Raw genomic sequence first — 56,917 nt, 5'->3', positions numbered from 1 at the left:
CTTATCTCTTCTGATATGCTGCTCTCTTGTTTGTAGAGAAAGTCTGAGTCCAGGATTTCCTTGGCTGTCCTTGGAAACTCCTACAAGTCTTCCCGGCATATTTCTTTTAAATTCGTCTTTCGTTGCGAAATAACCTGCGTGAGGGCCGCCGAATCCATAAGGTAATCCGAATCTTTGGGTGCTTCCTACTGCTACATCCGCTCCGAATTCTCCGGGAGCTTTTAAAACTGTGAGTGAAAGTAGATCCGCAGCACAGATTGTTAGAGCTCCAACATTATGAGCTAATTGGAAGAAACTTTCGTAATTATAAATGGTTCCTTCTGTTCCTGGATACTGAACGATTACTGCAAAATAATCTTCGTTTAGTTCTGCGTTTAAATGATTTCCGATTTTTACTTCGATTCCAAGTGGAAGCGCTCTTGTGCGAACCACATCAATTGTTTGAGGATGGCATAACTCGGAGATAAAAAGTAATTTGGAAGTTTCGTTTTTACGAATTCCATATGCTAAGAATACTGCTTCTGCGGCAGCGGTAGCTTCATCCAAAAGAGACGCATTCGAGATTTCCAAACCTGTCAGATCCATGATCATTGTTTGGAAATTTAGAAGCGCCTCTAATCTTCCTTGGGAAATTTCAGCTTGGTAAGGAGTGTAGGCAGTGTACCAACCCGGATTTTCCAAAATATTTCTTTGGATCACTCCAGGCATAACGCTTGCTTGGTAACCGGAACCGATATAAGAACGATACAACTTGTTCTTAGAAGCGATCTTTTTCAGATCGTTTAAGATCTTTCTTTCGGTAGAGGCCTTAGGAAGATCTAAAGCTTTTTCCAAACGAATTCCTTCCGGAACTGCTTTTGCCACCAACTCTTCCAACCCGGATAATCCAAGTGTGGATAACATTTCCTTGATCTGATCTTCATCAGGACCTATATGCCTTCTCGAAAAAGTATCCAAAGGATCGAGTGGGTGATTCATTTCAGTTTGTTTGCCGGATCCGTTCCAAGTTGCAATACTCATTCTATTTTCCTAATCCAGTTTGCTCACGAATTCTCTGTAAGATTCGGGATCTAATAATTTCTCCAATTCGGGAGGATTGATCCCCTTAACTCGGATCATCCAAGATCCGAAAGGATCCGAATTCACCGCAGCCGGGTTTTTGGAAAGGTTCCCATTAACTTCGACTACTTCTCCGCTGATAGGAGCGTATAAATCTTCCGCTGCTTTTACGGATTCTATCGTTCCGAATGTGTCCAGTTGTTTGATCGATTTCCCTACTTTTGGAAGGTCCACAAAAACGATATCTCCGAGTGCCGCCTGGGCATAGTCAGAGATCCCGATCAATGCGGTGTCCCCTTCTACTTTTACCCATTCGTGTTTTTCTGTGAACTTATAGCCCGGAGGTGCGTTAGTTACTGCCATTTGAAAATCCTTAGTTTAATTTTTCCGAATGCTTCCCGGAATGAAAGATTGGGTGAATATAATTGCGGACTTTGCCTGTCCTCTGATCTCTATCTGGATGGATTCTCCATGTTGGATCTTTTCAGAGTCCACGAGTGCGAGTCCTATTCCCTTTTTTAAGGAAGGGGAGAAGGTACCGGAAGTGGTGATCCCGATATTTTTGCCGTTCGAATCTAAGACCGGCATATTTTCTCTTGGGACGCCTGCTTCTTGCAGTTCGAATGCAACGATCTTTCTTTTAGGCCCTTCTTTTTTTTCGGAGATGATCTCTTGGTATTTAGGATAAGGAGTTTTCTTTTCTTTTACGATCCAGCCTATCCCGGATTGGTTCGGACTTCTGTTTTCGTCCAACTCATGACCGTAAAGGGGATATTTTGCCTCGATCCTAAGTGTGTCTCTTGCTCCTAAGCCTACAGGAAGAAGTCCTTGGTCTTTTCCGAACTCCAGCAGTTCCTTCCAGATCTTAACGCCGGTAGGATTAGAGCTGTAAATTTCGAATCCGTCTTCTCCAGTATAACCGGTCCTGGAAAGAATGATCTCTTCTCCCGAGAAAGGGAATAACACGAATTTATAATATCCGATATGGCTTAGATCCGATTTAAAATAAGAAGAAAGTATCGGATCCGCTTTTGGACCTTGGATCGCAATCTGATGCCAAGAAGCGCTTTGGTTTTCTAATTTTGCGGAAGCCGGAACATATTTTTTCAGATACTCGTAAACTGAATCCACATTGGATGCGTTTGCGCAGATCATATATTTTTGGTCGTTAAACTTGTAGAGAGTGATATCGTCTACGAGGCCGCCATTCTCATTGATGATTGCGTTGTACTGCACTTGTCCGTTCGCTAGGGACGAAACAGAATTACAGGTAACTGATTCCAGAAAGCCGAGGATGATATCTGCCTGACCTTCGATAAAAATCTCACCCATGTGAGAAACATCGAATAGACCGGCAGCTTGTCTGGTCGCTGTATGTTCAGCAATGATTCCTGAATATTGAACAGGCATGTCCCAACCGCCGAAAGGGATCATCTTAGCGCCTAAAAGTTTATGCTCCTCGTGCAGAGGCGTGGTTTTCCATTGGGACATAAGCGTTTGGGGCCATCATTTCATCGTAGTTCCTAGGGAAAAACAATTTTAGGCCCCCTTTAAAAAGATTTGAAGGGTCTTCTTTAGAATGATTCGAGAAGAAGGTCCCGGGATCATGTGCTAACTCGAACATAATCTCACTGACGAAATTTGGGCGGCAGACTTTATATCTTATTCTTTCAATTTTTTTCTGACATAGATGACTTTGTCTACTTCTGCCACGAGCTTACCGGTTTTTACATCTACGATCCGAGCAGTGAAGGTAACGTCCATTTTTCTTTTAAGATCCGTTTCTTCTTTGATCTCTTGGATTTTTTCCTTGGGAATATGGAACTCTGCTCTTACGGTACCTTCTCCAGGTTTTAAAAATCGTATAGTTGCTGCCTTGTCCCAGACCAAATATCCGGGTCCTAAATGTTCCATTAGGATCAACATATAGAAAGGATCGCACATAGAATAGAGTGATCCTCCGAATTGTGTTCCCACATAATTCTTATTAAAAGCTGTGAGTTTCATCGTGGTGGAGAATAAGGTCCTCTCTTCGTTTAGCGCCTTCACCTTGATCCCTGCACCGAAGTAAGGAGGATAGAAATTGAAAAAATGAAATTTAAGTCTTTGTAAAAAGCCCGGTTGGGACATAGAAGATTCCTGATCCGTATTTCTTATTTTGTCCCAAATTAATAAGAGGCTCAAAAATCCGAGCTATTTTTGGGGAATATAATTGGTTTGTAAGACGGATCGATAACATACTCTTATCCGAAAATTCTTGCTAAGAACTTACTGTTCTGATAGCAAGTAGAGGCTAAAAAAACCACAGAATTCCCGGAGGGGGAATGAACCCGAATCAAATTGTGAAGAAAATACAACCGTACCTAGTTTCGATCCTTCTGATCTTTTCCGCATCCGCTTGCGGAACCGTTGCCGAATATAAGATCGCGTATAAAAAACCGGAAGTCGCTTCCAAAACCAAAGGACTGGTTGCTGGAATTTCCAAGGTGGATTTAACTCCTCCTCCCGGTTTACCTTTGGCAGGTTATTCCAAAATGGCCGAGACCGAAAAAGGTTTCCGCACTCGTCTTTATGCTAGGATTTTCTATATTAAAAAAGACGCAAATGAACCCGTAGTTCTGATCCAAAGTGACCTTTTATCCGGATCTCTTTTGATCCATCACTTGCTTGCGGAACGTTTGGCTTCTAAGACTGATATTTCTTTTGGTGGGATCGTATTCGCCGGAACTCATACTCACTCTGCTCCTGCGAACTTCTACGATAATAATTTTTACAACGAGTTTGCTTCTAACAAACCCGGATTCGATAAGGGTTGGACCGATTTCGTATTGGATCGTTTGACTAATGGAGTAGAAGAAGCATACAAGTCCGCGAAACCTGCTAAGATCGCTTCCGGAAAAACCGCTATTTGGGGACTGACCAGAAACAGATCTTTGGATGCATACCGTGCTAATAAAAACTCCGGATTCGAAGAATTAAAACCTGAGATCCAATACCAAGCGATCAATCCTGATCTAGTGATGATCCGGATCGATGCACAGGACAAAGACGGAAGATACAAACCTCTTGGTGCGTTCTCCACATTCTCAGTTCACGGAACCACAGTGCCTGATTCAAATGATGTTGCGAATGCGGATGTGTTTGCTTATCCGACTCGAATTTTAGAGAAGAAGATCCGTAAAGATTTTAAACCAAGCTGGGATCCGATCCATGCTCTGAACAATTCTACTCACGGAGATAATTCTCCCGATTATCGTGAAGACATGCAAGGTTTCATAGAATCCAGAAGGATTGGAGAAGCAATCGGGGCAGAAGCAGCCAAACTTTTTGACTCTTTGCAAAACTCCTTAAGCACTGATGCAAATCTTTCTTTTAATACAAGAGAAGTAGATTTGTATGAAAACCAAAAGATAGGTGATGCAGAAGTTTGTGATCGTCCTTATGTTGGAACTGCATTAACTGGTGGAGCGGAAGATGGGCTCACTCCGGTTCTAAACTGGCTTCCATTCTTTGCAGAAGGTTGGCCTCGTTGGTTTTTGACAGGCGGTTGCCAAGGTCATAAAAGAATTGTAGGTTTCAAATATCTGCAGCCTATCGTTCTTCCTAAATCAAAATTCCCTCATAAACTTCTTTTGCAATCCGTGAAAATTGCGGATACTCTTCTTCTTCCGGTTCCTTTCGAAGTTACTAAAGAGTCCGGAAAAAGATTCGTGGATGAGGCATTAAAATCCAGTTCTCAACCGATCAAAAATGCATCGGTGATCAGTTGTGCAAACGGATACTTCGGTTATGTAACTACTCCAGAGGAATATACTCGCCAACATTATGAAGGTGGTCATACTCTTTATGGACCTGGCACCCAACCGTTCTTACAGGCTCATCTTGCAGACCTGACCAAAAATCTTCCTGCTGCAGGAGGAAAAGAATCCTTCCCTGCGTCTTGGAACTACGAATTGGATCGTTCGGATCGTTTTCCTGAAACCGAGAAATCGGAAGGTGTAAGAGAATTGGTGGATTCTCCCGAGCTGATCTTAGCGGAAGAAAACCTGGAAAAACATTGGGTATTCCGTTATAAGGATGTGGGTCGTTCTGAGATTTCCTTACATGAATCTTTGGTTTCCATCGAATACAAAGAAGGAACTTCCGATTGGAAAGAGTTAACCCATGATGGAGAGCCTGTAGACGATAAGGGAGTCGATATAGAAGTGAGAAAAACTTCTAACTCCGGAAAAGGAATGGCAGTTTATCAAGTTCGTTGGTATAACCCGGAACAAATCGCGAAACGCAAATATAGATTTGTGATCCGCCCTCGTGCAGGCCAAGCCAAATTCGTTTCCCCAGAGTTCTAATCGAATTTTTGACTTTGCGTGAGGTTATAGATCTCACGCAAAGTTTTGTTCCTTCTACTTTTTACCTTTCCTGGAGAATCGATTTTAAAAGGATATCTCTATGGATTGGAAAATTCCCAAGTTTAAATCCGGTAAACCTCTTAGATGGGAATTCCTAGTTCCTCCCGGTTCCGCTAAAGAAACGGAAGTTCTACTTTCTCAAATTGTTTCCGATCCATATCTTCCTAGAAATCATACTCCTGAGTTTAAAGTTTTCCCGGAGAAGTTTGTATTAGAAAAAACGAATTTTCGCCAAGCATTAGAAGTGTTAGTGAGAATTCCTTGGATCAGGGATTTTCGTTTGAATTTGGGCAAATTCCCTTTGGATGAGAAGTTTAACTTCTCCGGTTTGATAGAATCCTTAAAAGAAAACGAAATTTTACCGGAAGGCTGGGGGATAAACTTTCACCCGCAAGTTAGAGGAAGAAAAGAAATTTCCAGAGAAGAATTATATTCTTTTTGGGAAGGATCTTATTCCTCATTCGGAGATCCTGATCCTAAAAACACGGAACTGAATGCACTTGCTCTCGGAGAGAATATGATCCTTTCTTTGAGTTTAGCAGGCTCTCCCATTTTCCAAAGGGGAAATTTTAAACCGTTATCCAAATCCGCTCCTGTCAGGGAAGATACAGCCGCTTTTCTTTTACATTTATTAAGGAAAAATATGCCGGAACCGGATGCAGTTTTCATTCCATTTGCCGGTTCAGGAACATTTATATGGGAGTCCGCTTCTTCACTTTTTAAATTGGGATTTCCTCATTTGGATCGGAACTATATGTTCCAGGAAATGAAAGAATTTCCGGCACCGAGTTGGGAATTTTTAAAACGTAAGATCGGACCGGAAGAAGAAAGTAAAAAATTCACATTCTGGTATAACGATTCCGAGCCGGAAGTTTTCTCCTATCTAAACGAAAGAAAAGAAGAATATCAGAAATTTATAAAACAATTCCCATTGAGCCCCGAAAATCGGTTTATTGGTAAAGAAGGGGACTTCTTCTCCTTATCTCCTAAAGAAGTCTGGGAATCCGCAGGCAAACCACGTAAAATCTGGATGCCACTCAATCCACCTTACGGTTTACGGATCCAAAAAGGTTCTGATCTAGGATTGTACAGACGTATCGCAGAAACTTTAAAAGTTTGGTGGGAGCTTCCCGGAGAAGTTTCCGGATTTATTCTTTGTCCCGACGAAGAAACCTGGTCTGCTTTTTTGAAAGGAATCAGCTCTAAATTACAAACAGTACATATCACTCATGGCGGTTTGGATCTGCGGGTAGTTTATTTTTAGTCCTAAGTTTTTCGCTTTAAATTTCGGATCAGTCTAATATCAAATTTATTTTTTTATACGGGAATTCCCGAGGACTATATAAGAATGAAAAAGATCATTTGGTTCAGTATAACGTTTCTTTTAGCGACGAATGTTTTATCTGCAAAAGTTAAATCCGAATTCGTAGAATACAAACAAGGCGACACAGTCTTAGAAGGTTTTGTTGCTTATCCGGAAGGAGCCAAAAAAGCTCCAGGTATAGTGCTTGTCCATGACTGGATGGGCTTAGGAGAAAATACAAAAGCAAGAGCGGAACAACTCGCAGAGTTAGGATATGTAGCTTTTGCCGCGGATATTTACGGAAAAGGTGTACGTCCTAAATCCATGGAAGAAGCTTCCAAATTAGCCGCTTCTTTTAGAGAAGGTGACCGCAAATTATTAAGAGCCAGAGGCCAGGCCGCGTTAGACGCATTAAAATCTCAAACTGGTGTAGACCCCAAAAACCTCGCGATCCTAGGATACTGTTTCGGTGGGACCGCTGCCTTGGAATTAGCCAGAAGTGGAGCTCCTTTAAAAGGAACCATTAGCTTTCATGGAGGATTATCTAGTCCTAAGCCAGACGATGCTAAAAATATTAAAGGTAAAGTATTAGCCCTTCATGGAGCGGACGATCCTTTCGTAAAACCGGATGAGGTGGCGGCTTTCCAAGAAGAAATGAGAAGTGCTGGAGTAGACTGGCAGTTCGTTTCTTACGGTGGAGCGGTTCATTCTTTCACGATCAAAGAAGCAGGGAATGATAACTCTAAAGGAGCGGCTTATAATGAAAAAGCGGATAAACGTTCCTGGTTAGAATTGAAAAACTTTCTGAAAGAAATTTTCCCTTCTAAATAAACCATCCAAGAAACGGAGGAAATTTTTCCTCCGTTTCGATCTGTTTTTTCCTTTTAGGATAGGAATTAAAAGAGCAGAATGCCCTCATGATTCGCTCCGTTTATAGAGTCGATACCAAAGGTTCTTTAGATTCTCTGGAAAGAAGAGAAGAGGAACTTCCCCCTCCGCAAGACAATGAAGTCACAATAGAGATCCGTGCAATCGGTCTGAATTTTGCGGATATTTTCGCAATCCAAGGATTGTATAGCGCGACTCCAAAAGGTTCTTTTATTCCAGGATTAGAATACTCCGGCAAGGTAGTTGCCGTAGGTAAGAAGGTCAAAAACTTCAAAAAGAATGATAAGGTCATGGGAGTGACCCGCTTTGGAGCTTACGCGGATTATATAAACATAGACTCTAGATATATTTTTCCTCTTCCATCAAAATGGAGTTTCGAGCAAGGAGCAGGATTTTTAGTCCAAGGACTTACCGCTTATTATGCTCTTCTTCCTTTAGGAGATCTCAGAAAAGGGCAGAATGTATTAATACATAGTGCTGCTGGCGGAGTAGGGATCTACGCAAATCGTATCGCTAAAAAATTCGGAGCCTGGACTCTAGGCTCCGTAGGGAATCATTCTAAAATTTCTCTTTTGGAAAAAGAAGGTTATGACGCTTGGATCATTCGGTCTTCCCGTTTTCCGGAAGAATTAAAAACCGCACTCGGCGGAAGAGAATTACATTTGGTTTTAGAATGTATCGGCGGTAAAATTTTCAAAGCAAGTTACGATGCTCTTTCACCTATGGGCAGAATGGTTGTTTATGGTTCGGCTTCTTTTATGAGCCAAGGAGATAAGGTCAATTGGCTGACTTTAGCTTGGAGATATTTGACCAGACCTAAAGTGGATACACTAGAGATCGTTTCCGAAAATAAAGCAGTTATGGGATTCAATCTGATCTGGTTATATGAGAAGATCGATGAATTGACTGTTCATCTAAAAGCGTTATTGAAATTAAATTTGGAACCACCTCATATAGGTTCCGTATATCCTTTTGTGGATCTTCCGGAAGCGGTTCGGCATTTCCAAACTGGAAATACTACCGGTAAAGTGGTGATTACTGTCGAATCCGGAAAATGACAAATAGAACGGAAACAAACGAACTTTCTCAATTATTAAAACGTTCCAAGGATCGTTTCGAAGATCATTTAGAAAACGAAGTATATCCATTTTTTAAAAAAGAATCCGCTCCTGAACTTTCTGCAGCTATGGAATACAGTCTGAGAGCCGGTGGAAAAAGATTAAGACCTATTCTTGCTTTCGCTTCTTTTGGAAAGATCAACAAAGATTCACTTTCGATCGGAGCTGCATTAGAATTTGTTCATACATATAGTTTGATCCATGATGATCTTCCTAGTATGGACGATGATGATTTCAGAAGAGGAAAGCCTTCTCTTCATAAACAATTTTCAGAGGCAACCGCAATACTTGCGGGAGATGCCTTGCAGGCTTACGCATTTGATTGGTTGACCCAAATCGATTCTTCCGATAAAAATTTGCATAAGGATCTGGTTAGGACTTTGGCAAAAGGTGCCGGGGCTGCGGGAATGGTCTCCGGACAAATGTATGATCTATTATTAGAGAGAAATCCTTCTTCTTTGATCGGAACAAAAGAAGAGCTACTTTCTAAAACTCATAGATTGAAAACCGGGGCATTGATCCAGGCTTCCTTTCTGATGGGAAATCGTTTGAGAGAAGATTACCAAGAAAGAGAAGAAACTATTTCCGAATATGGCGCCAAGCTTGGTTTATTATTTCAGATTACGGACGATATTTTGGATATCGAAGGAACTAAGGAAGATCTTGGAAAAACTCCGGGCAAAGATGGAAAATCCGGAAAGATCACTTATCCTTCTTTATATGGAATGGAAACCTGCAAACAGATGGTTTCAGACCTAGTTTCCGAGTTGGAAGAATTAGGATCCTATCTGGATACTTCTTCTTCTAAAATAGAAATTTCCGAATTCCCTGAATTCTTTCAATCTCTACCTTCTAACATTGGCAAAAGAAAAAATTAGACTAGATGACTTACTCTTGAAAAAGGGTTTGGCCGAGGACATTTCCAAGGCCAGAAGTCTGATCTTATCCGGTTCCGTTCTCGTGAACGATCGAATGTCCGACAAGGTAGGCACATTATTCGACGAATCCGTAGAGATCCGTATCAGAGAAATTATTCCTAAATATGTAAGCAGGGGAGCTTATAAACTCAAGGCTGCATTCAAAAAATGGAATATTTCCGTTAAAGAAAAACTTTGTATTGATTGGGGAGCTTCTACGGGAGGATTCACTCAAGTACTTTTAGAAGAAGGAGCGGACTTAGTTTTCGCTTTCGATGTTGGTTACGGGCAGATGGCTTCCAAGGTCGCGATGAACCCAAAGGTTACCGTTAGAGACCGGTTTCATATAAGGGATACTAGTTGGAAATTATTGTCTTCTTTATGGTCGGAAAAAACCGATAAAGAATTTCCAGGCGAGATCTTTCTAGTCATGGACTTAAGTTTTATTTCTCTTCGTATTGTTCTCCCTGTTCTCTCCGAACTCAAAAGTAAAAATCCGAATGTTCGATGGAATATTGTCAGCTTATTCAAACCTCAGTTCGAAACCGAATCCAGAAATTTGGATAAAGGGGTTCTGAGGGATCCTTGGATACGTTGGAAGACGATCCGATCTTTTTTGCGGTTTTTGAAAAATGAAATTAAGGGAAAAAGGATCGGTTTGGTAGAATCCCCGATTACCGGGAGAGACGGCAATCGGGAAATTTTGGTGTACTGGACTCTTTAATTTAACTGATCTGTTTAACCAAAGGTTGCATCTAAAACCATAGAGAATCTGGATCCGATCCCTGGTCTTTTTGTTTTTCCATCCACGCGAACAAATTCATAATCCTTAGGGCGAAGGAAGAATGTTCTGGCCTTAAATTCGAAAGTGAATCCCGGCCAAAGAGTGGTGTTTCTACCGGAACTAGTATTGTACCAGCTTACACATCCTCCGGTCAACCAAACGGATTTACCCAAACGTCTTTGGATCTCTTCATTATAATGATCCTGAACATCTTTGCGAACATCCAGGAACTTTATGTTTTTATTAAGTAGATAACGAATTCCCTGAAGAGCATATTGGACTTGGGATTCTATCATCAGGATCATAGAACTATGGCCTAAACCAGTATTCGGACCCACTATCATAAACATATTCGGAAAACCGGAGACTGTGGTACCTAAATACGCTTCTGCACCGTCTTCCCAAACATCCGCTAAAAGTTTTCCGTCTCTTCCTCTGATCTCAAAAGGAGAAACTGCTTCTGCCGCTTGGAAACCCGTAGCAAAAACGATCGCATCTACTTTATGTTCTACTCCGTCCTTTGTTTTAACTCCGGAAGCGGTGATCTCTTCGATACTATCAGTGACCAATTCTACATTCTCTCTATTCAATGCTGGATAATAATCGTTTGAAAGGAGGATACGTTTACATCCGATCGTGTAATTCGGAGTCAGCTTTTGTCTGAGTTCTTCGCTATGGATACTTTTGTTGATAAAACTTTTGGCAAACTTTTCGAAAATTTTCATTAGCTTAGGATTGATCGCGAAAGCTAATACTCCGATCTCGTTCAGCCAATAGATCGCTTTTCTAAACAACCATCTCAATGGGGGAATGAATTTAAAGATCCCTTTTACGGAACCTGAGATATTACTGTCCGGTTTTGGAATGATCCAAGCTGGAGTTCTTTGGAATAGTTTCAATTGACCTACGATAGGAGCGATAGTAGGAACGATTTGGATCGCACTTGCACCTGTTCCGATCACTGCTACCTTCTTCCCTTGGAGATTGTAGTTATGATCCCATTTTGCAGAATGGAATTTTGCTCCTTTAAAAGTATCGATTCCTTTGATATTCGGAAGAACAGGTCTACTTAAACCGCCTGTGCCGCTTACTACGGATTTTGTTTTGTAAGACTTTCCTCCTACAATGCTAATCTCCCATAGACCTGTTTTTTCATCAAAGAAGGCACCGCTCACTTCTGAGTTTGTACGAATATAAGAACGGATCCCGAAACGATCCGTACATTGGTTCATATAATTTAAAATTTCTTCTTGGGGGCCGAATAATCTGGACCAATCCGATTTAGGTGCGAATGAAAAAGAATATAAATGCGACTGAACATCGCAGGCAGCTCCCGGATAAGTATTATCTCTCCAGGTTCCTCCAATTCCATTTCCTTTTTCTAAAATAACAAATGATTCTATTCCGGCTTGTTTTAAGCGGATCCCCATACATAGCCCGGCGAATCCAGTTCCTATGATGACTACATCATACACCTTTTCCGCTTGGGAGTTCTGGTTGAGGCTCGGTCTTTCTAATGTCTGAGCTGTCATTCTTCTTCTCTCCTCTAAACATGATCTCCGGATCTCTATCCGGTGTTCTGTCAGAATATAGAATACAATCTTTTCGGAAATGGATCGTCCGAACTTAGGATTTGCTACTGGGAAATACTAATAAATTCCGGAATCAATAAGGAATTTCATTCTGTTTGAGTTCGTATTTTTCCTTTGGAATCAATATTCCGCCGCAGATCCTTTGAATTTTACAAAAAGTGCGAACCACTTTTCCTCTCCGAGACCCGTTCTTCCAAAGCAAGTCGCTTGAAAATCAAATCCAGGATGAATAGACTATGATAGAACCAATACTATTAGTTCCCAAAGCACTTAGGAACAGTTTAGGCGAAGAAGGTGCAGAGGCTCTCGTTAGTCTTATAAATCAAGCCAATTCAGGAGGGAGAAAATTTATGGAAGAATTCGTTTCAGAAAGATTCGAAAAAAGACTGATGGAAGAGACAGGCAAACTTCGTTTAGAATTTAGAGAAGAAACAAATAAACTCAGAATGGAATTTAAAGAAGAAACCGCTAAGCTTTGGATTGCAATTGCAGAACTAAGAGCGGAGATGCATGCAGGTTTTGCCGGCATCCAGGAACAATTCAAAGAAGTATATAAAGAGATCGCAAATATTCATAGATCGATTGCTTCTCAAACAAGATGGATGGTTGCAGTGATTATCGCTTCGGTTCTTCCTATTTATATTGGTTTAGCAAAACTGATCTTCCAAAAATCTCACAATTCTTTTAGAAATAAAAAAACCCCGGTTTTGAAGCCGGGGTTTTTTCCTACATTGAAATGAAAAAAGAGGATTAAGGGCGAACCGAAATCACTTCGTCTTTGTTAATCAAAGCAACGATGTGTTTATATTCCGGAGAATCCTTTCCATATTTCAGCTCGGTAGCGCGGAGAAGGTGGATGTTTTTCTTGTGACGGAATTTGAACATCTGGTCTTCGCTTGCTCCACCGTATTTCTTGATCATGTTTTCTTCGAAAGCATAGCAGCTTGCAAGATACTTGTGAGCTGGGTATTCTTTCTCGTTTTCATTAACCTCGATGTAGAGTTCCAATATAGGAATACACTGAGGTAAATTTTGTAGATCGTATTCAGTAACAATCCAAGATCTGTATACATCGGAAAGAAGTCTTTTGAACTCGGCACGTTCACGTAGATCCGGGTTCTTGATCTCATCCAAATGGTTGATCGCCTTGGTGAAATAATTCAATGCTTGTTGTTTTGCTTCCAACTTTTGGCGGGAAACGACACGATCCTCGCGAGCTTTACGGTCGACCTTTTGCCAGTACCATTTCTCGTCTAGACGTTTCTTCTCCGCTTCCTCTTTACGGTACTGCTCAACAGCTTCCCTCATCTTGAGGACGGTATTCACTCCGGATTGATAGCTAGTCAGGGCCAGGCGGAACTTGTTGTTCGCGAAAGCCTTAGAAAGCTGATGGAGTTCTTGGAAGTTCTTGTCGTAACCTTTGAAGTCAGGGTTCTTCCAGATCGCTTCCTGCTCCTGGATTTCTTTTTTACGTTTCTTAGCTTCTTCCGTTAGATTCTTGTCGTCGTCTTCCGGAACGAGCTCACCTTTCAGCAGTTCGTCGATCTTATCAGCTGCCGCCTTGGCATCTGTCGTATCCTGCCCCCCTTGGTTCTGTGCGAACAAGGAGAGGTTGAGTCCGACCACGGCCAGAAGAACGAATATAGTCTTCATCACCTTCATAGTGCTCACACCTGTGCCTTCTCTTTCAAAGATAGGATTTAGAAAAAGGACGGCAAAGTCCTTTTCTTCTGTTTATCTATCGGTCAGGGACCTTTAGATATAAACCTGGATTAGAAAAAATTTCCCATTTTTCCTATACAAGGGACATAAACGAGAATCTTTTTACACTATCCATTAGCGAAATTCTATCAATTTTCGCTAATTTTGTTCTCCGAATCCGTTCAGAGACTCCTCCAAGATCTCGCTTAAAGCAGAACTTGTCAGCAGATTTTTAGGAATTCCTAGGAAATGATAGGTTCTTAGATTTCTTTCTTTCTATTACTTTCCTTTTTTCCAGTCTGGATCTAGATCATGAATTTATATAAATTAAGCCCAGTCCGGGAGGGTTCTCCGAATTGCAAATTTTGTGCAGGGGTTGGATTCTTTTTGGAAGAGAACGTAAAGAATTCTAGCTCAGGAATTCTGCTTCTTTGTTCCTGCGTGGGAGAGTCTTGCCCTTGCGGTGGCAAGGCTCCGTACATGGTCTATGACGAAAGCCAAAATAGAATGTTACCTTGCGTCTGTCATAACGCGAGAATTGAGTTAGCCAAGGTGGAATATTTGGTAAAGAAAGCAGGGATCCCTTCTAAGTATAAATATCGTACTTTAAAAAGTATGGATACCACACATCTTTCATTTCTCGCGGCATATGATTGGGCGGAAACATTGGTAGATAAATGGAACAGCTCCGGAACGATTCGACAGGGGTTATATTTATGGGGGGCGACCGGTTCCGGGAAAACTCTTCTTGCATGCGGTATCTTGAACGAATTGATTTTGAGATATGGAACCGAATGCAGATATGCAAAGATCAATCGTGACTTTCTTTCTACCATTCGAGACAGTTATCAAAAAGAAAGTGAACTCCATGGAATGGAGCAGACTATTAAAAAACAATTTACCGATGTAGAAGTTTTGGTTCTGGATGATTTCGGGGCAAACAAAGAATCAGATTGGGCCAACTCTCAGTTGTATGATCTGATCGATGCAAGATATGAAGAAGAGAAAGTTACGATACTTACTTCGAATATTCAAGCTAAGGATTGGAAAGATAAGGCGGAAGGTCGTATTTATTCTAGATTATTGGAAATGGCGGAAATAATTCATCTTGATTGCCCCGATTATAGGGAAAGTCATAATGTTTTCGGAACTCATTGATGGATAAAAATAATCATATCGCATTTCTATGTTTGGGAACCAATTTAGGAGATCGTGAACTGTATCTTGCGGAGGCGATCCAAAAGATAGGTGCTCATCCTGAAATAAAGATCCTAAAAAAAGGAACTGCTTTAAATACGGAAGCTTTAGAAGTTACGGACCAACCCGACTTCTTAAATCAACTTTTACAGATATCCACTCATCTTTCCCCTAGAGAACTTTTGGATTTTTTACTCGGAATTGAAAATGAAATGGGAAGAGTTCGCACAAGAGACAAAGGTCCTCGCGTTATCGATATAGATATTCTTTCTATCGATGATATGAAGATCCATGAGAAGGGTCTGCATCTTCCCCATCATAGCCTGTTCACACGTCCTTTTATATTAGAACTTTTAAATGAACTCGGAGAAGGTTCCCTGATCCAAGCCTTTGGGAATCCTTCGGAGGGATGACATGAGAGATGTTAGCAAAGTATTTCCAAGAGGACCAAAACCCGTACAGAAAAAGATCACGGTATTGACCTGTTATGATTTTATGTTCGCAAGGATCTTGGAAGATTCTGGCGTAGATTGTATTCTTGTTGGGGACACTTTGGGTGTAGTCTATCAAGGTCAACCGACAACTTTACCTGTGACCTTGGATGAAATGATCTATCATGCAAAGGCAGTTAGGAGAGGTGCCCCGAACACATTCGTAGTTGTGGATCTTCCATTTCTAAGCTATCAGGTTTCTTTGGAAGAAGGGATCCGTTCTGCCGGAAAAGTAATGAAAGAAAGCGGATGCGACGCGGTAAAATTCGAAGGCGGTGGTCCTGAGATACTGGAGCTAATCTATAAATTAGAAAGGATAGGCATCCCTGTTATGGGACATATAGGTCTTACTCCTCAATCCGTGAACGTTTTCGGAGGACATAAAATCCAGGGAAAAGCGGAAGAGGATAAGGCTAGATTGATAAGCGAAGCAAAGGGGATCTCCGACGCCGGAGCCTTCTCCATTGTTTTCGAGCTGATCCCTTCCGCTCTTGCTAAAGAAATTTCCGAATCTGTCCCAATTCCTACGATCGGGATAGGAGCGGGAGCAGCGACCGACGGACAGGTGCTGGTAATTTACGATTTTCTCGGATTGAATAAGGGCTTTAAGCCTAAGTTCTTAAAAACTTTCCTGAATGGATACGACGATGTCTCCGGCGCAGTCAAAAACTATATTCAGGAAGTGAGAAACGGAAGTTTTCCCGGGTCGGAACATTCCCATTAAACTCTTTTCTCTGCGGATTTCTTGACGTTCCGTGTGTGAAGTAAAGGCTGGAGAGAGAATCAATCCCGATTGTAAAATCGAACAAAGATAGGACGGAAGATACGTGGACATAGTCGAACTGGAGAAGGGATATCCTGAAACCGAAGCAAAAATAAAGGCTTTGGCTTCCGAATGTGGGAACGCCACCGAGATCATTCGCGGAGCGGTCGTATCCGATACCATTCATTTTATCGGGGATACCCGTAAGATCTCCGACAAGGAAGGTTATGTAAAAGAACTTCCTGGTGTGACTAGAATTTGGAACGTATCATTGCCTTATAAAAATATCGCCCGCACTGCTGCCGGTAAAAACGGAGAAGTAGTCCATCGTGAAAACCGAATTGTAGAAGTTCATGGAAAAGACGGACTCGTCCGTAAGTTCGGGACTGGAAAACATATCTTCCTAGTTGGTCCGGATTCTCCTCAAACTTATGAGCAAACTGTTACTATCGCGAAACAAGCGGTAGAGATAGGTAAAAAATTCGGGATCTTAGATCGTATCATCTTCAGAGGCGGGGCATTTAAGCCTAGGACTCGTCCGACTGATTGGAGAGGAATGGGTTGGGACGGTATCAAATTACTCGATAGAGTAAAAGAAGAAACCGGACTTCCATATGTGACCGAAGTTATGGATCATACCATGGCGGAAGAAGTTTCCAAACATGCCGACATGATCCAGATCGGGACAAGAAACGCTCAAGACTTCGAACTTTTAGAAGCTGTAGGGCGCACCGGTAAACCTGTGATCTTAAAAAGAGGTTTCGGTAACGAAGCTATCGAGTGGTTCTCCGCTGCAGAATATATTGCTAATCAAGGAAATTTGAATATTGTTCTTTGTGAAAGAGGTGTTAAAACTCTTTTCATCAAGGAAGGATATTGCCGTAATACTCCGGATCTGAACGTGATCACTCATGCCAAGAACCAAACAATTCTTCCTGTGATCTTCGACCCAAGCCATGTTGCCGGTGACGATAAGATCGTGGTTTCTAATTTGCTTGCGTCTCTTCCGTTTAATCCGGATGGATCCATTACTGAAACCTTACATGAAGAAGAGTTCCGTAAAGAGCAAATGTGTGATGCGGCTCAGGCGCTTCTCATGTCTTTGTACGAAAAAACAGTAGAAGCTATTTTAACCTATGAGGAAAAGATCAAACCTATAACGGATAAGGTAGATTCTTATTTTTTGGAACGTAAGGGAAAAAAATAAGTCCGAGAGTTCGGACTTATTCCGGAAATTTGGGAGCTAATTCTTTTTTGGTTTGCTCCCAAAGGCTCGGAAGTTCCTGACAAAGAGCTAAACAAGCTTCTAAGTTTCCTTCCTTCAATTTCTGCTCCGCTTCCGTAACATTCTTCTGAACGCCTGCGAGCCCGAAATTTGCCGCGACACCTTTTGTCTGGTGTAATTCTGCTTGGAGTTCTACGCTTCTCTTTTCGTCAGTGAAACTTTTGATATTCTCTAAACGGCTATTCATGTTCTTACGTAAAGAACGTACCATTTCTTCCAGCCAAATAATATCATCTTCATCATCGCCTTGTTTTAGGGAATCTAGACGAGACCAATCCACTAGCATAGAATTCTCCTTCCCGAACCGCGTTTGGTAAATGGTTGCGGCTTCCAGAATTCGACGAAGCCCGGAACGCTTTACCGACCCCAATTATTTATAGCTTGAATAAAAAATCCACGTCGATTTTCGTATTATGGAAGATTTAAGAGGCGAAACTTAATGAAAATTCACCCAACAGCCATCGTCGATTCGAAAGCGGAGCTACACGAGTCCGTCGAAGTCGGTGCGTATACAATTATAGAAAAAGATGTGGTAATCGGCGAAGGAACCGTGATTGAAACCGGAGCCCGAATTTTCGCAGGCACTAAATTAGGTAAATTCAACAAGGTCCATCATGGAGCTGTGATCGGAGTAGGTCCTCAGGATCTAGGTTTCGATCCTAGCACTCCGAGCAAAACGATCATCGGAGATAATAATACTTTTAAGGAATATTCCAATATCCATAAGGGAACCAAGGTAGATTCTCCCACAATTATCGGAAATAGGAACTACGTGATGGGAAATGCTCACGTAGGTCACGATTGTATTTTAGGAGATGATAATATTCTAACCCACGGTCTTGTTTTGGCAGGACATGTAACGGTCGGTAATAAGGCATTCATTTCCGGTTTAGTGGCAGTTCACCAATTTTGTTTTGTAGGCGATTATGCAATGATAGCAGGTTGTTCTAAAGTGGTGCAGGATGTTCCTCCTTTTGCCACCGCTGACGGAAACCCTTGCACGATCATCGGTTTAAATACCGTAGGCTTGAAAAGGGGAGGATTTTCTCCTGAGACCAGAACTGCGATCAAGAATGCATACAAGACGATCTATCATTCCGGTATGAATTATAGAACTGCTTTGGATCAATTGGAGAAGGAATCGGGTCATCCTCCTGAAGTTCTGCAGATCATTAAGTTCTTCAGAAATAGTGATCGCGGAGTAATGAATCACAGATAATCGAAAGAAGCGTGTTGGAATTCCAACGCGCACTTTATGATCAATCTATCTTGGCACATTCAGGGTTGATAGAAGTAACATATTCCAGGGGAAGATCTCCTAAAAAGTCGGATCCCTGGAATTTTCCTTTAAAATTCAATTTCCCCTTTTTATAAGCATCCGCCCAAGCTCTTTGGAATTTATTAGAGAGAGGAGCATAAGACCAATGCCATTTCTCTTCGTTATAACCTTTTCCGGCTCTTTCTGATTTTGGAGAATAAGGCTGGCAGAATCCGAATCTGTGAGCATTCTTCTTCATCCAATTATAGAATATTTCGCCTCTTCCGCCTTTTTCAAAATAGGAGTTTTCCAAAGCATTTATATCAATGTCTGTTCCCCAATGGTGACGAGAAGTGCCTGGTGCGCTGGAAAATTCCAATATTAATGAAATGATCTGCGCCGGGGTTTTATCTTTTACAGGCTCTCTCATCTTCTTCTTTCCGGAATACTTATCTTCCCAGATTGATTTTTGGTCTGCAAAAGATCTATGAGCAGAGATCAAGAACGGCTCTTGTCTTTCTTGAGGATGGTCCTTTTTATATTCTTCTTTTAATTTTATAAATGCAGCCTTGGTTTCTTTTCTTAGGAAGAATTGTCTCGGATCTCCTGGATTTGTAAAAGATACGAGGGCTTTCTCCTTAGGGAAATCTCCGATCAGGTAAGAAGTTTCCGAGACACCTTGGTAGGTTTCGTCTGTTATTTGTGAAAATAAGGAGAAGGTTCCAAAAATCAGAACAAGTACTAAACATCGGAATAGGAACGGCATAATTCCATATTCTTCTTCGGCAGCTTGGGGAAAAGGGATTTTCTATTAGTCCTGATTTGTTTAAGACACAAATGCTACTACAGAAATTTCCGGGACTTTATGACAAACTCAGGCCTTGAAATCCGGAAATTTGTATTGCATTACTTCGGAAATTCGGTTGAAGTTAAGCTCTAATTGGAAATTTTTTGTAAAAAACAAATTGGGAGAACCCTGGATGAAAAAAATCATCACTCTTCTTCTGCCCCTGTTCCTAACGTTTAATTGTGTTTTATTTGATGCAATTGGTCTGTCTTATCCGGACACCGTAGATGGAAAGGAAGCAAAAAGTATCATTCTGACAAGTGCAGTTATTGGATCCGCAGTAGGCGGCTTCGAAGTTCTTTCTATTCTTGCTCCTCAATTAGCAAAAGTAGAAGAAGATAAATACTATAACAAAGCGGATGTTGACGATTGTGCGAACGAAGCGTTGATCATTAACTTGATCACTGTGGATTTAGGTGGTTTTACCTGCGACCTAAACCCTAGAGCAACGATCATTCCTTTTATCTATTGATCCGTTTCGCGGATTGATAATTTTCGGCCGACCGAATATTGTAGGTCGGCCGAAAACCTTTCCTTCTCAATTAGAAAATAATAAAGCGCCTTCCGAAAATCTAGAAACGATCTCTGATTTTTCCAGATCCCCCAAATTCCCGAACTGATTTACATCTTCTCTAGAGATCTCAATCCATTGACTATCTTCTCTTAAGTCGGCGATCTTAAAGTCCGGCAATCCACTTTGTCTTACGCCTAAAAGTTCTCCAGGGCCTCTCAATTTCAGGTCAGCTTCGGATAAGAAGAATCCATCATCGGAATCCACCAGGGCTTGGATGCGGTACCTTGCTTCTTCCGTAATTTTGGAATCTGAAATTAAGATACAAAAGCTTTCGTGTTTTCCCCGGCCTACTCGTCCCCTTAACTGGTGAAGTTGAGAGATCCCGAATCTATCGGAATGTTCAATCACCATCACGGAAGCATTCGGAACGTCTACACCTACTTCTATCACCGTGGTACTGACTAAGATCTGGATCTCATTTTGCTGGAACAATTTCATGATCCTGTCTTTTTCGGAGGTTTCCATTTTTCCATGGAGAAGCCCTACTTTAAATTCAGGAAAAACATCTTTCCTTAATGTTTCATATGCTTCTATACAGGACTTAAGATCCGATTTTTCCGATTCTTCGACCAATGGGTATACAATATAACATTGTCTTCCTTGGGAGACGTACTTTTGGATGGATTTATAAACTCCTGATCTTTTGCCTTCGGTAAACCATAATGTTTTGATCGGTATCCTGCCGGCAGGACGATTTTTTAAGGTCACTAATTCCAAATCACCGTACAGTGTAAGACAAAGTGTTCTTGGAATTGGAGTAGCGGTCATTGCTAGAATGTCCGGATTTTTTCCCTTGGATCTTAAGGTTTCTCTTTGTTCCACTCCGAACTTATGCTGTTCGTCTATGATCGCAAGTCCGAGATCTTTGAAGATCACATCTTCTTGGAAAACACTGTGAGTCCCTATGATAAATAAGGATTCTCCTGTTTTGATCCTGAATATTTTTTCCGCTCTGGTTTTTTTAGGTTCTTTTCCCACTAAAAGTTCTATTCGCAGAAATGGCATATTCCCCAAAAAGTTCATTACGGTTTGATAATGTTGTCTGGCTAAAATTTCGGTAGGAGCCACCATGCAGACTTGAACTTGATTGTCCGTGTATTTGAGTGCGGTGAGAAGTGCGACCAAGGTTTTTCCGGAACCGACATCTCCTTGTAATAGGATTGCGGCCGGAGTATCCGACTTGGTCCATTCTGAAATTTTTGCCAGGCTTTCCTTTTGGTCTGGAGTTAATTCGAAAGGTAAATTTTTGATCAGATCCTTTGCGGTTTTTGATTCTGGAAGAGGCCATAAAATCCTGGGAACTTTTGCTCTTTGAGAACGTTTGTATTCTATCAAAAGATTGAAATAATATAATTCTTCGTATTTGAATCTGGTTCTTGCTCTGCCTAATTGTTCGTCTTCTGTGGGAAAATGGATCTCGTTATAGGCTTGGGCACGGTCCATTAGATTTCTTTTTTTAACCACTTGGGCAGGCAGGATTTCCTGAATTCTACCTTCTAAAAGTTTTAATGCAAAGTGGATTAGTTTACGAAGTTCTCTTGAATTGAGATGTTCATCTCTCATTGCTTCCGTTGTAGGATAAAGTGGAATGATCCGACCCGTATGAATACTCTCCGGAAGATCATCTTCGGAAATTTCGGAATTTCCGCCGTAAGATAGAACTTCGTAGTCCGGATGCATGAGTTGGAAACCTCTGAAATATTCCAGCTTACCGGTTACAGCTACTAGAATTCCGGGCTGGAAGACCCTGCGGAAAAATTGGATACCTCTGAAGAAAACTAAACTGATCGGCTCGTTGTTTTTAGTTTTTGCGGAAACTACAAGTCTGGATTTTTTTCCGTGAGCCAGATAAGAATCGATTACTTCTAAAATTAAGGTAACCGATTCTCCCTGCTTGAGTAGAATGTTTTCAGTTAAGTTCCGATCTAAATATCTGCGTGGAAACCATCCTAAAAGATCTTGGATAGTTTTGATCCCTACGGATTCTAAAACTTCCTGTTTTTTAGGACCCACACCTTTTACGACTCCGATGGAGCTGGCTAAGGAAACGCTGGAATTTTTTTTATCAGAGACCGAGTTCTTCATCCTGGACTGGTTTCGGTTGAGGAGAATTTTGCACCATTTCCCCTGGAGCCGAACTTGAATCATCCAATCCTAGGTAACAGTAACGGCAACCATAAATCCGCGCTTGTCGTTTTGCTCCGGGAACTGCGGGTTCAAAAAGAACTGCGTATAAGTATTCATTCTTATCCAAGAACCGACCGCATACAGGACAAAGTCTGGGGCGGGGAATATTCGGATCCCAATTTCCACCGTACACTTTTCTTGGATTTCCATAGTCGTTGTCTTTAGGTCGTTTGGGATCTTTTTTATCTAGACGTTTTGTATCTACAGTATATAGAACATGGAAGAAGATCGCAGCGGCGGCCAAACATGCGGCTAAGGTCAGAAAGGTGATCATTGTTTTAAATAATCCTTTATTTTCTCCGTCATGGAACCGGGCAATTTAATTCCCTTCTCTGCCAATCTTCCCGCGTATTTATGAAAAGAATAAGTATGTTGAGAAGACTTAATGATCCCTTCAAAACATTCTTCTAATGACCCTGAAATTTTTTCCCAAAGAGGAAGATTATCTGAGATCATGTTTTCATATTTATGAAGAAGTCTGCGATTTACCCCTCTACAAATGGATCTATAAAAACAAAAACGGATGAGTAGGGCAGAATCAGCATTCTTATCTTTTATATCTTTTTCCAATTGGTTCAGGTTGATACAATCTACGATTTCCAGCTTATAAGCTTGGGAATTATGTTCGAAGGTAACCAGGTTTAGGAACATATGTTTGAACAGGGCGATTTTATAACAATTTTCGAGTCCACATTCTCCCATTCTACCTTCTTCACATCTGGTATACATCACAATGTCAGTGTCTGAATCCGATGTTGCTTGGCCGAAATTCAAAGAACCTAATATATCGAACGCTACCTCATCTCCTCCATAGTTGATGAGTTTATTAAATTTTTTGAAATCTTCTATTCTTTCCCTGGAGACTCCGGTTTCGTGAGATCTGAAAAATTTTTTCAGGCCTAAAAATTTTATAATATTGGAGTTTGAACTGAGTTTTGGAAGAGTCATAACTATCGGATAAAATCTTCCGCCGGAACTTCCGAGTCGCTGCTTGCATGGACAAGCTCTAACTTGTCTCCAGAACAATCGACTTCTAAAAGATGGCGAATTGAGTGATCCGATAGTCTATTCAGTTTTACATTTTTTACAAGATTGTTTTCTATTTCTATTTCGGAGAAGAAGCCTCCAGGTTGAAATCCAAAGACTGAATCAACCGGTCCAAAATTAGAAGGATTCAAAAACACTGTTTTTCCCTTTTTTATGATCCCTTGGTCTTCATGAACATGACCCGAGACAACTAAGGCAGGAGAATAATCGTCTAAATACCTTCTGATCCCTTGGGAACCTACATTTCCAAAACTTGGGATCTTATCTAAAAATCCGTACGCAGGATTATGGATCACAACTACGTCCGGATTTTCTTCTTTGAAGAAGTCTTCCGGTTCGCTGTAATTTTTTCCGTTACGATTATACTCGTGGAATTTTACCGCTAACTTTTCAGGGATACCCGAAGTGATCACAGGAGCTCCACCATAACCTGCAAATTTTAATCCTCCCATATCGAAGGTTTTTCTATGCAGATCTCTTTCGTATAACGCGGAATATTGAAGATCTATATCGTAATTTCCCGGTAATAACCAGACAGGTGCTTTCGCGTATTTTTGGATGATGATCTCGATGAGTTCGTATTTTTCCTTCATCGTTTTTGCAGCTTGGTGGAATAATCTTCTGTAATCCTGGGATTTTTCTACCACGTTAGGCTGGTACTTTTCCGGAAAACGTACAGCTCTTGTTGCATAATCGTAAGGATTGATCTCTTCTTTGATATCATCCATGATACGATACATGTCTTCTTGGAGTGTTACAAATTCGATGATACGTTCCGGGTTAAAAAAGGCTTTGTAGATGATGTCGCCGGAGAATAGGTACAAGTCGCATTCGGTTCCTATAAGGACTTCTTTCAATCCTCTGAGTCCGTCGTGGATATCGGTGAGGTAAATGATCCTCATTTGGACTTATCCTAATTTTATGTTAAACGACTTAAAGCCGTTTGACCCTTTCTATACTGATTCTTGAAAAACCCGTGATAATGTCCAATCTTTCTAATCCCTCCACAGCATGAGCATACTGTCTTCGTTCTCCGAAATCGGTTCTATTCTAAGATAGTCCGGACCGAAAAAATCCAATAACGGTTTTAAAATCGTATTGGAACGCACGAATAAAAATACATTTCCTTTTTCGGGGATTACTTTTTGGACTGAAACCGCCCCGGCTACTTCCGGAATTTCCGCTAAAAAATAATTCAGATCGACTCTGATCTCATTTCCCACTTCCGTAAGGGATAATATTTCCGGAATTTCTTCGACTATCTCTTCTAATATTAATTTTCTATGGAATTTAAAAACTTTGGAAAAGATCCGTATTGGATCTATGGACCTTGGGTTATGATCATAGAGCCTGAACGCTTCTATCCTAAACACCACTCTGTTTCCATCCACCTTCACAGGTCGTAAAGAGAGTTTGTATCTGATATGATTCGTTCTTAAAATTTTAGACCAGGCCAGTCCTTGGATGGAATAATGTCCGGAAAGGTATAAAACGCCCCGACCGGAATCCATCACTAGGGACTCCAGATCTTCCGTGCCCTCTACCACTTTTTTTTGCAGAACCTTATTCAAAGAATGAAGTAAAACGGCGATCCTGTAATTGCTCTTTAAGGCTTTTTCTTCAAAGGAATTTTTTCCCGTGAGAAAATCTAAAAGATTGAATCCAGAAAGTTTCCGCAAATCGAGCATGGAAGAACAAAATTAATCCTTCTGATTTGCTCGGTAAACTCATTTCTGTTTTATACCAAAATAAGAATGGAATGACCTTCCTTTTTCCCCGCTTTTTTTTCTTGCCGTTTAGGCTTTCCAGGTCAGGATCATCACTCCTTAGGGTTAGTTGGGGAAAGGGTATCTCATGCAAATCGGCGTTATCGGATCTGGAAGTTTCGGTTCTTCTTTAGGTGTGCTGCTGGCAGACAAAGGTTATGATGTTACCATTTGGGGAAGGAACTCCAACCTTATAAAAGAGATCAACGAGAACCACCGGAATGAAAAATATTTACCGGGCATAGATCTTCCTAAAAATTTAAAAGGAAGTACAAGTTTAGAAGAAGCGGTCCGAGATAAGGATATGATCGTTTCCGCTCCTCCTTCTCACGCAATCACGGATATTTTAAAAGAGATTAAATCTTTTTTGCCTGAAAAGGCTCCGATCGTTTCTGCAAGTAAAGGAATAGAGAACGGAAGTCTTAGACTAGTTTCTGAAATTTTTGAAGCGGAACTTCCCGGTAAATTTCACAGCAGATTATCTTATCTTTCCGGACCTAGTTTTGCAAAAGAGTTGGTTAAACGTGTACCCACGATAGTGAGTATCGCATCTAAGAATGAAGCTACTGCAAGAAAGGTACAGGAAATATTCAGTTTCACTTATTTTAGGACCTATTGGACCCCGGACGTGGTCGGAGTAGAAGTCGGCGGTTCCTTGAAGAATGTGATCGCGATTGCTGCGGGAGTTTCGGACGGATTAGGATTCGGACAGAATACTAGAGCCGCTTTGATCACCAGAGGACTAACCGAAATTTCCAGACTAGGAGTCAAATTGGGTGCGGACCCTCTTACATTCTTAGGACCTTCCGGAATGGGAGATTTGATCTTAACTTGCTGTGGAGATGCTTCCAGAAACAGGACCGTAGGTTTTAGATTGGGAAAAGGAGAAAGCCTGGATTCCATTTTAGGCGGCATGGTAGAAGTTGCAGAAGGGGTAAAAACTGCCAAAAGTGGATTCGAACTATCCCAGAAATTAGGTATCGAAATGGCCATTACCACCGAGGTGTATAAAATGCTTTACGAGCATAAGAATCCGAAGGAGGTTGTTAGAGATTTAATGGGCCGGGACTTAAAAAGAGAAGGTCTATAAACCGCTCTTAAATCGCGATCGATTCCCTTGCAAAATGCAATTTTAAATATTCGTAAAGTAGGCGTAATTAGCCTAATTTTCAAGTATATTCCATTTTTATTAATTTCGTTCTGTTCTTTTTGTACATCTCTCTCTGCTCAGACCCGTAATGACTACGGTTGGACAGGCTCTCCGGGTAATTTTTATCTTTTGATGGACGGCAAAAACGTACTGACTAAAGAAACCGATTTTAACTCATTTCCGGAAGGTCTGAATGCTGTCCAAAAATCGGAGTTTGCACTTTTAGCTGGGGAATATTTACTTCTTAATAAGGATTCCGGAAAATTCTCCAACCTGATCAATTCCATCCGAAAAGAAAAAGATCTAGGTTTCGCAGAAGCTCTTCTACTCTATTTCCAAGATATCTACTTTTCTAAAAAGACGAATGGGGAAAACTTCTTAAAAGCCTGGAATCCTCCTGCAGGAGATACATACCAAAAAGAATTGGTAGAATCTACGCGTAACGTTCTTCTTCATAAGAAGCCTGCGGATAAGATCAAATGTTCTCCTAAAAAACAATATTATTCACTTTGTAGAATGCTTCGCCTCGGAAGTTATATGGCGGATTTCAAACTTTCAGATCCGAACCATGATAGAGAATATACGAATCTCCAAAGAATACTTTCTCCTTTTCCCGGAGTTACCGATCCGGAAGAGAAGGAACTAAAACATATTCCTTTCTTATCCAATTTTCTTCCTAATATTGCCGATTATCTTTCAGAGCTGGGATTTGCCAGAGACGCGATCCAATTTTCTAAAATCGGGATCGTTTCTGAAAATTTAGGCGGAAGAATGTTATCTCATTCTTACGAAAAATTGGCTTATTACTATTTGGTAGATGGAGATCCGAATTCTGCCGAAAAAGTTTTAAAATATATTATAGAAAGACAAGGGGAGATGGCTCCCACTTATAAAAATTCATTGTATCTTAAGTTAGGAACTCTTGCTTATCTGCAAGGTGAGCCTGCAAGAGCGCTTGAATATTATCTGAATTTGGATTTTTTACATTGGTCCACTAAGATACTACATCCTTTCTTGGGCGAACCTATTCCGATCAACAGCGCTCGCGATCTAGTGTCAGTTGCAGTTTGGAAATCCAAAAATTCTCACAAGGCAGTGGACGCTTTACAGTCGGTCAGCACTCCTAAGAATCTTACGGAAGATGATCTATTTACTAAATTAAGAATTATCCAAATCCTTTCGGAAGACGAACCCGAGGTTGCCGCCAAACTTGCGATGGATCTGAGTTTCCTTGCTCAAAGTAAGGGATGGAGAAGAGTAGAATATTCCGCCACATTGCTTCACGGATTTTTACAGTTAAAAACGAATAATCTTAGAAAAGCGATCATAGAGTTCACTAAGGCCGGCGGTATCTTAAAAGAAGATCCTTCTTATAAGGAGGAATGGATCCGATTGAATGGATTATTCCTTTCTCATAAAGAATCTTCCAATTTAAGAGGAGTAAAAAGTTTCTTAGACCAGGCTCTTAAAATTTCCGCGTCCGGTCATACGGATGATAAAACTTTCGAGATCAAAAATTATCTACCTCCCTCATTTGGAAGCAAAAGTTTAGAAAATTCTGCCATTGATTTTTATACCAGACATGGTTATACGAACGATCTGCTTTCTTTTATGATCCACTATGAGGAAAATTCCGAACTTCAGGAAGAGGATTCTCCTCCTGATCTTGCGATCCTTAAAACTCATAATAGAATTTCCAGATATAAAGGATTTTATCCGCCGGGTAGAGAGCCTTGGAAATCCGCTTGGTCCGAAATGAGAACCAAGGAGTCCGCACGTATTAGAGAAGAATCGGATCCTCTTAAAAATGCAAATTTCAAAAAGTTAACTCATCCACTCATCGCAGTTTTTGTGAAAGATAAAAGAGTATTTCTTTTCCACAAAGACGGAGATTCTTCCGAGCTGGAAGCGAGAGAACTGAATACTGACAATCCTACCAGTTATACTGCTCAGTCTGCTTTTAGAAGTACGATGGAATCTTTTTCCAAGAAGGATAAAATCCAGATCTATCTGAATTCTCCCGGAGTGGAAGCGGCAGAATATCTGAGAAAAGAATTCCCTGATTCTGAAATTAAGTTATTCCTTCGTTTTGATAAAAGAGACGAGTCAGATTCCGCTAAAAAGGTATTCGGTCCTGCCTGTGAAAGTCTTTTCCCTAAAAATCTTCCGGAAGGGGACGGTCATTTGGGATGGCAGTCCTATCCATTACAATATTATGATGGATCTAAACTTCTCCAAGGAAAGTCCGCTTTGCTTATTTGGAATATGAAGGTGACTTCTAAGTCTCCTAACGGTCTTCGGGATTATGAATGGTCCTGCGGGTCCGATTCTATTTCTTTCAGAAAGGCGAAACGTAGATTAGATTTTAGGAATTTGCCGGATAGGATCGCATTCACAAAGGATTCACTCAGCGGTTCAGGCTGGGGAGATAAATCCGAGGACTTCCTGGACTGGGCAAGATTCTGGTTATCCGTAGGAACTTCTCGCCTTTACTTTGTTAAATACTGGAATCCTGAGTCGGAATCCGACATAAATTTATTAGAGAGACTCGCAAACGAAAATGGGGACCCGAATCTGAATTCCAGAGTCTTAAAAATGGTCCGAAACGCAGAATAGCCCTCTTAAACCTAGCTCGGTAAAAGGGGAAAATTTCATTTTTTCGTCTCCAAAACACTCGACAATGCACCGTTTTTCAGGGATGGTATCACAGATAGATGGACCCCGATAGTAGAAGCCGGATTTTTCCGGACCAAAGCCATATTTTTCCCACCTTGTTTTATTCTTTCGATCTAGCAATCCGCCTAAATCTGACATTCGGAAGATCTTGTCGTTAATGGACGTGATTGGATTTTTTGTAATACTTCTTCTTATATTCGCCAACGGATTTTTCGTGTCTGCGGAATTTGCCTTGGTCTCGATCCGGCCTTCTCGTTTGGAAGAAATGATCCGAGACGGAATACCTATGGCCGCCCTTACCAGAAAAGCGGCCAGTATGTTAAACGATATGCTTTCCGTCTGTCAGGTGGGGATCACGATTGCGAGCTTACTTTTAGGCTGGGTGGGCGAAGGTTATCTCTCCAGTTGGATCGAGCCTATTTTCCATTACGCAGGTTATCCTGATTCCGATCTGACGGTTCATGGAGTTGCAGTTGCGATCTCGTTTGCATTGATCACATTTTTGCATATTCTTCTGGGAGAACTTCTTCCAAAGACGGTTGCGATCCAAAAGACGGAGACTCTTGCCTTGGTGACAAGCGCTCCTATATTCTTCTTTTATTATCTGTTTTTCCCTATTACGTTTTTCTTAAATGGAATGACTTCCTTTCTTCTGAGAATGATAGGGTTTAAGGAAGATTCTCATCGTATCATACATTCTCCGGAAGAATTGATGATACTGATCCAAGAGCAGAATAAACAGGGAAATATAGACCAGGAAGAATTCCAGATCATCCAAAATACTTTCCAGTTCTCCGAACATTTGGCTAAGGATGTGATGACCCATCGTTTGAGTATTGTAGGAATTCCTGCGGACAGTCAAATGGATGGAGTTCTCTCTATCATTGCGGAACATCATTTTTCCAGATATCCTGTGTATGAAGGAACCACTGATAATATAGTAGGTATCATTCACGTTCAGGCTTTTCTTGCCTGGCTTTCCGAATCTAAACGGAATAAAAAAGCAAAAGTCACCACGATCATGCAGCCTCCTATCGTGGTTCCGGAAGGTATGTCTATAGAGAAGGTGCTTCAAAAATTACGGGTCGCAAAACAACATATGGCGATCGTGATCGACGAGTACGGCGGTGTTTCCGGACTACTTACCATGGAAGATATAGTGGAAGAAGTTTTCGGTGAGATCAGAGACGAGACCGACGATCATGAAATAGATGCTGTTCCATCACATTCTCCTGATGCATTCGATATAGATGGAGAGACCGAACTCGACGAGCTGAAAGAGATCCTAACAGGCATCGAAGAAGAAGAGCTGAATGATATCCGAACTATCGCAGGTTTTATTTTAGAGAAGTTAGAAGATATGCCTAAGGAAGGGACCGTAGTTGCTATCCCCGAAGGTAAGCTTACTGTGGAAAAAATGGATGGGAATAAGATCATGACAGTTCGTTTTACTAGACTTTCCGCTCCTTCTTCCTTTGCGATTTAAGTTGTAAATCTAATCGATCGGTTTTGGATCTGTACTATGGACAAAAAGGATATTCTGATCGCAGTCAGCGGAAGTATCGCAGCTTTTAGGGCCTGCGAATTGGTGCGTAATCTTACCAAAGAAGGTTATCCTGTTTCCGTGATCATGACCCAGAATGCCACCAAGTTTATAGGTCCGATCACATTCGAGGCCCTCACAGGAAAAAAAGTCCAGGTGGACGAATATGAGCAGGGAATGGCTCATATTGACGCGAGAAATCGTGCTGCGGTAATTGCAGTGGTCCCTGCTACCGCAAATATTATCGCAAAAATGGCGAACGGAATTGCGGACGATCTTGTAACTTCTACTTATCTTGCAGCGAAATGTCCAGTGTTGGTTGCTCCTGCTATGAATCCGAATATGTTCACTCATCCTGCCACACAAAGAAATTTGGCACGTTTGAAGGAAGACGGAGTGATCATCTTAGATCCTCAGGAAGGAGTTGTGGTCTGCGGTGACGAAGGTTACGGCAAACTTGCCGATGTTCCCGTCATGCAAAAAAAGATCCTGGAATTGTATCTGAAAACTTCTAAATAAGATGTTCGATCTTGGCTAAATATTCAAAAATTATAATAAGTTCGGGGCCTACTAGGGAGTGGATCGATCCCGTGCGTTTTATTTCTAATGCTTCTTCCGGAAAAATGGGATATTGTTTAGCTCAGGAAGCGGTTCATTTGGTGAAAGAAGTCGTTTATATCCGCGGATTGACCGAACCGAAATATTCCGAACCTAAAGGTGCAAGAGTTGTAAAGGTAGAAACTACTCTTGAAATGAAAGATGCGGTTCTGAATGAAATGACTTCTTCTTCCATTCTTATTATGGCTGCTGCTCCTGCCGACTTTCGTCCTAAAAATGCGAACGAATCCAAGATCAAAAAAGAAGAAGGCAGCGATACCTTAGTTCTGGAGCTGATCAAAAATCCGGACATACTTGTTTCGGTCCATGAAAAGGTCCAGGCACAAGATCTGAAGAATGTACTAAGGATCGGTTTTTCCGCAGAAACGGACCTTCTCGACCAAAACGCTCTAGGCAAACTTAAGAGGAAAAACCTGGACTTTATCGTAGGAAATTACGTGGGTAAAGACTCCAAGGGTTTTGGAGATCTGGATACAAGTGTGATTATTTACGGAAAAGAAGGTTCTAAAAAGGAAATCGGTCCCGCTTCAAAGGAGACCATTGCTAAAGGTATTTTAGAATATTTGGATATTCTTTCTAAACAAGAAAGTATTAGATAAAAGCCTGTCCCCAAAGGTCCAAGGCTTTCAAGCCCGTGACTTGGTATTGACCGAAAGCCTATATTTGGGACGGACTATAAGATTATTTAAAGACCGCTTTGGCCTCGTCCAGAGTATGATAGATCGCCACTTTTTTAGGTAATTCCATCAATCGGATCACATTTTCTAAGAAGTGATTCAATCCTCCTATCACGATCTTTCCGTTATGCTGGTCTACGGTTTTGATCAATGTAAGAAGAGTCGCAACCCCGACACTATTGATATATTCCAAAGAAGAAAGGTCTAAGATGATCTCGTAGATCCCTTCGTCGAAAACGAAATTGATCTTTCTGGAAATTTCGAAAGCGTTCGTATTCGTCACTTTTCCATTCATGATGACGACTAGAACTTCTTTGTCTCCGACGGAGTCTCTTTTAGTTTCTATGTAAAGGCCTTCGAATTCCGTTTTTGCCATTTTGTCCCGATCCGCGTTAAAGCATCATTGTTCCGTCTTTGATGGCGGCTGTCAATTCCGTCCATCCGGAGACTTCTTCCGGTTTGGAATCCGTTTTGGCGGATCCACGGTAAAGTATCCTAAGTCGTCCTTTCTCTTCGATTTCGCCTTCTAAGTCCAGATAGATCCTTCTGTGATCATTCTTTCTTTGAAAAGTTATTTTCGATCCACTTTGGAGCAATTCCCAATAAGAAGCGACTGTTCCGAAGGTGATTAGACGAGAATTTCCGTCAATATCCAAAAATAAATCCAAATGTGACTCCCCGAATCCTTCGTGTAAGGATAATGTGCAGGGAAATTCGCTCATAATTTACAATTTGTCTTCCAAGCGGATCGCAACCGAGGGTTCTAATACCACTTCGGAAGCGTCTATCCTTCCTAAAGACGCAGAAATCGAAGCTTCCACACATGGATGTGTGACCACTACTACTTCTGCAGGTTCCTTTTCAGATTCGTTTTGGCGAACAGAAGAAATAGATACTCCGTTTGTTCCCAAATCTTTTGCAATTTCCGCTAAAACCCCGGGTTGGTCCAAGGTATTAAATCTAAGATAATATCTGGCTTCTGTTTGGTTCGCTTCCGATATGGAGGCTTTCGGAAATCTGTTCTTTTCCATCGGAAGATTTTTGCCCCGTCTTGAGCTGTAATAGATCAGATCCGAAACAACTGCAGAAGCCGTTGGTAATGCGCCTGCACCTTTTCCAACGATCAAACCCGGGCCTGCAAATGCGGTCTTGTAATACACTGCATTTGTCTCATTCATCACACTTGCGAACGCATGATGTTTTGGGATCATTACGGGCTGGACCCTGGCTTCTACCTTGCCGTCCAATTTTCTTACAAGACCGAGTAACTTGATCCTATAACCGAGGTCAGATGCGAATGCGATATCGAGTCGCGTAATCTTTGTTATACCCTCGACCACTATGTTTTGTAAAGGGATCTTTTCTCCGAAGGCTAAAGATCCTAGAATACTGATCTTATGAGCTGTATCAATTCCCTCTACGTCGAAGCTTGGATCGGCTTCTGCAAATCCCTTTTCTTGAGCGAGCTTTAGAGCTTCTTTATAATCTAAACCTTCCGTTTCCATTTTGGAAAGAATGAAGTTAGTTGTTCCGTTTAAGATCCCATAAAGCCCGAGGATTTTATCTCCTGCCAAACAATTCCGTATGGCTCGGATGATCGGAATAGAACCTCCTACGGAAGCTTCGAATCCGATCTCGGTCTGGTTCTCTTCTGCAGTTCTATAAATGATCTCTCCTTTTTCGGAAAGAAGTGCCTTGTTCGCTGTGATTACAGTCTGTTTGGATCTTAAGGCAGCTAATACGATCTCTTCCGAGATTGTTGTGCCTCCCACAAGTTCGATGATCGTATCGATTTCGGGGTTTCCCACCACTTGTTTGTAATCGTCTGTTATTTTTACTTTAGAAAATAATTTCGAAATAGGGGCGATTTTAGAGGGAGTTCGGGTACAAATTGTATGTATGTTTAGGGAGATACCGTATTCTTTTTCGAATCTTGCGGATTCTTCCGAAAGAATTTTAAGAACTCCTGAGCCGACTGTGCCTGCGCCAATTAATCCGATTCGAATCGTCTGCATTCTGGGACAATCCTTTCGGCTATACTCGAAACATTCGACCTTTTTTAAGTATGTGCAGGGGCTTTCCTTTCGGCCTGGCGGTTTTTTCTTTACTAAATGAGCTAGTCTTGGTAGAGATTCTTTTACGGACGATTTTAAAATTCGTTTAGGACCTTTTAGAATAAACAGGTCCAAATCCATCGACTGAAAGGATAATCCACTTTATGGCGAACCGTCGTAAGCCTCCCCGCAAAACCTCCGGGAATAAAAAACAAGAATCTTCCCACAAACATCCAGGCGGAGGAAACCGCGGACACCAGCAGAAAAAAAGACCGGAACATGGTCGTCAAACTCGCCACCAACAACATACTGTAGCTACTAAAATTTCAGAAACGATGAAAGAACTTCCAATGAAAGCTCCTCATCAGTCCGGAGGAAGTTCAGGAACTCTTGTAAAAGTGATTGGATTTCTTGCGGTCGCATTGATCGTGTTTTTCGGATATTTTATCGTTCAGGAATATTTGGATAAGACCCCGGTTTATGGAAAACATGGATGGGACGAAGAAGCCGGATCTCCTGTAGCTTGGGAAGATGCAGTTCGTTACTGTTCTTCCAGAAGAAAGAGACTTCCGGATAAGGAAGAGCTTAAGACATTCTCCAAAAGAGCTGATAAAAAGATCAAAACCATCGGATTGTTTTGGTCTACAAGTGCAGCAGGAGATAAAGGGGATTATATGACCGTAAACTTAGGCAGCGGAGATTTTTCCCCAAGTTCCAGCACGAACAAATTCGCAGTCATTTGTGTGAAATGATGCTCTGACCATCATGGCTGTTTTAACTTTTTCCAGCGTCAGTTATCTCACCGGATTTATTCTTTCCGGGCTCTGCGCTTTTTTTCTATTAATTAGAAAGGAAAAGTACGAAACAACCTTACATTTAGGCTGGGTATTCTTATATTGCGCGTTACTCGAGCTTTCTTTTTTGCTCGGGACTTCTTTTTTTCATCCTCTTTCCTTTTTACATAGATGGGTTTCGCTTCCTTCTGCGTTTTTACTATGCGCCCATCTTTGTTTGTATTTTTTTCTGCTGAATTCTCAGACTTCCGAAAAGACGGGAAGGATCTTATTAGGCGCCGGATACTTTCTGGCCCTAAGCATTTTGGTACTGCATATAATAGGAACGATATTTGCCAAACCTGTTTATGATTTCGGTGGAGGAGTCTACGACGTAATCCATAGGGCCGACGAAAGAGTGATCTTTTGGTTCGGGGTGCTTTATGTTTCTGTAATATTACTTTTTGGGGTTTGGAGAGGTTTCCAGGCGCATAGATCCGACATTCAGCTAATGGCGCTTTCTCTTTGGGTGCCTTTTTTACTTTTGCTTGGGACTACGATCCTTTTCCACCTGAAAGAGATCGCTTATCCTATAGACAGAGCGATCGGACTTTCTTTTTGGAATCCAATTTTTCTGACTGCATTATTTCTTGCTTGGCTCATTCATTTAAGAGCCTCCGGAGAAGCTTTCAGTCTTAGGTCTCCTATTTTACTCGGCATCATATTATTAATATTATTCGTGTTCCAGGGAAGCAGTTGGCTCTTTTTACAACCCGGGTTGGAGTCTTTCAACGAAACGGTTAAGGAAAGGTTGAAGGCTCAGGATCTTTCTCCTGATTCTTATTCACTTTCCGTGCAGGACAATGACGGATTTGTTCTGACTGCCTCCGGAGGATTGGAGACTTCTTTTTTTGCGGAACCTAAAAGAGATCTGATACTTTCTTTTATTTGGAACAATCCTTCCGCTTTAAATAAGGAATTTCCTTCTTACGCAAAGGTTGCGGAGTCTCTAAAAGGTTCGGAGAAATATTCCGAAAATCTAATAGGTTTTTCTAAAGGATTGGAGAAGATCCGTAAAAAGGTCCGAAATCTTCCTCCTAAAGATCTGCGGGAAGGTATTTTAGAGCAGATCTCTCCGGATGTTAAGGACGAAAAACTTTCCTTATTCTTAAAGATACTTTCCGGATCCGTTAAAAATTCTTCGGCAGAAGGGGAGTCATTACGCAGTTTTACATTGGACCAAATGAGAGAACTTATCCCGGAAGGAGAACCTCATTTTAGAAGGATCCCAGGACTTGCGATGGGAGAATATTATTATTCCGTAATCCAAAAATCTCCGGGCAAAACTCAAATGAAAGAGATCGGAATTCCGTATCAGGAATTTTTGGCATTTGAGACAGGGCTCTTGAAAAAACCTGTGCTTGCGTTTTTAGTTTGTATTCTTCTTTTTTCTATTGCGATCAATTCGTTTTTCTCCTTCTTCGTGATCCATCCTTTGGATAGATTATACTCCGCATTGGAACTTGCTACCGAGGGAGATCTACAAAGAGAATTACATCCGGAAGCTTGGGATGAGATCGGAAGTTTAGCGGATCAATTTAATAGAATGATCCAGTCCGTCAGAACGGAAGAAGGTTCCGAATATTCTTCTTTTAACCGGAATGAAGCTCCATCGGGACCGGGTGGAGGAATTTCTTCTTGGAAAGAAATTTCAGATAGGATCAAAAAGACTAGTTCAGTTTCGGAATTGAAAAAATTCCTTTCTGACCTACAAGGAAGCCGGGACCCACATCCAGTTCGTTCTAAGTTGATCTTAAAACTTGGATTGAAGATCAAGGATTATCAAACCGCTTATATGGCAGCGCAAGAATTAAGAGAGATGGGGATCGTAAAAGATCCTGAAATGCTTTTTATACTCTCTTATTGTGCTAAAAAAATGGGAGATATCCAAGAAGCAATTCGTTTGTCGGAAGAGCTAAGATCTATCTCCGAAGGTCATTCCCAGAACAATCTGCATCTTGCGGATATGTATTATCATACAAATCGTTTGGATGAGGCCAGGGACCTTGCGATCCAAATTCGTAAAGAGCAGGGACCTTCTGCGGCAGTTACGAAACTTTTGAATGCGATAGAAAAAAAAGGCGCCTGAGATATACTGGGCTAATGGCTCCTCAAATCCGAAAAATTTCGGGAAAATTCCAAAACTCCAAAGGATCTTTTATAGGGACAGTGGAACTGGACCCTAAAACCGGACTTATACTTTCCATCCAAAAGGATAAAATATTACAATCTTCTAATGCAGAAGAGCTGGCGTTTGATCCGGACAAGTTTACGATCTTTTCGGGTTTCGGCGATATTCATGTACATGCAAGAGAAGATGAATCCGGAAAACATAAATACAAAGAGGATTTTTTATCCGCTGGAAATGCAGCGATCAATGGAGGTGTGATCCATATTGCGGACATGCCTAATAATCCGATCCCTCCGACGGATGATATTACTTATTCCAAGAAGAGAGAACTTGCAGATCATTCTCCTGTTCGTATCACTTTATATGCAGGAATCGGTCCTCATACAAAACCTTTAAAGGCACATGTTCCATATAAAGCGTTCATGGGTCCTTCTATCGGAGAATTATTCTTTTATTCCAATGAGCAGTTAGAAGAGACCATCCGCCATTACAAAGGTTGTAATATTAGTTTTCATTGTGAAGATCCTGAAATTTTAGAAAAGAGCCAGAACGAAACTTATCATGAAGATAGAAGGCCCGCTATTGCGGAAACTTTGGCTACCGACTTCGCACTTTACCTGATCGAAAAATATGAACTGGTCGGAAAGTTATGCCATTATTCTACGGAAGAAGGTTTGAAGAAGATCATAGATGCAAGAAAGAGAGGAGTCAAAGTAAAATGTGAAGTGACTCCCACTCATTTATATTTTGATCGGACCATGCTTACCGACGAAAATCGTCATTGGTTCCAAATGAATCCACCTTTGAGAGGACCCGAAGATAAACATGCTCTTCTCCAAGGAGTCAAAGAAGGTTGGATCGATTTTTTAGCAACCGATCACGCACCTCATTCTATAGAAGAAAAACTAAAAGGTACATCCGGCATTTCTCAATTGGATACGTATTCTTTATTCGTGACCTGGCTGCATAAGACTGCAGGAATTTCATTGGAAAAAATTTCTGAAATTTGTGCGGAGAATCCAGGAGATTTCGTGGCGGAATTTTTACCTAAAGAATACGGGAAAGGTTTCGGAAAGATAGAAGAAGGTTACTGCGGAAGTTTTACCGTTCTGGATTTTCAAACTCCAACTACATTCAAAAAAGAAGATATAAAGAGTAAGAGTGGTTGGTCTCCTTTCGAAGGTGTAATATTCCCAGGAAGTATCGCTTCTGTTATTCACCTCGGAAAAAAGGTAAGGTAGGAGAATCGGAAAATTTTTGCTCTAACTCGAGCAGGAATTTTTTTCTCCAAAGACCTCCACCGTAGCCTGTCAAATCTCCACTTTTGCCGACGATCCTATGACATGGGATCAGGATTGCTATCCTGTTTTCTCCATTTGCTTTTGCAACTGCGCGGACTGCGTTTTTATCACCGATCCGGATTGCCTGGGCCTCGTAAGAATTTGTTTTTCCGTAAACTACTGAATGCAGTGCGTCCCAAGCTTTTTTCTGAAAATCAGTGCCTAAGACTACCAGAGGAACATCGAAGTCCTTTCTTTTGCCCTCGAAATATTCTTGAAGCTGTTCTTCTAACTGTTGGAAAAACTTACTTTCTCCTGGTTGGATATCCTCACCGAAAACTTTTTTGAGACGAGTGAGTTGGAGTTCCAGCCTCTCTTTTTCCGCGAATTCCAAAAGACAGATACCTTCTTTTACTGCGCCCGCGAGAAGTATTCCTAAAGGGGATTGGATTTCTTTACTTAGGATCATTTCTTGCCTTAGTATAAAAGATTTTTTGAATTTAGCACAACCCGAAAATTGCTGTAAAATATCTTACCGCAAATCCTAAGATTTAATTAGAAGCCGACCTAAGACCAAATCATGGCTAAAACCCTTTTTGCCTAGTCTCGCGTTAGCCTCGTCTAAGTAATGGAAAACAATACATGGATACCCAACTCAAAGATAAAATAGCATTAGTTACAGGATCAACCGCCGGGATCGGACTCGCAATCGCCACGGGCCTAGCGGCAGAAGGAGCACAGGTCATCGTAAACGGAAGGACCAAGGCAAGGGTAGAAGAGGCAATCTCTACCATACAGAAAAAAGTCCCAAAAGCAAATCTTCTAGGAGTAGAAGCGGATTTTTCCAGCAAGGAAGAAGTAAATAAAATCGCATCAAAATTCCCTAATGTAGATATTCTTGTGAATAATGTCGGGATCTTCGAACCTAAAGATTTTGTGGAAATCCCGGACGAGGATTGGATCCGTTTTTTCGAATTGAACGTTCTGAGCGGGGTTCGACTTTCCAGGGCCTATCTGCCTTCTATGCTTAAAAAGAATTGGGGAAGGATCTTATTTATATCGAGTGAATCAGGGATACAGATCCCGAATGAAATGATCCATTATGGAGTTACCAAAAGTGCTCAGATCTCTTTGGGCAGAGGAATTGCGGAACTCACAAAAGGAACCAATGTAACAGTAAATTCTATTCTACCGGGACCAACTCGTTCCGAAGGTGTAGAAGGATTTTTAGAAGATCTAGCAAAACAACAAAACGTTTCCACTGCAACCGTTGAAAAAGAATTTTTCAAAAACGCAAGACCAACTTCTCTTTTACAAAGATTCGCAACAGTGGAAGAAGTCGCAAATTTGGTAGTGTATCTTTCTTCTCCACTTTCTTCCGCTACAAATGGTGCTGCACTCAGAGTGGATGGCGGAGTGGTCAAGTCTGCATTCTAATATGATCCGATTAAGTGTTTTAGATCAGTCTCCAATTCGTAAGGGCGGGACTGCATTCCAAGCCGTCCAGGAGACGATCGAACTTGCAAAACTTACCGATAGGCTGGGTTACCATAGATATTGGGTTTCAGAACATCATAATATACTTGGCCTGGCCGGATCTTCTCCGGAGGTATTGATCTCTCATCTTGCTGGTGAAACAAAAGGGATCCGTATGGGTTCCGGCGGTATCATGCTTCCCAACCATAGTTCTCTTAAAGTCGCCGAAAATTTTAGAATGTTAGAGACTTTGTTCCCGGGAAGAATAGATCTTGGGCTTGGCAGGGCCCCCGGTGGAGATCGACTAACGGCCGCTATATTGAATCCTTCTAATAGTTTTGTCCAAAATGATTTTATACAGCAGTTGATGGATTTACGGGATTTTTTGACGGATAATGCGGAGCCTGATTCTATCCAAGAGAAGGTAAAAGCGATCCCTGTTGCGGAAACCTGTCCTGAACTTTGGATCTTAACTTCTAGTGGAGAAAGCGCTTTGATTGCGGCTCATTTTGGAATCGCTCTATCTTTCGCTCAGTTTATCAATCCTACCGGAGGATATGCGAGTATCCAAGCTTATAAAGACCGATTCCAACCTTCGGAAGCTCTTTTGACTCCTTATGCAAGCGTAGGAATATTCGTGTTATGTGCGGATACAAAAGAGAAGGCAGAAGAACTACAAGCTGTAATGGACAGACAACTTTTAAATATTGAAAAAGGGATCAGCGAGGGTATACTTTCTTACGAAGAAATTAAACCTTATGTATATTCCGATATGGAAAGGGTTAGATTATTGTATAATCGGGGGAGAATGATTGCAGGGACTCCCGATACGGTTAAAAAAAGGATTTTAGATCTGACCGAAGAATATGGGATTGATGAAGTAGTGGTTTCTACGATCACTTATGATTTTAAAGACAGGGTTCGTTCTTACGAACTTTTGGCAGAAGCTTTCGAATTGGAAAAAAGATTATAAAAGCGTAAACTAGGGAAGTGAGAACTGGACTAGGTCCTGCAAATTTAAGCGGGACCTAGTCTTTTTTTATTATGCTTCCGGGTTTTCCAGGATAAGAGCGATCCCTTGGCCACCACCGATACATAGAGAAGCGACTCCGTATTTTGCCTTTCTTCTTCTAAGTTCGTAAGCCAAAGTGATCGTCACTCTCGCACCGCTTGCTCCGAGTGGATGTCCGATCGCGACTGCTCCGCCGTTTACGTTCGTGATCTCAGGATTTAGGCCCAATTCTTTTTGGACAGCAAGATACTGAGCTGCAAACGCTTCGTTCACTTCTACAAGGCTCATGTCTGAAAGTTTTAAGCCCGCTTTTTTAAGAGCGATCGGGATCGCTAACGCAGGTCCGATCCCCATTTTTGCAGGATCACATCCCGCATGTCCGTATCCTCTGATGATTGCTAAAGGTTTTTTACCGATCTTTTTAGCGTAAGAGGCGGAAGTAATAATTGTAGCAGCAGCTCCGTCATTCAAACCGGACGCGTTTCCTGCGGTAACTGTTCCACCTTCCCTAAATGCTGGTCTTAAACCTGAAAGTTTTTCGATAGAAGCGGCACCTTTGATAAATTCATCTTTTTCTAATGTAACCGGTTTTTTTCCGCCAACGGTCACAGGAAGGATTTCTTCTTTTAGTCTACCTTCTACCGTAGCTTTTTCCGCCCTAGTTTGGGAGATGCCTGCCCATTCATCTTGTTCTGTTCTGCTGATCTTGTATTGGTCTGCAAGATTTTCCGCAGTAGCGCCCATGATAAGTCCAACGTATTGGTCAGTAAGTCCTTGCTCTAATGAATCTTCGAATTCAGCGGAACCGTATTTAACTCCCCATCTTGCGTTACGCACAACGTAAGGCGCATTGCTCATGGACTCGGATCCACCTGCAAGAACCGCTTCCGATTCTCCCAAGTAGATTTTTTTAGCCGCTTGGATGATTGCTTCCATTCCGGAACCGCAAAGTCTGTTCAAGGTCAGGGCAGGAACTGTGATCGGTAATCCGGTCTTGAGTCCAATATGTCTAGCGAGATAGATAGCTTCTTTTCCTGTAGGGACCACGTTCCCGAAAATAGACTCACCTATATCGGAAGGATTGACTCCTGTTCTTTCCAGCAAGGATTTGGAAACTAGTACTCCTAAATCCACTGCGCTTACATCTTTTAATGTTCCGCCGAAATTTCCGAAAGGGGTGCGGATCCCGTCCAACAAAACTGCTTCTTCCATTTTTCCAGTCCTAAAAATATTAAATACTACGCAGTCATTAACTGCAGATCAATACGGTGTACTACCATTCCAATTTACATCGTTTCCGAGTCATACTATTTTAATTCGAATTCGGGGCAATCAATGGAGAATGGGACTTCTTTCCCTTCCTTGTTTAGATAGAAGGAAGAATGTTTTAGTCTATAAACTCCAGGCACATCATTCTTATCCGTTTCCCAAACCAATCGGATCTTATCATCGAACAAAGGTAAGAATGATCTTTTATAATAGAATTTAGTGGCCCAACTGGAATCCGTATAAGCGGTGATCCATTTATCTCCTTCTTTTTTCTCCACATCAAAATAGGATTTTTGTTTTGGATAAGAGATGTTCGGATTTACGGAACTCACTTCGCAAGAAACTGTTTCTCCAATCTTTGCAACACTCCTATTTGGGGTTTTGATATTAGGTTCGAAAGAAGAGATCTTATCTCTATTCGGAACATCAGTGCCTACAACTGTAGAACTTAGGTCTTTGGGAGAAGGTCCTTGGTTGCTTGTTTTATTCTGCAAAAGATCATTTGCAAGTCTGTCGTATTCTTGTCTGAAAAGATCTAAGCTAAACGGACCATGAAGTGTATGACCTCCTTCGTATTGTTGGGTAGAATATTCTTCCTTGGTAGTGATATATCCTGCGAAATCGTTGGTCAGTCCCGAAAGAGCGATGTCTTTGATCTTAGAGCCTAAAACTTTTTTGACTGTTTCTTTCATCCTTCTACTGGACATCGTAGTGACTTCATTAGGTGAAACGATCAGGGCAAAATCGCCGATTGTAGCAAGTCCCAAAGGTAGAATTTGAGAAAGAGAAGGATCCGGTTTTGTTTCTCCCATAGGGAAAAGGATCGCTTTAGGTTTTTGACAAACTCTCAAATCATCGCTTGGAGCCTGTAGTAATCTTGCGGCCAGCCAATCGATATAGAATTTCCTGTCTTCGTCCTTCATTCCTTCGTGGAAAAGCCAATGCCCTCCGCCTTCTTCCGTCGAACCTGCCGCTAATGCATATCCGTAAGCTGACAAACAAGTTCTTTCGTCTTTTCCAGTTTCTGAAAATTCCTTACGAACGATCGAGTTTGGCATATCTATAAAGGATTGAGTATAATTGAGACCGGAAGGTAATGCTCTCAGATTTTCATCATTTAAGATCTTAGAACTCGCAAGATATTGTCTTTCCCCGATGATCTTTGTACTTTCGAACATATCCTTTCCAGGACCTGTATTGTTCAGATTCAGGTTGGGAGTCACATCTCCTTCATTTGCTTGGGCAAAGATCGCGATAAAATCCTTTTGTCCTCTTTTTGCGGCTTCAAATTCCGAAAGATAAGAAGCGTATCCTTTATTATCCGTAGATACTAAATGATTGTCGAATGTCATACTTGTAGTATGGACCCCGAACCAGTTTACGATCCCGATTACACCTCTTCTGGTATTCACAGAAATTTGGATCATAGTTTTATCCGTATCAGAATTATATTTATCTCTTTCTTCCTTAGGATTTGCTTGGTAGGCAGCTAAGGAACGGTTGACTCCGGCTCCTTCTACAATTGCGCTTCCGATCAATAACTGAGCTATTTCTTTCTTGGAATAAGCCTCTTTAATAGCCTGAAAGATACCGTTTGTGATTACCGAATAATATTCGGGAAAAAACTTAGTAGTATATATTGAATTTTGAATATAGTGAAAAAATCCGGCTGGAGCGCTATGAGTATGAGAAGCGTTCAGAAGAACATTCGCTAAATTGAAATTAGGATCCACTTCCTTCTTCAATCGAGCTACTACATCTCTTTGTATTTCATGAGGGACTCCGCCTAGTTCCGCAGTTACATACGCTAATACTTTTCCGGTTTTAGGATCTTTGATGACCAGGGCCCTTGCGAATTGTCGTAGATGTATACCTTCTCCTTTTTGGCCTTCTTGAGCATAACCCCAGAACATGATCCCGGTCGGAGGTCCTGTGATATCTACCTTGGACATTCCTGCCTCGAAATTAAAATCCTTAATCTGAGGTTTGGCAGTTCCGGAAAATGTCGACCCGGAAAAAAACAAGAACAAGAACGGAAGAATAATCGCTAAACTGAATTTCTTCATAGCAGGACTCCTATCGGATCTTTATTTAAAGTATTTTATTAAATTCGAATATTCAGCTTATTCTACAAGTTCAGCAACAGGGAAGGTAAGATGGAAAGGAGAAGCACCTATTCCGGTTTTCATTCCACCACCTTTGATAAAATCAGGAAAGATAGTTTCATCCGACCAAACGGATTCTATTCTTGCGAATTTTCCCTTACCAGTGCCTATAAATGCCGTGCTTAATTTGGATCCGTCTTCCGCTTTTTGTAAAAGAACATAAGGAAGGATGGAAGTGCTTACCGGAAAATTAAAACCTAATGTGCGGATCTTAATTTTGAAAAAAGTTTTTCCGTCTCTGGAAACTTCTACCTTAGTTACTGAACCTTCTTTTTTCCAAACGAAGTCCGCTCTTTCTTTTGGGATGGCCCAGTTACGAATTCCTTCGTCCACAGAGGTTTGGCTGGATACAAAAATGCGAGTGATCCTTTTATAATTCGAATCCTTATGTTCGAAATTTCCGGGAATGTATAAAAGTTCGTAATAAGGTCCTACATCTGATCTTTCATAGTTCACTAACATCAGAGAGCCTAGTCCTCCTCTGAAGGATTTACGATCTTCTTCATCCAAAAATGCCATTTCCGAATTGTAGGACTTCCTACCAAACAGTGGGAACAGGAATCCTTCTCCTGTTAATGACCATGGAGCTGGAAAATGTCTCTTAGGGGATTGGGCTTTGCTCTTCGTGTTTATGGCTTTTTTGGGAGATTGTTGTGTAGTTTTTGAGGCTTTGGTCTTTGGTTTAACCTTGGAAGAGGCGGTTGCTTTCATTCTAGGGGTCCGTTTCTATCTTTTTTGTATCCTATACTAGGAAAATCCCCAAATTTGAAAAGGAAACTCTTGAACATCCTGCCTATTTTTGGGATAACTGGACAATGGGGACGATATTCGAGCCGTTCTCGGCTTTCGATCGTCCTGAAGGCAAAAATTATGACTGCAGTAGCTGCTCCGCGTCCTAGAAGACGCACTAGAAATAGTTTAAATAAAGAATCCATTGTCCAGGCGGCATTGGATATATTGAACGAAGAGGGAATTGATGGGCTTTCCATGAGAAGGATCGCCGAGAAGCTGGATTGCAGCGTTGCAAGTCCTTATTCTCACTTCAAAAGCCAGCAAGATATCATCAAAATTATCATTTCCCAGGGAGAAGCTCAGTTAACCGAAACTCTGAGAGCTTCCAGACTGAACGGAAAAAACTCTTACGAAAAATTGACCCTGATCGCAAGGGCTTATTATGATTTTTCAGGGAATAACCAAGAGCTTCATAAGGTAATGTTCAACACTGTTCATGGTCATATGCACAGAAAAGCGTTCCCTAAACTTCCAACCAGTTACCGAGTATTTTTGGAAACCATCCGAGCGGGCGTTAGATCGGGAGAATTCAAGATCAAAGAAGAAGATTATCCTTCTCTCGCAAGAACAATGTATTCCTGGATGTACGGGATCATCGTTTTGGATATGACCGGAATGTTGAAAAAAAGAGGGATAGGCGATCCTCTGGACGAAGGCTTTTTATTTTTCCGTAAAATTCTTTTAGACAAAGAATGAAAAAGAAATATCTACTCGGCCTGGCGGTAATCGTACTCATCGTACTTACCTCTCTTCCATTCGTACGTTCTAGAGAAAAAATCGAATTAAACGAATCGATCCGCTCCGAAGCTTCCGGACAGTTTGCGGAACTTCCTGTAGGTTGGACTCATTATGAATTGTCCGGACCTGAAAAAGGAAATCTTATAGTTTTAGTTCACGGATTTTCCACTCCGTATTTTATCTGGGATCCTATTCAAAAATCACTGACGGATGCAGGTTATAGAGTTTTACGTTTTGATCTTTATGGAAGAGGATATTCCGACAGACCGGATGTAGTCTATGATCTGGATTTGTTTACCACTCAGATCTCTGATCTATTAAGTTTTCTGCATATAAATGATCCATTCGATCTAATTGGGCTTTCTATGGGAGGTCCTATTGTTGCTCATTATGTTTCTAAACATCCGGATCAAATTAAGAAAGTTGTTTTAGTGGATCCGCTTACTGCAAAAACGAATACTTTCCCTTTGGGGATTCCTTTGATTGGAGAATATTTAAACTCTGTAGTTTATATTCCTTCTCTGCCTAAAGGTATCTCTGCTGATTTTGTGGATCCTTCTAAGGTTCCAAGCGGCTGGATGGAAAAATACGAAACCCAACTTAGTTTTAAAGGTTTCGGAAGAGCTATCCTGTCCACGATCAGAAATATTATTTCTTTCGATCCTAAACCCGAATTCGAAAACTTGGCATTAACTAAAAAGCAAGTATTGGTTTTTTGGGGAGATAAAGATCATACTACTCCTTTGGAAAAAGGGGAGTATGTGAAAGAACTTTTGAACGCTGAATTTATTTTGGTAAAGGATGCAGGGCATCTACCTCATATAGAAAAGCCGGAAGTAGTTCTTCCGGCTATCTCTAAGTTTTTATCTAAGTAGATGATAAATTCTTAATATTTAGCCAGACTAGGATCTACCTCGTCGGAATATAAAAGGATCCCGCCTTCTAAGTTAAATACTTTCGCAAAACCTGTGGATTTTAAAACTCCGCAGGCATTCGCGGATCTTGCTCCGGAACGGCAATATACAATCACTTCTTTTCCGGAAGATTTCCAAGGATCCAATTCTCCGATACGAGCAGGTAATTCTGCTACAGGGATCAAAAGATCCGTTCCGTCAATCGTGCTGATCTCTTGTTCGTTCGGATTACGTACATCCAGAAGGTAAAAATCGTCGCTTCCCGATTTTCTGGCATCTAATCTGTTTTTTAATTCTTTCGGATTCATTCAGTCTCCTTATGGATCAATTCTATACTACGGAAGAAAGTTCTTCCATTTCGATTTGCAGTTTTTCCCAGGTTTCGGTCAATTTAGAGATCTCTTTTTTGGTCTCGTTATAAGTGTCTAATTCCATTTGATAACTGCGTTTTTTGTAAAACTCGGGATCTGCGAGAAGTTCCTCAGAGTTGGATTTATTCTTTTCTAATAGAGCGATCTTAGCTTCGATTTGTTCTATTTCTTTTTGGATTTTTTTGACCCGATTTTTGTCAGCGTTCTTTTGAGATCTGCTCTTGTTCTCGTTGCTTGCGTTTTCGGCCGGGGCTTTGACCGTAAAGCCGCCTTCTGCTTCCAATTCTTCCGGAGGGAATTTCAGATAATCCGAAAAGCTGGTATTCAGATCTTTTACTTTTCCGTTGGAAACGGAAACGGTCCTTGTGCATAGGTCCTTTAAAAAGTCAGGATCGTGGGAGATAACTAAAACCGCTCCGGGATATTCTTGGAGTGCACGTTTCAAATTGTCTCTTACCACCAAGTCCAAATGGTTGGTAGGCTCGTCCAAAAATAAAGTATTGGAGGAGAATCTAACTAATAGAGCCAATCTCAATCTGCTCTGTTCTCCTCCGGAAAGAAGTCCCACTTTTTTGAAAACTCTATCGTCGCTGAAAGAAAAATAACCCAATAGTTTTCGAGCTTCCACATCCGGAAGGTCCGGATACACGGAAAGGATCGTTTCTAAAAGATTTTTTTCAGGATCCAGGTGCTCGTGGTGGTTTTGGGAGAAGTAGCCGATCTTTGTTTTAGGTCCGAAAGTAACGGAACCTTCGGATAGTTTATGAATTCCTAATATATTTCTCAAAAATGTGGATTTACCGGCACCGTTCGGACCTATGATCGCGATCTTGTCCCCATTGGAAACATGAAGTTCCGCGTTTGAGAAAATATTCTTCCCGCCTTTTTCATAAGAGAAGGAAGCATTCTCTATTCTGAAGGAAAGATTACCACAAGGAGTATAATTGAACCTGTACTCGGTTTTGGAATTCCAGAAGGAATCTTCAGGCTCTTCTACCTTATCTCTTTTTTCTAATTTTTTAATAACACTTTGGACTTGTTTTGCTTTAGTAGCTTTGGAACGGAAACGTTCTATCCACTCAGTCCTTTTCTTTAAGTAAGCTTCTTCTTTTTTGAATTGAAGCCTTAATTTATCTAAAAGTTCGTTTTTATGTTCGAAATAATCTTCCAGAGTTCCTTTAAATTCCAGAACACCTGAAGGATTCAACTCTGCGATCGTATCAGTAGTCGCATTCAAGAATTCAGGATCGTGAGTCACCAGAACGAAAGAACGATTCGTATTCACTAAATATTCCGCGAGCCAAGACTTAGAAGCATGATCCAAGTGGTTGGTAGGTTCGTCCAAAAGAAGAAGGTTCCCAGGATTCAAAATTGCAATTGCGAGTCCCAACCTGTGCTGGTAACCGGGAGAAAATTCTTTTACCTTCTTCTCCATTTGATCATTAGAAAAACCTAAACCACCAATGATCTTTTTTGCCTGGGCTTCCAATTCATGAACGCCGTATGTAAATGCGTATTCTTCTAAAGAGCTTTGTTCTTCTAATAATGCTGTGAACTCAGTAGAATCATGATCCGTACGGTCCATTCTTGCATGAATGTCCTCTGCACGTTTTATATATTCATTATAATGTTTATGTTTAGAAAGTGCCGTATCGATCACCCTTGCTTCAAAATTGAAATCAGGGATTTGTTGGAATAAAGAGATCTCGGTATGTTTGGAGCGGCTGACTAATCCTTCTTCTGGATTCAGTTCTCCTACTGCCATTTTGAATAGAGTGGATTTGCCGGAACCGTTTGGTCCTACTAAGGCGATCTTGGAGCCTGGTTTGATATGCCAGGAGAAGTTTTCGAAAAGTGTGGAGCTACCGAACCGGTGCTTGATATCGATGAATTGTAGCATGGTTCCCGGGAATCTTGAGGTCCCTCCGCACGAGTCCGCGGAGGGTTTTGTGGGTTTTGAAAGTAGTGCTTACTTCTTTTTAGCGAGTTCTTCTTTTCTCGCTTTAAGATGTTGTACGTACTTGCTCGTTTCCCCGTTCATCTTCTCGACTGCGTCTTTCAGAGCTTGGTCAAGCTCCCCGGCGCTCATCTTGTTGATTTTTTTGTTCTTCTTTTCGGCTGTCTCTTCAGACATAGGTACCTTCCGATGCGTTCGTATTGCCAAAATTTACGGAAATACCCCTTTCGACAACCTATTTTGCCCTGTAAGCAGACTTCCGGTCCCAATGCAGATAAATTAGAATGGAAATATGTCCGGATTTGGGTTCTATGGGATGCAGATTCGGCATGTTATATAATTTATTCCAAACGAAAGAAGGTTTAGGGCCTGTATTCCTAAGATTGGGCCTTGCGATCTGTATCTTCCCACATGGAGCCCAAAAGGCATTGGGTTGGTTCGAAGGTTCCGGGTTTTATACAGCCATGGATTATTTTACTGAGACTTTAGGTGCTCCTTATGTTTTAGGAGTTCTGGTGATCGGTTTTGAATTCATCGGAACGATCTGTCTTGTATTCGGATTTTTGACCAGGTTTTGGGTCTTGGGACTTGCGATCACTCTAACGGTAGCAGGTTTCACTCATAGAGATTACGGCTTCTTTATGAATTGGTTCGGGGACAAAGGCGGAGAAGGTTTTGAATACCATATTCTGGCGGTATCCGCGGCGATCTCCCTTTTGTTCAGAGGAGCCGGGTCCTTCTCCCTTGATAAAAAATTAGGGGAATGGTCCGTATAGATCTATTTCAACCCGCAAAACTATGCAGGCATAAAAAAACCCGGGAATCAAATCCCGGGTCTTCACTTTAGGAGCTATCTATTCATTTTTCTTAATAGATGATCTTTTCGACCGAGTTCTCATCCAGGATATAAGATCCTTTCAGTGTTTGAACGATCAGTTTTCCTTTCTTCTGAGAAACCACAACACCTCTAAGCTCGCGGCCGTCTTTCATTATGATCTGTTCGATACTTTTATCGTAAAGTTCTTCCAGCTCTTGTTCGGTCTTAGCAGTCTTTAAGTTTTGAGTAGATGCTAAAACTTCTTTATCCAGACCGCTTAAGTTCTTACGCATGTCACCGTATTCAGGAGATTCTTCCTTAGCACGTTTTTGATCTTCGATCACGATCACTTTCTCGTTTGTGACTATGATCAATCCGCCGGTGATTAAAGCTCTTTCGGACTTGTCGTGGATCAAAGGAGTTACTTCGACTGCACCTTCGACTACGAAGACGGAAGATTCTTTATCGGAAGCATTCACTTCGAAAGAAGTTCCTCGGACCGCAGCCACCACAGTAGGAGTATCTACGAAGTAGTTTGCGTTTTTCTTTTCCTTCTCAACTAAGTTCAAGATCTTACCCGACATTAGGGAAATCCTGATTTGAGAAGCGTCCGTTTGTCTTAAACTTTTGAGAACCAACTCGGAATTCTCTTTTAAACGAATTACGCTGGAATCGGTCAAACCGATATCGATCGATCCACCTTTGCCTGTTACGATCTTATCGCCTTCGCTAAGTATATCACCTAAATGTAATGCGACAGGAGTCTCTTTTACATTTTTTGCTTCGCCTTTAACGAATACAACCGCCGCTTTAAGCAGTGTGCCTTCGGCTACAGGTGCGGCTTCTTTTTTGAAAATAGTGAAATAAGTTCCGGCTCCAATTCCTACGAATAGGATTGCTGCCGCAGCTAAGAACCATACTTTATTTTTGGAGCCGCTCAGTTGAACTACATTGTCCTTAGTAGGAGATTGCATGATATTTGCCTCCACAGAGAAGCGAGGAGACATGCCGATCCATTTTGGATCGAAGTCGGGTGCCTTAGGATCCGGTAGAGACTTTTTGAGGAGCTCTGCGAATGTTTGGAATTCAGGGTTCATTCTTTCCATCCTCTTTACCGTATCCTTTAGTCCCGGGCCTGTTCACATTGTCCTGCCCGCTCAGTTGGATCAACAAACTGAAGGAAAGTACCTTGCTCATTTTTTTGAGTGGGGATGGCTTTTTTGACGAAATGAATCGATTGTTCGAAATACATATTTTGGCGAAAATCCTAGGATTTTAGAAAAGAAGAAGGTTGTATGCCTCTCTTCTTCCCCTCTTGTAAAAGCTGCTTTTCGGCTCTTTCCAGAAGCCTGGAAACACCGGATACGGATAAATCCAATACGGAGGCTATCTCTTCCAATTTACAGCCTTGGGAATAACGTAGCTCGATAGCGGTCTTTTGTTCTTCCGGTAAGGTGTTTAATAATTCACTTATGATCTTTCCGAGATTTTGGGCTTCCATCTCATCCAGGACCTGGTTTTCAGGACCCTGGCCTTTGGAGCCGAATAAAGAAGAAGTTTCCTCTCCAACGAGAGCAACGTTCTTTTGATAATAGGACTTTCCGTGATTGATCATTAAATTTCTGGAGATCCTAAATAAGATCATCCTGGAAACCTGCTCATCCGGTAATTCCTTGCCGGAATAATGTTTAAAAAAGTTCAAAAAGGTGTCTTGTAATAGATCCAGAGCTGTGGATTCATCTTGGACGGAGCGCCGAATAAATGAAAACAAGTGATCCTTATTTTTATTGTATAGTTTTTCGAAAAACAAGGTTTCAGACACGGTAGAATAGAAATTTTTTTCTATCGGTCTTTTTTCAAGTAAATTCGGTTTTTTCTTGTAGAAAGCAATCCGTTTTAAAACGGTTATAGCCAGACAATTTTAGTGTCTGTAATCCTAAACAAAGGGATTTAAGATAGATTATGCCTTATCGTTGGCTTTTTGCAATTTGTTTCCTGATCGTTTCCCATTCTCTTTTTGGCTCTAGCCTAACCTTAAAAAACGGAAAGGTGCTCCAAGGGAAAGTGGTAAACCAGACCCGTACGGAAGTTCAGATCGAAGTGGATGGAAAGGTTCTAACCATTCCAAAAACGGAGATTGCTGAATTAAACTTAAAAGATACCCCTAAGCAGGAAGTGAAAAAGGATCCTGTTAAACCTAAAGAGGAACCTAAAAAGACCGAGGAAGAAGCGGCGGTCCAGAGATGGTACCAAAAACCTCGTTGGGATTATACACTCAAATCAGCAGTTGTTCCCGGTTGGGGGATTTGGAAAGCGGACAAAAAATATAGGGCTTCTGCGACATTTGTAGCCGTTATTGGGGCAGCTTATCTGGTAGTTAAGGCCCAGAACGATTTCAGTTCCGCTAAGGGTGCTTATGAGGAGAATGCAAGAAATTATTTCATATTTGCATTGAACGATCCTGTCCTTTCTTTACCTGCAAATACTACCCAGCGTTTGCTCGGAGCATTCTTAGTAAACAAGGGTGCATTCAATCATTACCAGGGTCTTGCGGAAGAATCCAATAATTACCAATATTTGTTTGGGATTGCTTATGGATTGCAGCTCTTCTATTCCTATTATTTAGGAGTAAAGGCGGAGCAGGGTCTTGCAGAAGGACCTAGCTCCGGTTTTAGATTCAGTTTCGCTCCTTCTTACCAACCTATGACCGTTGGGGGTAATGGGTTAGGCTGGAATGGGGAACTCAAATACGAGATCCGATATTAAGGACTGGAAATAAGTTATTTTAGTTTAGTAGACCATATCTGCTGAAAATAGAAAAACCCGGATCACTGTTGAGTGGCCCGGGTTTTTTGTTTTTAAGCGGTCTTGGTAATTATTGGATTACAGTCTTAGGATTTTCGATCCCATTTGTTGTGTCCGAGTATAGGTTCATTGTTGAGTTATCTCCTCCGTTGGTCGGATCCGGATCGAATAGATAAAGATAATTAGCACTTTCGTCGCCGACACTCATAAAGCAATAATTAGTCCTGCAAGTAATCGAAGAACCCATAGTTGCACCTGTCGCCATCTGACCGTAAGAATAATTTGTTACTGCTCCCGGAGTTCCGGAAGGGAGAGCAATAGAAAGATCGGAAACCTCGTTGTAAACTCCCATATCAGCACAGAATAGATCATAAGAAACGAGCAAATTCGCGGAGCTTGCAATCGCTGCAGAAGGGATCATGTACTGATCCCCGCTGCTATTTGCAGGGTCGCAGTAATAAGGATTTGTCTCGGTTTTTATAGTGCTTGTGCTAGTAGCGAAATTTTGAGCACTTTTTAAAGTAGAAGCGATTACGTTTCCGGCACCGTCAGTCTCTGTTTGGCTGAAAAACAACCAGGTATTAGAACCTTGTACTAATAAAGAAGGGTAATCCAAAGAAAGGGAATCCGCACCGGTTGTTTTAGAATAAGTTCTGATCAAAGTACCGCCTGCTGCCAGGAAACTATAAGTGAGTAAAGAATTTGCACTACCACTTGTACTTTGTTTAAAAGTAGTATAGTAAATGCTGCCATCCCAAACTATATCCGCATTAGAATAGTTATTACTAGTCGAAGAAGCAAGAGTAGTCGCAGTTCCGATCAAAGCACCTGTAGAAGAATTGATCCTTTGGTATTTTGCGGCTCTAATGGAAGCTGCTTCCGTCCAAACGACGGCAAATTCTCCGCTCGGATTATAAGCAGCGGAAACTTTTCCTATAGTTACGCTTGCTCCGTTATAAATCGTAAACGTTGATCCTACCGCAGTAAGACTTATATCGTAAAATTGTCCTTTGATAGTGGTATTGGCAGACTTCCATATGAGTAAATAGTTGGTCCCGTTCCAAACTAATTCAGGATCCACCGAGCTAGGTGATCCACCAATCGTAACTGAAAGATTTTTAGTTACCGAATAAGGAGAGGAAGAGTGATCTACTCCGAATAATCTTAAAACGGGAACGGTTGCGTTATTTTCCCAACCTGCAGCGATTGCCAACTGCCTTTCGCATACTATTGTGGCGCTTCCAGTAGTACCCGCTGTGCCGCTCGCATTTGTACTGATACTACAAGTCTGTCCTTGGGTATAGGAACCTAATGTGATCGAATAAGAATCTCCGATATTAAGTTCCGTGGAGAAAGAATAAGAACCGTTTGCTGTCAATGCTAAGGTCTGGGTTGTACTATCAGTTGAATTCGATAAGGTAAGATTAAGATCATTAGAGGTAACATTTACGTAACCGCTCAGAGAGATGTTTACCGGATAAGTAGCGGCAGGAGAAGTTCCACCGGCATTCCCAAGATTACCGAATATACCGAAGTCACCGTCCGAGAGTAGGACGCCTAAGGCAGAGGAACTTGCATCTATGCTGATTGCCTTAGCACTATTACAACCTTGTAGTAATAAGAAGGAGAGCAGAAAACATCCGTGAATTAATAGGTAAAATCCGTTTACGGTCTTGTTTGAATTCAGGAATCTTTTCATTTGTATTCTCCATTGCGAAGAAGGGGAAATTCGGATAGTTTCCCCCATAACAATGGCAACAATCCGGCTTAAACTCTTTGAGCTTTTTTTTCGAGGGAATAATTTTTTTACTAAAATTTATCGGAATAAGATATAAATCGCAGGCTTGTTCGAAAATAAAAAACCCCTCGGTTGGAGGGGTTTTTTATCCTATTGGCATTATTCGTTTAATGAAGAATGCTATTGTCCAACGCAAACAATATTGCGCTTTTGAGAACATAAGGTTGGGATCACCACGGCAGGATCCGTATTGGTCATTTCTGCAATAGAATTTCCATTTACCGCGGTAAGAAGTCCCTGGGTTCCAGTTGCTGTGGAAGAATACCAAGCAGAATAAGGCGCTCCTGAAGGTGCCAATCCTCCGCATTGAGTTGTTGTAGGAGAAGAGCCGGTTGTCCAATCTATAGAACTGAAGCCTGTCCATATTCTACCGGAAGTTCCGAGAGAATTAGCCCACTGATCTGCATTTGCAAATCCGATCGTAGTAGCGGTACTAAAACTATATGCTAATTTATTGCCGCCTTGGCTGAAATATCTTCTATAAGAACTGAATACCCAATCGGTGGAAGTACTTCTGAGATTATTACTAGGGCTGTAGCTTACTACAAGCATAGCCTTATAACCTACGTCCGGGTTGGCATTACTTGGAATATTAGAGTTACAAATATCATCCGCAACTTCTCTCGGGCCTCCAAAAGTCGAATTATCAATTCCCTTTTTAGCAAAGTTTCCCGCGTAACCTGCTCCGTTATTCGTAGCTACGAAAATACATTTATCGCTATCATTCACTTTAACTTTAAATTTCTGAGAGATCCCGGAAGATACATCTACTGCGACAAGGTCGTAATAGTTATTCAAACAGTTATCATCCGCCAGGGAATTGATTTGGAATCCGTTTTTATAATCGAAGTTGGCGTTTTGAGCATTCGGCGCGAAAGCCAAGGTAAGATATTGCTGATAACCTCCTTGGTCCGGATTATAATCCGTTACAAAGGTGAGATTATCATTTCTATAAAATCTGAACTCAATAGAGCTTCCGTCGGAAGGAGGGTTCTGGATTGCGAACATAATATCCGCTGCATCGTTTTCATCTACGGTAAGGGTAGCTTCTCCCTCGTTCAATAGAGGCTCTATCGGATACGGGGGAAGAGTAACGAACAAATTCCAGAATATAGAAGGGTCTATAGTGATAGCACCCGCTAGGTTTGGCTTACTCCCATCCAGAGCAGTGGATTCCGCGTTATTACACTTGGAAACCCATAAAGTAAGACATAATAGAATGAAAGCTGTCCTTAATGATCTAGATCCTTTCATATTCGCACCCGCCCGATCTCTAAGAGGAAAATACCCCTTAAAGTATGAAAACAGTCAGGCAGGAAAAAAATTGAACGATTTTTTGGTTTAATTTGGAGAATAAACGCAAATAAACGGAAGGGCCTGAGAAGAATCACAACTAGAAACTGTCATATAGGCCGCGTCTCCGGTAACTACACTTGAGGTTCCTAAGGTTCCGCTGGCGGAACTGCTGGAATTTGTCCAGCTTTCGGAGCCGTTGAGACAGGTATTACTATCGAATCTTCCCCAGCCTGAATGCATTCCTGTCCAATATTGTCCCGAATCGATCAAAGGATTATCAAAGTCGGAACTTGGAGGCCAGATCCCGCCAATGGAAAAAACTTTTACCCAGGTTCCATTCCCTTGTTTACGAACGTATCTTTTATTAGCTCGGAAGAAGGATGTAGAAGACAAAGATCCCCCCGGATCCCTATCTCCATAGGCAGTGGAAAGAGCGCCGACCATCGCTTTATAGTGAGCTGCGTTTCTCGGAAGACCTTTTACACCCGCTAAGTTTTTACAATGATTGTCCATTGCGCTTAGTCCGCCCAACTGAGCCAGGGTCTTGGCAGAAGATTCGAAAATACAATAATCTCCGTCCTTTACGGTTACATCATATACGAAAGTATCTCCCGTTGAATCTTTCGTAATTCTGAAACTGAACTTGTCTCCTGCACGATCTAAACAGTTATCATCATCCGCATTTAACGCGAACCCGATAGAATGAGTTCCTGTGTTTGCAGTAAGAGTAAATGTATTATAGCCTACAAAGCTGGGAGAGGACACCGTAGTGTAACTTTCGATTTGCATAGTAAAGTTTTCATCTACGGGGTTTTGTTCTGAAAATGTAAGATCTATATAGGTATTCCCGGCATCGTACATTGTATTAGAAGAAAGTTGTGGAAGACCTTCCGGAATTACCTCTGCACCGATGATATTCGGTAAAACAACGTTTAAAAGAACACCGGCAGCACTGCTGCTGCCGTCCAAATTGATCGGGTTTGCCTGATTGCAAAAAGAGAATAAGGAGAATAGCGAAACGATCGGGATAAGTCTGAAAAGGATCTTTGGGTTCGAATTCATAGTTCCGGGTCGGGTGATTTCTTCTTTGAGATCACAAACCAAATTACGAGTTTTTGCTCACTTTTTAAGGAAAAAATAAATTTTTTTAGGATTTATCCACTTTCCTTACTTTATCAATTTCCTTTCGGAAAGATTCATATGGATCGTCGGATTCCGTTTTTCCCTTTTGAGGAGTTGCCTTATCGGATCCGGATTTGTGGGAAGTAAACCATTCATCCACATGTTTGATTACTTTTGATATCCTGGCTCTGCTATCCTCTTCCTCGGCTGTCCTGACTTTGTTTTGCAGAACTTCCA

56 protein-coding genes (2 of these 56 cut by a window edge) are annotated in these 56,917 nt (G+C 41.4%); 27 read left to right on the top strand and 29 right to left on the bottom strand.

Features of this window, described 5'->3' with window-relative positions; genetic code table 11:
* The 4 genes from gcvP to EHR06_RS14620 form a co-directional block, all read right to left on the bottom strand.
* A protein-coding gene (gene gcvP, locus EHR06_RS14635) for an aminomethyl-transferring glycine dehydrogenase (protein WP_135757680.1) crosses the window boundary here: on the bottom strand, positions 1-1,020 show its 5' portion. 1,869 nt of this gene lie to the left of the window's left edge; the window shows 1,020 of its 2,889 coding nt (coding positions 1-1,020); it begins with the start codon at positions 1,018-1,020; its stop codon lies off the left edge, out of view.
* A 9-nt stretch (positions 1,021-1,029) separates the two neighbouring features.
* Positions 1,030-1,422 (bottom strand): glycine cleavage system protein GcvH, encoded by a 393-nt coding sequence (gcvH, locus tag EHR06_RS14630; protein ID WP_135757679.1) that lies wholly within the window; start codon positions 1,420-1,422, stop codon positions 1,030-1,032.
* A gap of 15 nt (positions 1,423-1,437) precedes the next feature.
* Positions 1,438-2,550 carry a glycine cleavage system aminomethyltransferase GcvT gene (gene gcvT, locus EHR06_RS14625; protein WP_135757678.1) on the bottom strand — a complete coding sequence of 371 codons (1,113 nt, stop codon included), beginning with the start codon at positions 2,548-2,550 and terminating at the stop codon, positions 1,438-1,440.
* Between the two features lie 171 nt (positions 2,551-2,721).
* Complete coding sequence (locus EHR06_RS14620; protein WP_135758066.1) at positions 2,722-3,189, bottom strand: YiiD C-terminal domain-containing protein; 468 nt, start codon at positions 3,187-3,189, stop codon at positions 2,722-2,724.
* A 194-nt stretch (positions 3,190-3,383) separates the two neighbouring features.
* Between EHR06_RS14620 and EHR06_RS14615 the strand changes: the two genes are divergently transcribed.
* From EHR06_RS14615 to EHR06_RS14590, 6 genes are all read left to right on the top strand, one after another.
* Positions 3,384-5,408, top strand: coding sequence for a neutral/alkaline non-lysosomal ceramidase N-terminal domain-containing protein (locus EHR06_RS14615; RefSeq protein ID WP_135757677.1), 2,025 nt, complete (start codon positions 3,384-3,386; stop codon positions 5,406-5,408).
* Between the two features lie 100 nt (positions 5,409-5,508).
* Positions 5,509-6,732 (top strand): hypothetical protein, encoded by a 1,224-nt coding sequence (locus tag EHR06_RS14610; protein ID WP_135757676.1) that lies wholly within the window; start codon positions 5,509-5,511, stop codon positions 6,730-6,732.
* Positions 6,733-6,816: 84 nt separating this feature from the next.
* Positions 6,817-7,602, top strand: coding sequence for a dienelactone hydrolase family protein (locus EHR06_RS14605; protein WP_135757675.1), 786 nt, complete (start codon positions 6,817-6,819; stop codon positions 7,600-7,602).
* Between the two features lie 86 nt (positions 7,603-7,688).
* Positions 7,689-8,717 carry a zinc-binding dehydrogenase gene (locus EHR06_RS14600; protein ID WP_135757674.1) on the top strand — a complete coding sequence of 343 codons (1,029 nt, stop codon included), beginning with the start codon at positions 7,689-7,691 and terminating at the stop codon, positions 8,715-8,717.
* Positions 8,714-9,655, top strand: coding sequence for a polyprenyl synthetase family protein (locus tag EHR06_RS14595; protein WP_135757673.1), 942 nt, complete (start codon positions 8,714-8,716; stop codon positions 9,653-9,655). The genes EHR06_RS14600 and EHR06_RS14595 overlap by 4 nt, the downstream gene beginning before the upstream one ends.
* On the top strand, positions 9,636-10,418 hold the full coding sequence (locus tag EHR06_RS14590; protein WP_135757672.1) for a TlyA family RNA methyltransferase: 783 nt from the start codon (positions 9,636-9,638) through the stop codon (positions 10,416-10,418). Before EHR06_RS14595 ends, EHR06_RS14590 begins: the two co-directional genes overlap by 20 nt.
* A 14-nt stretch (positions 10,419-10,432) precedes the next feature.
* On the opposite strand, the gene EHR06_RS14585 is transcribed toward EHR06_RS14590, so the two are convergent.
* The gene (locus EHR06_RS14585) at positions 10,433-12,010 is read right to left on the bottom strand and encodes a flavin-containing monooxygenase (RefSeq protein WP_135757671.1); all 1,578 of its coding nucleotides are present in this window, start codon (positions 12,008-12,010) and stop codon (positions 10,433-10,435) included.
* A 296-nt stretch (positions 12,011-12,306) separates the two neighbouring features.
* On the opposite strand from EHR06_RS14585, the gene EHR06_RS14580 reads away from it, so the two are divergent.
* On the top strand, positions 12,307-12,810 hold the full coding sequence (locus EHR06_RS14580; protein ID WP_244288613.1) for an LA_3696 family protein: 504 nt from the start codon (positions 12,307-12,309) through the stop codon (positions 12,808-12,810).
* 10 nt (positions 12,811-12,820) lie between these two features.
* Here EHR06_RS14580 and fcpA read toward each other — a convergent pair whose 3' ends face one another.
* Positions 12,821-13,732, bottom strand: a complete 912-nt coding sequence (gene fcpA / locus EHR06_RS14575) for a flagellar coiling protein FcpA (RefSeq protein ID WP_008589523.1) — start codon at positions 13,730-13,732, stop codon at positions 12,821-12,823.
* Between the two features lie 351 nt (positions 13,733-14,083).
* On the opposite strand from fcpA, the gene EHR06_RS14570 reads away from it, so the two are divergent.
* The 4 genes from EHR06_RS14570 (at position 14,084) to EHR06_RS14555 (ending at position 17,429) form a co-directional block, all read left to right on the top strand.
* On the top strand, positions 14,084-14,929 hold the full coding sequence (locus EHR06_RS14570; RefSeq protein WP_135757670.1) for an ATP-binding protein: 846 nt from the start codon (positions 14,084-14,086) through the stop codon (positions 14,927-14,929).
* Positions 14,929-15,381: a 2-amino-4-hydroxy-6-hydroxymethyldihydropteridine diphosphokinase gene (gene folK / locus EHR06_RS14565; RefSeq protein ID WP_135757669.1), complete on the top strand. Its 453-nt coding sequence runs from the start codon at positions 14,929-14,931 to the stop codon at positions 15,379-15,381. The genes EHR06_RS14570 and folK overlap by 1 nt, the downstream gene beginning before the upstream one ends.
* Before the next feature lies 1 nt (position 15,382).
* Complete coding sequence (gene panB / locus EHR06_RS14560) at positions 15,383-16,183, top strand: 3-methyl-2-oxobutanoate hydroxymethyltransferase (protein ID WP_135757668.1); 801 nt, start codon at positions 15,383-15,385, stop codon at positions 16,181-16,183.
* A gap of 103 nt (positions 16,184-16,286) precedes the next feature.
* Positions 16,287-17,429: an N-acetylneuraminate synthase family protein gene (locus EHR06_RS14555; RefSeq protein ID WP_135757667.1), complete on the top strand. Its 1,143-nt coding sequence runs from the start codon at positions 16,287-16,289 to the stop codon at positions 17,427-17,429.
* A 16-nt stretch (positions 17,430-17,445) separates the two neighbouring features.
* On the opposite strand, the gene EHR06_RS14550 is transcribed toward EHR06_RS14555, so the two are convergent.
* Positions 17,446-17,793: an Hpt domain-containing protein gene (locus EHR06_RS14550; RefSeq protein WP_135757666.1), complete on the bottom strand. Its 348-nt coding sequence runs from the start codon at positions 17,791-17,793 to the stop codon at positions 17,446-17,448.
* A 153-nt stretch (positions 17,794-17,946) separates the two neighbouring features.
* Between EHR06_RS14550 and lpxA the strand changes: the two genes are divergently transcribed.
* Positions 17,947-18,726: an acyl-ACP--UDP-N-acetylglucosamine O-acyltransferase gene (gene lpxA / locus EHR06_RS14545; RefSeq protein WP_135757665.1), complete on the top strand. Its 780-nt coding sequence runs from the start codon at positions 17,947-17,949 to the stop codon at positions 18,724-18,726.
* 40 nt (positions 18,727-18,766) lie between these two features.
* Here lpxA and EHR06_RS14540 read toward each other — a convergent pair whose 3' ends face one another.
* Complete coding sequence (locus EHR06_RS14540) at positions 18,767-19,531, bottom strand: M15 family metallopeptidase (protein ID WP_135757664.1); 765 nt, start codon at positions 19,529-19,531, stop codon at positions 18,767-18,769.
* Between the two features lie 214 nt (positions 19,532-19,745).
* On the opposite strand from EHR06_RS14540, the gene EHR06_RS14535 reads away from it, so the two are divergent.
* A complete protein-coding gene (locus tag EHR06_RS14535; protein ID WP_135627677.1) occupies positions 19,746-20,084 on the top strand; it encodes a TIGR04452 family lipoprotein in 339 nt (112 codons plus the stop codon).
* 66 nt (positions 20,085-20,150) lie between these two features.
* On the opposite strand, the gene recG is transcribed toward EHR06_RS14535, so the two are convergent.
* The 5 genes from recG to EHR06_RS14510 all read right to left on the bottom strand — a co-directional run bounded on the left by recG (position 20,151) and on the right by EHR06_RS14510 (position 25,108).
* On the bottom strand, positions 20,151-22,271 hold the full coding sequence (gene recG, locus EHR06_RS14530; RefSeq protein ID WP_135757663.1) for an ATP-dependent DNA helicase RecG: 2,121 nt from the start codon (positions 22,269-22,271) through the stop codon (positions 20,151-20,153).
* A complete protein-coding gene (locus EHR06_RS14525; RefSeq protein ID WP_135757662.1) occupies positions 22,252-22,647 on the bottom strand; it encodes a hypothetical protein in 396 nt (131 codons plus the stop codon). Before EHR06_RS14525 ends, recG begins: the two co-directional genes overlap by 20 nt.
* Positions 22,644-23,321, bottom strand: a complete 678-nt coding sequence (locus EHR06_RS14520; RefSeq protein WP_135757661.1) for a hypothetical protein — start codon at positions 23,319-23,321, stop codon at positions 22,644-22,646. Before EHR06_RS14520 ends, EHR06_RS14525 begins: the two co-directional genes overlap by 4 nt.
* Positions 23,322-23,323: 2 nt before the next feature.
* Complete coding sequence (locus EHR06_RS14515; protein WP_135757660.1) at positions 23,324-24,322, bottom strand: metallophosphoesterase family protein; 999 nt, start codon at positions 24,320-24,322, stop codon at positions 23,324-23,326.
* 93 nt (positions 24,323-24,415) lie between these two features.
* Positions 24,416-25,108 (bottom strand): hypothetical protein, encoded by a 693-nt coding sequence (locus EHR06_RS14510; RefSeq protein WP_135757659.1) that lies wholly within the window; start codon positions 25,106-25,108, stop codon positions 24,416-24,418.
* A gap of 166 nt (positions 25,109-25,274) precedes the next feature.
* Between EHR06_RS14510 and EHR06_RS14505 the strand changes: the two genes are divergently transcribed.
* From EHR06_RS14505 to EHR06_RS14485, 5 genes are all read left to right on the top strand, one after another.
* On the top strand, positions 25,275-26,276 hold the full coding sequence (locus EHR06_RS14505; RefSeq protein ID WP_135757658.1) for an NAD(P)H-dependent glycerol-3-phosphate dehydrogenase: 1,002 nt from the start codon (positions 25,275-25,277) through the stop codon (positions 26,274-26,276).
* A gap of 192 nt (positions 26,277-26,468) precedes the next feature.
* Positions 26,469-28,952, top strand: a complete 2,484-nt coding sequence (locus EHR06_RS14500; RefSeq protein WP_244288612.1) for a tetratricopeptide repeat protein — start codon at positions 26,469-26,471, stop codon at positions 28,950-28,952.
* Between the two features lie 217 nt (positions 28,953-29,169).
* Positions 29,170-30,498: a hemolysin family protein gene (locus tag EHR06_RS14495; RefSeq protein WP_135757656.1), complete on the top strand. Its 1,329-nt coding sequence runs from the start codon at positions 29,170-29,172 to the stop codon at positions 30,496-30,498.
* A 36-nt stretch (positions 30,499-30,534) separates the two neighbouring features.
* Complete coding sequence (locus EHR06_RS14490) at positions 30,535-31,074, top strand: phosphopantothenoylcysteine decarboxylase (RefSeq protein WP_100708104.1); 540 nt, start codon at positions 30,535-30,537, stop codon at positions 31,072-31,074.
* Positions 31,075-31,085: 11 nt separating this feature from the next.
* Entirely contained in the window at positions 31,086-31,772 is a 687-nt protein-coding gene (locus EHR06_RS14485; protein ID WP_135757655.1) for a phosphopantothenoylcysteine decarboxylase domain-containing protein, read from the top strand.
* Positions 31,773-31,854: 82 nt separating this feature from the next.
* On the opposite strand, the gene EHR06_RS14480 is transcribed toward EHR06_RS14485, so the two are convergent.
* Genes EHR06_RS14480 through EHR06_RS14470 form a run of 3 tightly spaced genes read right to left on the bottom strand, consistent with a single transcriptional unit; the run spans position 31,855 to position 33,865 of the window.
* A complete protein-coding gene (locus EHR06_RS14480; RefSeq protein ID WP_135757654.1) occupies positions 31,855-32,226 on the bottom strand; it encodes an STAS domain-containing protein in 372 nt (123 codons plus the stop codon).
* A gap of 16 nt (positions 32,227-32,242) precedes the next feature.
* On the bottom strand, positions 32,243-32,572 hold the full coding sequence (locus EHR06_RS14475) for a hypothetical protein (RefSeq protein ID WP_135757653.1): 330 nt from the start codon (positions 32,570-32,572) through the stop codon (positions 32,243-32,245).
* A gap of 3 nt (positions 32,573-32,575) precedes the next feature.
* Positions 32,576-33,865 (bottom strand): homoserine dehydrogenase, encoded by a 1,290-nt coding sequence (locus EHR06_RS14470; RefSeq protein ID WP_135757652.1) that lies wholly within the window; start codon positions 33,863-33,865, stop codon positions 32,576-32,578.
* A gap of 203 nt (positions 33,866-34,068) precedes the next feature.
* Between EHR06_RS14470 and EHR06_RS14465 the strand changes: the two genes are divergently transcribed.
* Genes EHR06_RS14465 through EHR06_RS14455 form a run of 3 tightly spaced genes read left to right on the top strand, consistent with a single transcriptional unit; the run spans position 34,069 to position 38,109 of the window.
* Entirely contained in the window at positions 34,069-34,656 is a 588-nt protein-coding gene (locus EHR06_RS14465) for an LIC_10572 family protein (protein WP_135757651.1), read from the top strand.
* A 13-nt stretch (positions 34,657-34,669) separates the two neighbouring features.
* On the top strand, positions 34,670-36,826 hold the full coding sequence (locus tag EHR06_RS14460; RefSeq protein WP_135757650.1) for a tetratricopeptide repeat protein: 2,157 nt from the start codon (positions 34,670-34,672) through the stop codon (positions 36,824-36,826).
* Between the two features lie 14 nt (positions 36,827-36,840).
* On the top strand, positions 36,841-38,109 hold the full coding sequence (locus EHR06_RS14455) for an amidohydrolase family protein (RefSeq protein WP_135757649.1): 1,269 nt from the start codon (positions 36,841-36,843) through the stop codon (positions 38,107-38,109).
* On the opposite strand, the gene EHR06_RS14450 is transcribed toward EHR06_RS14455, so the two are convergent.
* The gene (locus EHR06_RS14450; RefSeq protein ID WP_135757648.1) at positions 38,081-38,617 is read right to left on the bottom strand and encodes a methylated-DNA--[protein]-cysteine S-methyltransferase; all 537 of its coding nucleotides are present in this window, start codon (positions 38,615-38,617) and stop codon (positions 38,081-38,083) included. The genes EHR06_RS14455 and EHR06_RS14450 overlap by 29 nt on opposite strands.
* 173 nt (positions 38,618-38,790) lie before the next feature.
* Between EHR06_RS14450 and EHR06_RS14445 the strand changes: the two genes are divergently transcribed.
* Both EHR06_RS14445 and EHR06_RS14440 read left to right on the top strand, forming a co-directional pair.
* Positions 38,791-39,585: an SDR family NAD(P)-dependent oxidoreductase gene (locus EHR06_RS14445; RefSeq protein ID WP_135757647.1), complete on the top strand. Its 795-nt coding sequence runs from the start codon at positions 38,791-38,793 to the stop codon at positions 39,583-39,585.
* A 1-nt stretch (position 39,586) separates the two neighbouring features.
* Positions 39,587-40,597, top strand: a complete 1,011-nt coding sequence (locus EHR06_RS14440; RefSeq protein WP_135758065.1) for an LLM class flavin-dependent oxidoreductase — start codon at positions 39,587-39,589, stop codon at positions 40,595-40,597.
* A 69-nt stretch (positions 40,598-40,666) separates the two neighbouring features.
* Here the strand turns inward: EHR06_RS14440 and EHR06_RS14435 are convergent, their stop codons facing one another.
* The 3 genes from EHR06_RS14435 to EHR06_RS14425 all read right to left on the bottom strand — a co-directional run bounded on the left by EHR06_RS14435 (position 40,667) and on the right by EHR06_RS14425 (position 44,781).
* Positions 40,667-41,848, bottom strand: coding sequence for an acetyl-CoA C-acetyltransferase (locus EHR06_RS14435; RefSeq protein ID WP_135757646.1), 1,182 nt, complete (start codon positions 41,846-41,848; stop codon positions 40,667-40,669).
* Positions 41,849-41,943: 95 nt separating this feature from the next.
* Positions 41,944-43,971: a neutral/alkaline non-lysosomal ceramidase N-terminal domain-containing protein gene (locus EHR06_RS14430; protein ID WP_135757645.1), complete on the bottom strand. Its 2,028-nt coding sequence runs from the start codon at positions 43,969-43,971 to the stop codon at positions 41,944-41,946.
* 57 nt (positions 43,972-44,028) lie between these two features.
* Positions 44,029-44,781 (bottom strand): acetoacetate decarboxylase family protein, encoded by a 753-nt coding sequence (locus EHR06_RS14425; protein ID WP_135757644.1) that lies wholly within the window; start codon positions 44,779-44,781, stop codon positions 44,029-44,031.
* Positions 44,782-44,940: 159 nt separating this feature from the next.
* On the opposite strand from EHR06_RS14425, the gene EHR06_RS14420 reads away from it, so the two are divergent.
* Both EHR06_RS14420 and EHR06_RS14415 read left to right on the top strand, forming a co-directional pair.
* Positions 44,941-45,558 carry a TetR/AcrR family transcriptional regulator gene (locus EHR06_RS14420; RefSeq protein WP_020769708.1) on the top strand — a complete coding sequence of 206 codons (618 nt, stop codon included), beginning with the start codon at positions 44,941-44,943 and terminating at the stop codon, positions 45,556-45,558.
* Positions 45,555-46,475 (top strand): alpha/beta fold hydrolase, encoded by a 921-nt coding sequence (locus tag EHR06_RS14415; protein WP_135757643.1) that lies wholly within the window; start codon positions 45,555-45,557, stop codon positions 46,473-46,475. Before EHR06_RS14420 ends, EHR06_RS14415 begins: the two co-directional genes overlap by 4 nt.
* 11 nt (positions 46,476-46,486) lie before the next feature.
* Here EHR06_RS14415 and EHR06_RS14410 read toward each other — a convergent pair whose 3' ends face one another.
* The 3 genes from EHR06_RS14410 to EHR06_RS19175 all read right to left on the bottom strand — a co-directional run bounded on the left by EHR06_RS14410 (position 46,487) and on the right by EHR06_RS19175 (position 49,019).
* On the bottom strand, positions 46,487-46,822 hold the full coding sequence (locus EHR06_RS14410) for a rhodanese-like domain-containing protein (RefSeq protein WP_135757642.1): 336 nt from the start codon (positions 46,820-46,822) through the stop codon (positions 46,487-46,489).
* Between the two features lie 22 nt (positions 46,823-46,844).
* Positions 46,845-48,785 (bottom strand): ABC-F family ATP-binding cassette domain-containing protein, encoded by a 1,941-nt coding sequence (locus EHR06_RS14405; RefSeq protein WP_135757641.1) that lies wholly within the window; start codon positions 48,783-48,785, stop codon positions 46,845-46,847.
* Positions 48,786-48,854: 69 nt separating this feature from the next.
* Positions 48,855-49,019, bottom strand: coding sequence for a hypothetical protein (locus EHR06_RS19175; RefSeq protein ID WP_165780449.1), 165 nt, complete (start codon positions 49,017-49,019; stop codon positions 48,855-48,857).
* A gap of 152 nt (positions 49,020-49,171) precedes the next feature.
* On the opposite strand from EHR06_RS19175, the gene EHR06_RS14400 reads away from it, so the two are divergent.
* Positions 49,172-49,618, top strand: coding sequence for a DoxX family protein (locus tag EHR06_RS14400; RefSeq protein WP_135757640.1), 447 nt, complete (start codon positions 49,172-49,174; stop codon positions 49,616-49,618).
* Positions 49,619-49,709: 91 nt separating this feature from the next.
* Here the strand turns inward: EHR06_RS14400 and EHR06_RS14395 are convergent, their stop codons facing one another.
* Together EHR06_RS14395 and EHR06_RS14390 are read right to left on the bottom strand one after the other, a co-directional pair.
* Positions 49,710-50,765: a FecR family protein gene (locus EHR06_RS14395; RefSeq protein WP_135757639.1), complete on the bottom strand. Its 1,056-nt coding sequence runs from the start codon at positions 50,763-50,765 to the stop codon at positions 49,710-49,712.
* Positions 50,766-50,926: 161 nt separating this feature from the next.
* Entirely contained in the window at positions 50,927-51,481 is a 555-nt protein-coding gene (locus tag EHR06_RS14390) for an RNA polymerase sigma factor (protein ID WP_425269503.1), read from the bottom strand.
* A 140-nt stretch (positions 51,482-51,621) separates the two neighbouring features.
* On the opposite strand from EHR06_RS14390, the gene EHR06_RS14385 reads away from it, so the two are divergent.
* Complete coding sequence (locus tag EHR06_RS14385; RefSeq protein ID WP_135757638.1) at positions 51,622-52,425, top strand: LA_0442/LA_0875 N-terminal domain-containing protein; 804 nt, start codon at positions 51,622-51,624, stop codon at positions 52,423-52,425.
* A gap of 109 nt (positions 52,426-52,534) precedes the next feature.
* On the opposite strand, the gene EHR06_RS14380 is transcribed toward EHR06_RS14385, so the two are convergent.
* The 4 genes from EHR06_RS14380 to EHR06_RS14365 all read right to left on the bottom strand — a co-directional run.
* Positions 52,535-54,163 (bottom strand): hypothetical protein, encoded by a 1,629-nt coding sequence (locus EHR06_RS14380; protein ID WP_135757637.1) that lies wholly within the window; start codon positions 54,161-54,163, stop codon positions 52,535-52,537.
* Between the two features lie 219 nt (positions 54,164-54,382).
* Positions 54,383-55,516, bottom strand: coding sequence for a DUF1554 domain-containing protein (locus EHR06_RS14375; protein ID WP_135757636.1), 1,134 nt, complete (start codon positions 55,514-55,516; stop codon positions 54,383-54,385).
* A gap of 87 nt (positions 55,517-55,603) precedes the next feature.
* Complete coding sequence (locus tag EHR06_RS14370) at positions 55,604-56,620, bottom strand: DUF1554 domain-containing protein (protein WP_135757635.1); 1,017 nt, start codon at positions 56,618-56,620, stop codon at positions 55,604-55,606.
* A gap of 85 nt (positions 56,621-56,705) precedes the next feature.
* A protein-coding gene (locus EHR06_RS14365; RefSeq protein WP_135757634.1) for a hypothetical protein crosses the window boundary here: on the bottom strand, positions 56,706-56,917 show its 3' portion. It continues 1,813 nt past the right edge of the window; the window shows 212 of its 2,025 coding nt (coding positions 1,814-2,025); its start codon lies beyond the right edge, outside the window; its stop codon occupies positions 56,706-56,708.

This window comes from Leptospira dzoumogneensis (assembly GCF_004770895.1).
Classification (GTDB): Bacteria; Spirochaetota; Leptospiria; order Leptospirales; family Leptospiraceae; genus Leptospira_B; species Leptospira_B dzoumogneensis.
The sequence above is the reverse complement of the archived record's forward strand: the minus strand, read 5'-3'. Positions and strand labels throughout refer to the sequence as shown.

Excerpts from the sequence above, each read along its gene's own strand:
- lpxA (WP_135757665.1), top strand. The coding sequence starts at position 17,947 with ATGAAAATTCACCCAACAGCCATCGTCGATTCGAAAGCGGAGCTACAC.
- EHR06_RS14620 (WP_135758066.1), bottom strand. The coding sequence starts at position 3,189 with ATGTCCCAACCGGGCTTTTTACAAAGACTTAAATTTCATTTTTTCAAT.
- EHR06_RS14380 (WP_135757637.1), bottom strand. The coding sequence starts at position 54,163 with ATGAAAAGATTCCTGAATTCAAACAAGACCGTAAACGGATTTTACCTA.
- EHR06_RS14475 (WP_135757653.1), bottom strand. The coding sequence starts at position 32,572 with ATGAGCGAATTTCCCTGCACATTATCCTTACACGAAGGATTCGGGGAG.
- EHR06_RS14505 (WP_135757658.1), top strand. The coding sequence starts at position 25,275 with ATGCAAATCGGCGTTATCGGATCTGGAAGTTTCGGTTCTTCTTTAGGT.
- fcpA (WP_008589523.1), bottom strand. The coding sequence starts at position 13,732 with ATGAAGGTGATGAAGACTATATTCGTTCTTCTGGCCGTGGTCGGACTC.
- EHR06_RS14510 (WP_135757659.1), bottom strand. The coding sequence starts at position 25,108 with ATGCTCGATTTGCGGAAACTTTCTGGATTCAATCTTTTAGATTTTCTC.
- EHR06_RS14430 (WP_135757645.1), bottom strand. The coding sequence starts at position 43,971 with ATGAAGAAATTCAGTTTAGCGATTATTCTTCCGTTCTTGTTCTTGTTT.
- EHR06_RS14540 (WP_135757664.1), bottom strand. The coding sequence starts at position 19,531 with ATGCCGTTCCTATTCCGATGTTTAGTACTTGTTCTGATTTTTGGAACC.
- EHR06_RS14435 (WP_135757646.1), bottom strand. The coding sequence starts at position 41,848 with ATGGAAGAAGCAGTTTTGTTGGACGGGATCCGCACCCCTTTCGGAAAT.
- EHR06_RS14455 (WP_135757649.1), top strand. The coding sequence starts at position 36,841 with ATGGCTCCTCAAATCCGAAAAATTTCGGGAAAATTCCAAAACTCCAAA.
- panB (WP_135757668.1), top strand. The coding sequence starts at position 15,383 with ATGAGAGATGTTAGCAAAGTATTTCCAAGAGGACCAAAACCCGTACAG.
- EHR06_RS14520 (WP_135757661.1), bottom strand. The coding sequence starts at position 23,321 with ATGACTCTTCCAAAACTCAGTTCAAACTCCAATATTATAAAATTTTTA.
- EHR06_RS14615 (WP_135757677.1), top strand. The coding sequence starts at position 3,384 with ATGAACCCGAATCAAATTGTGAAGAAAATACAACCGTACCTAGTTTCG.
- EHR06_RS14480 (WP_135757654.1), bottom strand. The coding sequence starts at position 32,226 with ATGGCAAAAACGGAATTCGAAGGCCTTTACATAGAAACTAAAAGAGAC.
- EHR06_RS14440 (WP_135758065.1), top strand. The coding sequence starts at position 39,587 with ATGATCCGATTAAGTGTTTTAGATCAGTCTCCAATTCGTAAGGGCGGG.
- EHR06_RS14465 (WP_135757651.1), top strand. The coding sequence starts at position 34,069 with ATGGCGAACCGTCGTAAGCCTCCCCGCAAAACCTCCGGGAATAAAAAA.
- gcvH (WP_135757679.1), bottom strand. The coding sequence starts at position 1,422 with ATGGCAGTAACTAACGCACCTCCGGGCTATAAGTTCACAGAAAAACAC.
- EHR06_RS14460 (WP_135757650.1), top strand. The coding sequence starts at position 34,670 with ATGGCTGTTTTAACTTTTTCCAGCGTCAGTTATCTCACCGGATTTATT.
- EHR06_RS14495 (WP_135757656.1), top strand. The coding sequence starts at position 29,170 with ATGGACGTGATTGGATTTTTTGTAATACTTCTTCTTATATTCGCCAAC.
- EHR06_RS14375 (WP_135757636.1), bottom strand. The coding sequence starts at position 55,516 with ATGAAAGGATCTAGATCATTAAGGACAGCTTTCATTCTATTATGTCTT.
- EHR06_RS14410 (WP_135757642.1), bottom strand. The coding sequence starts at position 46,822 with ATGAATCCGAAAGAATTAAAAAACAGATTAGATGCCAGAAAATCGGGA.
- EHR06_RS14415 (WP_135757643.1), top strand. The coding sequence starts at position 45,555 with ATGAAAAAGAAATATCTACTCGGCCTGGCGGTAATCGTACTCATCGTA.
- EHR06_RS14445 (WP_135757647.1), top strand. The coding sequence starts at position 38,791 with ATGGATACCCAACTCAAAGATAAAATAGCATTAGTTACAGGATCAACC.
- folK (WP_135757669.1), top strand. The coding sequence starts at position 14,929 with ATGGATAAAAATAATCATATCGCATTTCTATGTTTGGGAACCAATTTA.
- EHR06_RS14605 (WP_135757675.1), top strand. The coding sequence starts at position 6,817 with ATGAAAAAGATCATTTGGTTCAGTATAACGTTTCTTTTAGCGACGAAT.
- EHR06_RS14470 (WP_135757652.1), bottom strand. The coding sequence starts at position 33,865 with ATGCAGACGATTCGAATCGGATTAATTGGCGCAGGCACAGTCGGCTCA.
- gcvT (WP_135757678.1), bottom strand. The coding sequence starts at position 2,550 with ATGTCCCAATGGAAAACCACGCCTCTGCACGAGGAGCATAAACTTTTA.
- EHR06_RS14600 (WP_135757674.1), top strand. The coding sequence starts at position 7,689 with ATGATTCGCTCCGTTTATAGAGTCGATACCAAAGGTTCTTTAGATTCT.
- EHR06_RS14425 (WP_135757644.1), bottom strand. The coding sequence starts at position 44,781 with ATGAAAGCAACCGCCTCTTCCAAGGTTAAACCAAAGACCAAAGCCTCA.
- EHR06_RS14385 (WP_135757638.1), top strand. The coding sequence starts at position 51,622 with ATGCCTTATCGTTGGCTTTTTGCAATTTGTTTCCTGATCGTTTCCCAT.
- EHR06_RS14400 (WP_135757640.1), top strand. The coding sequence starts at position 49,172 with ATGTTATATAATTTATTCCAAACGAAAGAAGGTTTAGGGCCTGTATTC.
- EHR06_RS14580 (WP_244288613.1), top strand. The coding sequence starts at position 12,307 with ATGATAGAACCAATACTATTAGTTCCCAAAGCACTTAGGAACAGTTTA.
- EHR06_RS14610 (WP_135757676.1), top strand. The coding sequence starts at position 5,509 with ATGGATTGGAAAATTCCCAAGTTTAAATCCGGTAAACCTCTTAGATGG.
- EHR06_RS14585 (WP_135757671.1), bottom strand. The coding sequence starts at position 12,010 with ATGACAGCTCAGACATTAGAAAGACCGAGCCTCAACCAGAACTCCCAA.
- recG (WP_135757663.1), bottom strand. The coding sequence starts at position 22,271 with ATGAAGAACTCGGTCTCTGATAAAAAAAATTCCAGCGTTTCCTTAGCC.
- EHR06_RS14595 (WP_135757673.1), top strand. The coding sequence starts at position 8,714 with ATGACAAATAGAACGGAAACAAACGAACTTTCTCAATTATTAAAACGT.
- EHR06_RS14370 (WP_135757635.1), bottom strand. The coding sequence starts at position 56,620 with ATGAATTCGAACCCAAAGATCCTTTTCAGACTTATCCCGATCGTTTCG.
- EHR06_RS14535 (WP_135627677.1), top strand. The coding sequence starts at position 19,746 with ATGAAAAAAATCATCACTCTTCTTCTGCCCCTGTTCCTAACGTTTAAT.
- EHR06_RS14420 (WP_020769708.1), top strand. The coding sequence starts at position 44,941 with ATGACTGCAGTAGCTGCTCCGCGTCCTAGAAGACGCACTAGAAATAGT.
- EHR06_RS14395 (WP_135757639.1), bottom strand. The coding sequence starts at position 50,765 with ATGGAAAGAATGAACCCTGAATTCCAAACATTCGCAGAGCTCCTCAAA.
- EHR06_RS14405 (WP_135757641.1), bottom strand. The coding sequence starts at position 48,785 with ATGCTACAATTCATCGATATCAAGCACCGGTTCGGTAGCTCCACACTT.
- EHR06_RS14490 (WP_100708104.1), top strand. The coding sequence starts at position 30,535 with ATGGACAAAAAGGATATTCTGATCGCAGTCAGCGGAAGTATCGCAGCT.
- EHR06_RS19175 (WP_165780449.1), bottom strand. The coding sequence starts at position 49,019 with ATGTCTGAAGAGACAGCCGAAAAGAAGAACAAAAAAATCAACAAGATG.
- EHR06_RS14450 (WP_135757648.1), bottom strand. The coding sequence starts at position 38,617 with ATGATCCTAAGTAAAGAAATCCAATCCCCTTTAGGAATACTTCTCGCG.
- EHR06_RS14550 (WP_135757666.1), bottom strand. The coding sequence starts at position 17,793 with ATGCTAGTGGATTGGTCTCGTCTAGATTCCCTAAAACAAGGCGATGAT.
- EHR06_RS14515 (WP_135757660.1), bottom strand. The coding sequence starts at position 24,322 with ATGAGGATCATTTACCTCACCGATATCCACGACGGACTCAGAGGATTG.
- EHR06_RS14500 (WP_244288612.1), top strand. The coding sequence starts at position 26,469 with ATGGACGGCAAAAACGTACTGACTAAAGAAACCGATTTTAACTCATTT.
- EHR06_RS14525 (WP_135757662.1), bottom strand. The coding sequence starts at position 22,647 with ATGATCACCTTTCTGACCTTAGCCGCATGTTTGGCCGCCGCTGCGATC.
- EHR06_RS14570 (WP_135757670.1), top strand. The coding sequence starts at position 14,084 with ATGAATTTATATAAATTAAGCCCAGTCCGGGAGGGTTCTCCGAATTGC.